Source organism: Kutzneria viridogrisea DSM 43870 (assembly GCF_000525635.1).
GTDB classification, from domain to species: Bacteria; Actinomycetota; Actinomycetes; order Mycobacteriales; family Pseudonocardiaceae; genus Kutzneria; species Kutzneria viridogrisea.
In genome coordinates this window covers 8,934,087-8,989,946 of sequence record NZ_CP007155.1, presented here as the reverse complement: position 1 = coordinate 8,989,946, position 55,860 = coordinate 8,934,087, and the positions used below count along the sequence as shown (strand labels likewise).

The following is a 55,860-nucleotide window of genomic DNA, read 5'->3' as shown; positions in this document are numbered from 1 at the left end:
GGCGACTACGAGGACCAGGACGTGGTGGACGTCGACGGCCTGCCGGTGTTCGTCCCCGAGCGGGTGATCGCCGGGTTGATCTGTGACGAGACTCGCTGGCGGGCCTTGGCCTGTTTCGACGAACTGCTCTCCAGGCTCTCCCCGGTCCGTCGTGCGGCGTTCAAGGCCGATGTCGCCCACAGGGTGCGTGAACGCCGGGACCGCCGCGGGACCCGTCGGGCGGAGTTGTTGTTCGAGCTGGCCAGCGGTTTGCCCGAGTCGCCGTCGGAAAGCAAGCTCCTGCTCACCGTCGTAGACGCTGGCCTCGCTGCGCCGACGTGCCAGCACGAGGTCTGCAAGCTCGACGGCACCTTGCTCTACAGGCTCGACTTCGCCTGGCCGGATGCGATGGTCGCGCTGGAGTACGACGGTTACGCGGCACATGAGGGGCGGGACGAGCAGGATCGCGCCCGGGACGAGGACCTCCATCGACGGGGCTGGCTCGTCCTGCGCGCCACTGCTGAGGACCTGCGGGAGCCTGCGGCGCTCATCGCCAGGTTGCGCGCGGCCCTCGGACGGCGGCGGTGAGCCGGACCGTCGAACGCACCGCACCGGAAGCGCCGACACGCGGTTCCGGAATGTCGAACACGCGGTACCGAAGGCGCCGACACACCGCGCCGGAACGTCCGACACGCGGTACGGGAAGCGCCGACACGCGGTGCCGGAACGTCCGACACGCCGGGACTCGCGTTAGCCGTTCAGGCCTCGGCAGGGGCGGGTGCGCAGGTCGGCGACGTAGTCGTCCGGGGCGCCCGCGGCCTCCGCGGCGTCGGCGACCACGCCCAGGTACCGGGCCGAGGGCAGGCCGCCCTCGTAGGCGTCGAGCACGTAGAGCCAGGACACGGCGGTGCCCTCCAGGGTCTGCGCCCGCAACCGGATCTTCTTGTACAGGCCGAGCGCGCCCTCCCAGCGGTCCAGGGTCGACTCGTCCCTGGGGCTGACGTCGTAGAGCACGACGAAGACCTGCGAGTCGGGGTCCTCGACGATCGTGGCGAGGGAGCCCTCCCAGCCGAGGTCCTCGCCGCCGAAGGTCAGACGCCATCCGGCGAGCCATCCGGTTCCCGCCATCGGCGAGTGCGGAGCTCGCTCCATCATCTGGTTCGGGTCCATGTTGGACCCGTAAGCGGCGTAGAGCGGCACGACGACAGAGTAGCGACCTCGGCGATCAGCGGCCGGGATGCCGAGCGGGTCGCGCGCCCGGTCAGCCGACCGCGTACGGTTGCACCGGCTTGTGACGACCGGTAAGAGGAGGACCCGGTGACCCGGATCGTGATCATGGGCGGTGGCCCTGCCGGCTACGAGGCAGCCCTGGTCGCGGCACCGCACGGTGCCGAGGTCACCGTGGTGGAGCGGGACGGCCTCGGCGGGGCCTGCGTGCTCTACGACTGCGTGCCCTCGAAGACCTACATCGCCTCGGCGGGGGCCCGATCGGCCTTCCGCAATGCCGGTGAGCTGGGCATTCGCACGAACAGCTCGGAGGCGGGCGTCGAGGTGCCCGTGGTCCACGGACGGGTGAAGGGGCTCGCGCTGGCGCAGTCCGCCGACGTCCGGGCCAAGTTGCAGCGCGAGGGCGTGCGCCTGATCACCGGTACCGCCCGGCTCTGCGACGACGCGCCGGGCCTGGCCCAGCACCGCGTGGTGGTCACCACCAGTGAGGGCGAGGAGGTGCTGCCCGCCGACATCGTGTTGATCGCCACTGGCGCGACCCCGCGCGTGTTGCCCGGGGCCGTGCCCGACGGCGAGCGCATCCTGGACTGGCGGCAGATCTACGACCTGGCCGAGCTGCCGGAACACCTGATCGTGGTGGGCTCCGGCGTGACCGGTGCGGAGTTCGCCTCCGCCTACACCGAGATCGGGGTCAAGGTCACCCTGGTGTCCAGCCGGGACCGGGTGCTGCCGCACGAGGACGCCGACGCCGCCGCCGTGCTGGAGGACGTGTTCCTGGAGCGGGGCAGCGACATGGCCAAGCACGCCCGCGCCGACCGGGTCGAGCGCACCGAGAAGGGCGTGAAGGTCTACCTGGAGGACGGTCGCACCGTCGAGGGAAGCCACGCGCTGATGACGGTCGGCTCGGTGCCCAACACCGCCGACATCGGCCTGGACCGGATCGGCATCGAGCTGGGCCGGGGCGGGTTCATCCCGGTGGACCGCGTGTCGCGCACCACGGTCAGCGGGGTCTACGCGGCCGGGGACTGCACGGGCGTGCTGATGCTCGCCTCGGTGGCCGCCATGCAGGGCCGCATCGCCATGTGGCACGCCCTGGGCGAGGCCGTGCAGCCGATCCGGCTCAAGACGGTGGCCGCGAACGTGTTCACCAACCCGGAGATCGCCACGGTCGGCATCAGCCAGCAGGCCATCGACTCCGGTGAGGTGCCCGCGCGCACGATCATGCTGCCGCTGGCCACCAACCCGCGCGCCAAGATGGAGGGCCTGCGCAGGGGCTTCGTGAAGCTGTTCTGCCGACCGGCCACCGGCGTGGTCATCGGCGGGGTCGTGGTGGCCCCGACGGCCAGCGAGCTGATCCTGCCGATCGCGCTGGCCGTGCAGAACCAGCTCAGCGTGGAGAACCTCGCGCACACCTTCGCGGTCTACCCCTCGCTGTCGGGTTCGATCACCGACGCGGGCCGTCAGCTGATGCGTCACGACGATCTCGACTAGCCGTGCAACCCCCTCGCCACCCCGCGCCGTCTGCACAGTGTCGGACACCGCGGCGAGGCGAGGGAGATGGCGGCCATGCGATTCGGGACCACCTTCGCGGTGACGCTGGCCGCCGGGTTGGTAGCAGGGGCCAGCCCGGCTCTCGCCGCCGCGGACCCGATACCGGTGTCGATCTCGGTGAGTCCCGCTGAGGGACGCCCGGGTGACGCGGTGACGGTGCAGGTGGCCTGCGAGGACACCCGGCTCGGGGTGGTCTCCTCCGCGGTGCTCACCGTGCAAGCGCTGTCCCGCGATCCGGACGGCCACCAGCCGTGGCTGCTCACCGGCGCAGGTGAGGTCAACGCGGACGCCCACCCCGGCCGTTACGAGGTGTCGGTGGCCTGCGGTGACCAGACGCCGAGCACCTGGTTCACGGTGCGGTCGGCACAGACCGGGGGTGGGGCACAGCCCACCCTCGAATGAGGCCGTGCCGCCGGGGATTTCCGCAAGCAGGGGTGCTTGAAAACCCCGGCGGCACGACCCCAGTGTGGTGTCAGCCCTGCACCCAGTCGAAGGTCTTGGTGACCGCGCGCTTCCAGTTCTGGTACTGCTCGGTGCGGGTGGACTCCGCCATCGCCGGGTCCCACTGCTTGTCCTGGGCCCAGTTCTGCCGGATGTCCTCCTCGCCCGCCCAGAAGCCGACCGCCAGCCCGGCCGCGTAGGCGGCGCCGAGCGCGGTGGTCTCGGCCACCACCGGGCGGATCACCGGAACGCCCAGGATGTCGGCCTGGAACTGCATGAGCAGCTCGTTGACCACCATGCCGCCGTCCACCTTGAGCGACTTCAGCGGCACGCCCGAGTCGGCGTTCATCGCCTCGATCACCTCGCGGGACTGGAAGGCCGTGGCCTCCAGCACCGCGCGGGCCAGGTGGCCCTTGTTCACGAACCGGGTCAGGCCGACGATCGCCCCGCGCGCGTCGGAGCGCCAGTAGGGCGCGAACAGGCCGGAGAAGGCGGGCACGAAGTAGCAGCCGCCGTTGTCCTCGACCGAGCGCGCGTGCTCCTCGATCTCCGCCGCCGAACCGATCATGCCCAGGTTGTCCCTGAGCCACTGCACCAGCGAGCCGGTGACCGCGATGGAGCCCTCCAGGGCGTACACGGTGTCCCTCTCGCCGATCTTGTAGCAGACCGTGGTGAGCAGGCCGTTCTCGCTGAGCACCTTCTCCGTGCCGGTGTTGAGCAGCACGAAGTTGCCGGTGCCGTAGGTGTTCTTCGCCTCGCCGGGCGACAGGCAGGCCTGGCCGAAGGTGGCGGCCTGCTGGTCGCCGAGGATGCCCGCGATCGGCACCCCGGCCAGCGCCCCGCGCTCACGCACCTTGCCGTACTCCTCGGAGGAGGAGCGGATCTCCGGCAGCATGGACAGCGGGATGCCCATGTCCTTGGCGATCTCGGCGTCCCAGCTGAGTGTGTCCAGGTCCATCAGCAGGGTGCGCGAGGCGTTGGTGGGGTCGGTGGCGTGCACTCCGCCGTCCACCCCGCCGGTCATGTTCCACAGCACCCAGGTGTCCATGTTGCCGAAGACCAGGTCACCGGCCTCGGCCTTCTCGCGGGCGCCCTCGACGTTGTCCAGGATCCAGCGGACCTTCGGCCCGGAGAAGTACGTGGCCAGCGGCAGGCCGGTCTTGGCCCGGTAGCGCTCCTGCCCGCCGCCCAGCGCCTCGAGTTCGGCACAGATCCTGTCGGTGCGCGTGTCCTGCCAGACGATCGCGTTGTAGACCGGCTCACCGGTGGTGCGGTCCCACACCACGGCGGTCTCGCGCTGGTTGGTGATGCCCACCGCGACGATGTCGCTGGCGTGCAGGTCGGCCTTGGCCAGCGCGCCAGCGGCCACCTCGCGGGTGTTGGACCAGACCTCCTTCGGGTCGTGCTCGACCCAGCCCGCCTTCGGGAAGATCTGCTCGTGCTCCTTCTGGTCCACCGACACGACCCGGCCGGAGTGGTCGAAGATCATGCAGCGGGTCGACGTGGTGCCCTGGTCGATCGCGGCTACGTAAGGCATCGGGTTGTTCCCCTTCAGGACGTGGGCAGCACGAGGTAGAGCAGGGCGGCGAGCACGCCGCCGACGACGGGGCCGAGCACCGGCACCCAGGAGTAGCCCCAGTCGCCACGACCCTTGCCGCGGATGGGCATCAGGAAGGCGTAGGCGATGCGCGGTCCGAGGTCGCGCGCGGGGTTGATGGCGTACCCGGTGGGGCCGCCGAGCGAGGTGCCGATGACCAGCACGACGAACGCGACACCGGCGTAGCCCAGCGCCGAGTTGCCGAACTGCGGCACGCCGTCGGTGCCTGCCGTCTTGGCCGCCGGGCTGAGCAGCACCCAGATGACCAGCACGAACGTGCCGATCACCTCGGTGACCAGGTTCCAGGTCGTGCCGCGGATGGTCGGGGCGGTGGAGAAGATGCCCAGCGTGTTGCGCGGCTCGTCGTGCCGGTCGAACTGGAGCTTGTAGGTGGCCCAGCAGAGCATGGCGCCGATGATCGCGCCGAGGAACTGGCCCGCGAGGTAGAACGGCACCTTGTCCCAGCCGACCTTGTCCGCCACGGCCAGCGCCAGTGTCAGCGCCGGGTTGAGATGGGCTCCGCTCGGGCTGGCCAAGCTGGCACCGGTGAACACCGCGAAACCCCAGCCCACATTGATGAACAATGTGCCGCCGTTGTTGCCGTTGGTGTTCTTCAGCACAGCGTTGGCCACCACGCCAGTGCCCAGCAGGATCAGCACCGCTGTGCCGATCGTCTCCCACACGAAGATTGCCCCGTAGGTCATGCCTGCTCCCCACCCCCGCTGGCCTCGGTGGCAACGGGAGCCCGGACGTTACTTAGCGGTACAGGGACTGTCTACGGTGGTCACGCCCACTGCGCCAGCCGGAGCAGTGCACAACGACTCGCTCGGAGCCGCGCGCGGGCGCCGATGCCGGTAGCGTGATGATCCGTCGGACCAGCGTCGTTGTCAGGGAGGCGAGTGGCCGTGGCCAGCCGGAAACCACGTGGTTCAGTGGAGCGCTCCAACGCCGCCCAGACCGGACGGCTCGGCACGGACGAACGGGAGCGGGACTGGCAGCGGCTGGAGAACGAGACCTTCGACCTCGTCGTCATCGGCGGGGGCGTGGTCGGGGTGGGCACCGCGCTGGACGCGGCCACCCGCGGCCTGCGGGTCGCCCTGATCGAGGCGCGCGACCTCGCCTCGGGCACCTCCAGCCGGTCCAGCAAGCTGTTCCACGGCGGTCTGCGCTACCTGGAGCAGTTGGAGTTCGGGCTGGTCAGGGAGGCCCTGCGCGAGCGCGAGCTGATGCTGACCAGGCTCGCGCCGCACCTGGTGAAGCCGGTCAGCTTCCTGTACCCGCTCAGCCACCGCATCTGGGAACGCCCCTACACCGCAGCCGGGCTGCTGCTGTACGACACCATGGGCGGCGCGCGCTCGGTGCCCGGTCAGAAGCACCTGACCAGGGCGGGCGCCCTGCGCATGGTGCCCGCACTCAAGCGCAACGCGCTGATCGGCGGCATCCGGTACTACGACGCCCAGGCCGACGACGCCCGGCACACGATGATGGTCGGCCGCACCGCGGCGCACTACGGGGCCGTGGTGCGCACGTCCACGCAGGTGGTCGGCTTCCTGCGTGAGGCGGACCGGGTGTCCGGCGTGCGCGTGCGGGACGTGGAGGACGGCCGGGAGACCGAGGTCAAGGCCAACGCGGTGATCAACTGCACCGGGGTGTGGACCGACGACCTCCAGAAGCTGTCCGGCAGCCGCGGCCGGTTCCGGGTGCGCGCCTCCAAGGGCGTGCACATCGTGGTGCCGCGCGACCGGATCGTCGCCGAGTCCGGACTGATCCTGCGCACCGAGAAGTCGGTGCTGTTCGTCATCCCGTGGCGCAACCACTGGATCGTCGGCACCACCGACACCGACTGGAACCTCGACCTGGCCCACCCCGCCGCCACCAAGCGGGACATCGACTACATCCTCGAACACGTCAACACCGTGCTGGCCACGCCGCTGACCCACGAGGACATCGAGGGCGTCTACGCCGGGCTGCGGCCCCTGCTGGCCGGTGAGAGCGAGGAGACCTCCAAGCTCTCGCGCGAGCACGCCGTGGCACGGGTCGCGCCGGGACTGGTCGCGATCGCGGGCGGCAAGTACACGACGTACCGGGTGATGGCCGCCGACGCCGTGGACGCCGCGTCCGCCGACCTGCCCGGGCGGTTGCAGCCCTCGATCACCGACAAGGTGCCGCTGCTGGGTGCGGACGGGTACCACGCGCTGGTCAACCAGGCAGATCAGCTGGCGGCCCGCTACGGCCTGCACCCGTACCGCGTGCGGCACCTGCTCGACCGGTACGGCTCGCTGGTGCACGAGGTGCTCGCCGTGGCCGACGAGGACGCCGAACTGCTGCGCCCGCTGCCCGCCGCCCCGGACTACCTCCAGGTCGAGATCGTGTACGCGGCCAGCCACGAGGGGGCGCTGCACCTGGAGGACACGCTCACCCGGCGGACCCGCATCTCGATCGAGTACCCGCACCGCGGGGTGGACTGCGCGGAGCAGGTCGCCAAGCTGATGGCGGGCGTGCTCGGCTGGGACGACAAGCGGGTCGCCCGCGAGGTCGAGGTCTACACCGCGCGGGTCGAGGCCGAGCGCGCCTCGCAGACCGTGCCCGATGACGAGGCGGCCGACGAGGCCAGGTCGGCGGCCCCGGAAGCCCGGCCGGACCTGCTCGACTCGGTGAGCTGAGGGGGTGCTCGGGTCGCGCGCTGGAGTGAGGCGGGCGCTGGTGCGCGAGTCCCGCTCTCGGGGGTGTGAGTCCCGCCCACAGGACGGCGAATCCCGCCCACAGGCACGCGAGTCCCGCTCGCGGGGTTGCTCGGGTCGCCCGCTGGACTGATGCGGGCTCTCCCGAGCGGGCTTGGGCGTTCGCTGGGGACGGCTGTGCCCGCTTCGCTCTTGGCGATCCTCCGGATCGCGGCGTCTTCGCTCTGGTCCGGTCTCTTCCCTTGTCCGAAGATGATCACTGGACAGATGTGATCATCTTCGGCCTGCGGTCCAGAGACCGGCGCGAAGACGCGGGCACGGGGTGGGCGGGTCGGGTGGAGGGCAGGAGAGGGCTCTCAAAGCGGGATTCGCGGGCCGGAGGGCGGGGTTCGCGTGCCCCTGGGCGGGATTCGCGGGCCGGTGGGCGGGACTCGGCTGCGGCTGGGCGGGACTCGCGTGCCGGTGGGCGGGACTCGTCGTGAGCCTTGGGGTCAGTGGGCCAGGGCGGCGGCCTCGTTGACCAGGTCGACCACGTGCTGGCCCAGGCGGCGCTGGTCGGCGGGCGCCACGGTGCTCCACGCCTGTCCACCCGGCTCGGCACGCCGCAACTGCACGTAGCGCCCCCGCACCGTGTCGAAGTAGCCGACCACGCGGTCGGGCCGGTGCCGCCTGCCCCAGCGGTCGCGGGCCGCCGCGCCGAACTGGCCGCGCGCCCGCACCCCGGTGACCATCGCGCCGAGTTCGTCGGCGTCCGCCGGGCTCACCCCGTGGTCGCGCAGCACCCAGCCCAGGTCGTCCGGGGTGCTGGTCTGCTCCACGGCGGCGTCCAGTTCGGCGCTGGGCACGCTCACCGAGTAGCCGGGGCCCGCGGGAAGGTCGGGCAGCAGGGACAGCACGGCGTGCGGCATGCCCTCGGCGATGATCGACCGCAGGGTGAGCGTGTCCTCGGTGAGTACGGCCAGCACCCCGTCCTGGCCCTTCGCGGCGGCCACGGCCCGCACGCCCTGCCCGATCCACAGCCGGGCGTCGATCTCGTACTGCGGGCGGTCGAGCAGGCACAGCAGGTCGACCAGCGCGGGGTCGATGCCGGAGCTGCCGCCGACGAGTCCGCGTTCGGCCAGCGAGTCCCACACGGCGTCGGCGAGCTCGGCCCGCTCGGTGTAGGTCTTGCCCGGTGAGGGCACGTGCAGTGCCAGCGGCGGCTGGTCGAACCTGAGGTGCTCCCAGAGCACGTCGAACTCCAGCGCCGAGATGGTCAGCGACATGCTCAGTGCTCGCCAAGCACCGGCGGCACCACGGCGTGGCTGTCCCCGAACAGGCCGTCCGCGGCGAACAGGTAGTTGCCGCGCTCGGGCTCGGCCGGGCTGGACGACTGGCCGCCAGGACGCTGCCCCGGCACCACCGGCGCGGAACGCGTGGCCGAGGGCGCCCGTCGCTGCGCCGGGGCACTGGCGCCCACCGGCCTGGTGCCCAGCGGGCTCGGTACCGCGAACGGATCACCGGTGGACCGCTCGAGCGCGGCGGCACCCGCCACGACCTGCGGCGGCGGTGCGAAGGGGGTCAGCGTGCCGGTGTTGCTCGCGGTGCTGGTCTGGTAGGTGTTCATCACCTCGTACGCCCTGGTGGTGGCCGCCTGGTGGGCCGCCTCGGCGATCTCGGCGTCGATCTGCCCCGCGAACAGCTGCCGCAGCCCGCCGAGCAGGTCGGTGGGCTGCTCCGGGGTGGCCGGGACCGGCACCGGCATGTCGGCGCGGGCCGCGCTCAGGTGCTCGGCCTGCAACTCGGTGCTGCTGCGCATCGCCTCGGCACCCGCGTGGGCCTGCGCCGCCCAGCTGGCCAGCGGGCCGATGCCCTCCCGTGCCCGCTCGGCCGCGGACCCGGTCCAGCCCGTCGTGGAGTCGGACACCCCGCGCAACAGGTCGTTGTTGATCTCCGCGAGGGTGCCGGACAGTTCGGCCCAGCGGCTGGCCGGGGTGGCCGCGGCGGCCGGTCCCGGGCCGGAGTTCAGCGCGTCGTACAGCTCCTGGTGGGTGTACCCCTGCCAGCGGAAGTCACCGGACATCAGCACCCGCCCTGGCCGTTGATCAGCTTTGTGTTGTCGTGCTCCACCTGGTGGTACTGCTGCTCCACCTGCGTCAACGCGTCCAGCGCGCCCTTGAGCTGGCGCTGGTAGGCCTGCAGGGAGTCCAGCGCGGAGCCACCCCCGCCGTAGGCGTGCTCGTTGAAGTCGGCGGCCGCCTGCTCGCTGACCGGGTCACCGGCCCACGGCCGGATCCGCACGTCGGACACGGCCATCTCGATCTGCCTGTCCAGCTTCACCAGCGCGGTGGTGAACACCTTGCGCAGGTTCGGGATCGCGGCGGGATCGACCCGGAAACTGCCGGCCAGCACCGCGGCCGGATCCGGTGCCGGGGACGTCCGTTGCGGCACTTGCGACCTCCCGTGCGGGGTGTGGGGCCACACACTGTAGCGACCCTGCGTAGCGGCGAGCTGTGGTCAGCGTGACATCCCTACTGGTGGGTTTGTCAATCGGCCGGCGGGGTGGCCCTTATCTCGAAGTGGACAGACTGGTCACGGCGGCCTCCGCGACCCGTTGCGCGCCAAGGCAAAGATCATCTTGTGGGATCGGTTGCGCCCCACCGCCATCGCGGAAGAGCACGTCCAGGAACTGGCCCTCGGCCAGGTCCACCTCCACGTTGCAGAGCGTGGTCAGGCCCGGAGTGCGCACGATCAGTCCCGGAAATCCCACGATCGTGGCGGATTTGGCCTCCACCTGGGCCTCGTCGGAGATCCACAGCTGCACGCCCTCGGTGGTGACCAGCGCCAGGCGTGCGACCGCCCCGCTGTAGGTGCCGCGGATCGTGCAGGCCCTGGCCTTGAGGTCGCTGTCGGTGTACGGGGTGGGCGTGGTGTCCAGGCTCAGCCGCTTGCGCTGGTCCTTGCTCAGGATCTCGCAGGGCGCCACCTTGTCCAGCGGGATGTCCCTCGGGCGCGGCGGCATGGTCAGCGGCACCGAGGTGGTCGTCGGCGGACTCGTGGTCGGGCCCGCGGTGAGCGCCTGGTTGGCCGGGTCGGGACCCGTCGCGGAGCAGCCGCCCACGGCCAGCGCGGCGCACAGCACGAACAGCCCTCGTCGCATGGGCGCCTACGGTAGCCGCAAGGTCCAGACGTGCACGCGGCCGCTCTTGCGATCGATCGTCCGGTCGAAGCCGAACCCGCACTTCTCGGCGACCCGGCGCGAGGCCGTGTTGCCGTCCTCGAAGTGGTACTCGACCCTGCGCAGCCCCAGCGCGCCGCCGCCGAAGCGCAGCGCCGCGGCCAGTCCCTCGCTGACCACGCCCCGGCCCCGGTGCTCCGGCACCGTCCAGCACGCCGCCTCGGCCGTGCCCACTGCCAGGTCCAGGTCCTTCAGGCCCACCTCGCCGAGCAGCTCCCCGGTGTTCTGGTTGGCCACCGCCCAGGAGCAGCGCCGGTCCTCGGCCCACTCCCGGGCCCGCAGGGCCACGTAGTCGCCCGCGTCCCGCAGGGTGTCCACCCGGTGGCTGAGCCAGCGCAGGCTGACCGGGTCGGAGAACGCCGCGAGGATCGCCGGGCGGTCGTCCACCCGGTCGTCGGCGCGCAGGTGCCGCAGGTAGTAGCTGCCCGCGTTGATCTCGACCGGTTCCACGCGCACACGCTAATTCATGCCGGTCACGAAGCCCTCTTCGCGGTCGGCCAGCTCGGTCAGCTCCGCGAGGTGCGCGCCCGCCGGGGTTCCGTCCGGGGCGGTGCGCAGCTCGACCACCCAGTCCGCGTCCTCGGCGTCGTCCTCGCCGGCCAGCATGTCCCGGTGCACCGCGCAGGGCGCCCAGCCCGACTGTTCCAGCTCGGCCGCCAGCCGGTGGGCGTCCTCCTTGTCGGACAACACGATCAGCGCACCGTCCTGTTCGGACTGATCGTGATCCACAGTGGACTGTTCGTCGAGCAGGCCGCGCGCGGAGAGCGCTTCCCGCAGGGCCCTCGCGGTCGGCACGTGGGCCGCGTCGATGCCCAGACCCCTTGCCGCTGCGACGTTCTCGGGGTCCTCGTCGCAGAGCAGGGTGGCCGACACGGAGTGCTGCAACACCCTCAGCGCGCGGCGGAACGCCTCCGGATCTGGTTTGGCCACACCGATTCGTGCGCTGGACACGACCGCGTCCACCTCGGGGTCGAGCCTGGCACGTTCCGGGCTGTTCGCGAACCGGACCACCCGGCACCGCCGACGGGCCGCGCGCACCAGGTCCAGTGCTTCCCCGTCCGCCCCGTCCAGGTCGAGCAGCAGCAGTGAGGGTCGGGTCACCGGTTGCCCCGCGCCATCGCGTTGAGCACCAGGGTGACGGCGATCGCCAGCGGGATCAGCCACAACAGCCGCAGTTCCAGCCCACCCAGGATCGCGGCGACCCACACCAGCCCGATCACCGGCACGAGCGCCCGGCGGGACATCGTGAAGCCCCGCCTGCGCACGAGGTCCACGGGCATGAACTCGGGTCGGGGATCGGGCAGGTCGGTGAACAGCGCGATCACCTCGCCGCGGGTGCGGGCGGTGGCCAGCCTGGCCGCGCGGTCCCCGTACTCGTCGATGCCCAGCCGACCGTCCCGCATGTGCACGCCGAGGTCTGCCAGGGCCTGCTGGCGCTCGGCGTCACCGACGCGGAGGTCGTCCACGACAAGGACTCTACGGCTCAGCGGTCGCCGCGGCGAAGTTCCCTGCGGCGGTCCCGCAGACGGTCGCGCAACTCCCGGTGTTGCTCGCGCATTTCCCGGTGTTGCTCGCGCCGCTCCTGGTGGAACTCACGGTGCATGGCGCGCTGCTCCGAGTGCGGCATGCGGTGCGTCTGGTGGCGCTGGTCGTGTTCCCAGTGCTTGCCCCACAACGCGCCCGCCACGCTGGACAGTGCCAGCGGGATCAGCATCAACAACCAGATGCCCAGGTGCCAGGACAGCAGGCCGAAGCCGATCCACGCCAGCGGGAGCAGGGCGGCGGCGACGCGTTGGATCGCCTTGCGCTCGTCCCCCGAGGTCGGTTGCGGTGCCTGCACCGGCGCGGGCGCGGGTGCCGCCGGGGCGGCACTGGCGGCACTGAAGGAGGGCTTGGGTGCGGGCAGGTCGGTGAACAGGGCGAGCAGTTCGTTCTGGGTGCGTGCGGTGGCCACCCGCGCGGAGCGGTCCCCGTACTCGTCGATGTCCAGGCGCCCGGCACTCATGTGCTCGCCGAGCGCTTTGAGGGCGTCCTCGCGCTCGGCGTCACCGATGCGCAGTTCCAGCGACTCGGATTCGCTCACGCCACCAATCGTACGGTGCACCCATGGCTTCGCGTCATGACATCTGTCGTGATCCCGGCTGTTGCCGGGATCACGACTTCGTCACGTACCTCAGTCCTTGAGCTCGCAGATGACGGTGCCCTGGGTCACGGTCTCACCCGCGGCGGCGGCCAGGCCGGTGACCGTGCCCGACTTGTGCGCGGTGACCGGGTTCTCCATCTTCATGGCCTCCAGCACGACGATCAGCTCGCCCGCCTCGACCTGCTGGCCCTCGGTGACCGCGACCTTCACGATGGTGCCCTGCATGGGCGCCGCCACCGCGTCCCCGGACACCGCGGCCGAGGACTTGCCCGCCCGCTTGCGCGGCTTGGCCTTGGCCGGTGCCGCGGCACCGCCGCCGCCCACCGCGAGGTTCGCGGGCAGCGACACCTCCAGCCGACGGCCGCCGACCTCGACCACGACGGTCTGCCGCTCGGCCTCGTCCTCGGCGGCCTCGGCCGGGTCGTTGAACGGCGGGATCTGGTTGTCGAACTCGGTCTCGATCCACCGGGTGTGCACGGTGAACCCGTCCTTGCCGGTGAAGGCCGGGTCCCGCACGATCGCGCGGTGGAAGGGCAGCACGGTGGCCATGCCCTCGGCGACCATCTCGTCCAGGGCGCGGCGGGCCCTGGCCAGCGCCTGCTGGCGGTCCTCGCCGGTGACGATCAGCTTGGCCAGCAGCGAGTCGAACTGCCCGCCGATGACGTCCCCGGAGCGCACGCCCGCGTCCACCCGGACACCGGGGCCGGAGGGCTCCACGAAACGGGTGACCGTGCCGGGGGCGGGCAGGAAGTTGCGGCCCGCGTCCTCGCCGTTGATGCGGAACTCGATCGAGTGGCCGCGCGGCTCGGGGTCGTGGTCGAAGCGCAGCGGCTCACCCGCGGCGATGCGGAACTGCTCCAGCACCAGGTCGATGCCCGAGGTCTCCTCGCTGACCGGGTGCTCCACCTGAAGCCGGGTGTTGACCTCCAGGAAGGAGATCGCCCCGTCGTTGCCGACCAGGTACTCCACGGTGCCCGCGCCGTAGTAACCGGCCTCGGCGCAGATGGCGCGCGCCGAGGTGTGGATGGTCTTGCGCTGCTCCTCGGTGAGGAACGGGGCGGGCGCCTCCTCCACCAGCTTCTGGTGGCGGCGCTGCAACGAGCAGTCCCGGGTGCCGACCACGATCACGTTGCCGTGCTGGTCGGCGAGCACCTGGGCCTCGACGTGGCGCGGCTTGTCCAGGTAGCGCTCCACGAAGCACTCGCCGCGGCCGAAGGCGGTGACCGCCTCGCGCACCGCGCTGTCGAACAGTTCCGGGATCTCCTCGATGGTGCGGGCCACCTTCAGGCCGCGACCGCCGCCGCCGAAAGCAGCCTTGATGGCCACCGGCAGGCCGTGTTCCTGCGCGAAGGCGACGACCTCGTCCGGGCCCGCGACCGGGTCCTTCGTGCCGGGCACCAGCGGGGCGCCCGCGCGCATGGCGATGTGCCGGGCAGTCACCTTGTCGCCGAGGTCGCGGATGGCCTGCGGGCTTGGCCCGATCCAGATCAGCCCCGCGTCGATCACGGCCTGGGCGAACTCGGCGTTCTCGGAGAGGAAGCCGTAGCCGGGGTGCACCGAGTCGGCGCCCGCGCGGGCGGCGACGTCCAGGAGCTTGTCCACCGACAGGTAGCTGTCCGCGGGGGTGGAGCCGCCGAGCGCGAACGCCTCGTCGGCCAGGCCGACGAACGGGGCGTCGCGGTCCGGGTCGGCGTACACGGCGACGCTGGTCAGTCCAGCGTCCTTGCAGGCGCGGATGACCCGCACGGCGATCTCACCGCGGTTGGCGACCAGGACCTTGCGCAACACGACGGGACCCAGGTCAGCGGCCGGCTGTGGCACGCCTTACCTCCTCGTACGACCGGGCGCGCACACCGTGCCCAGGACTGTCTGGAATGCGCGAGCTTCGCAGGAGTCTACGGACCCCCGGCTCGGACGTGGGCGAGAGCAAGCTCACGCGGTGACTCCCAGCGGGCGGATGCTGTCCTGGATGTGCAGAATCGCAGTGCCAGGTCCGCGTCCGACAGGAGTTCTTGTGCCTGCCCGTGCCCCCCGAGCCGTGCTCGTCACGTTGGTGGCGGCCACTGTCGTGGTGGTGGCCATGGCGGCGGTGGCCGTCCTGTTCGTACGGTTCCGCGGCACTGCCGCGGCGCCCGTCACGAGCACGCAGGAACCCCAGGCCCCCAAGGCACAGCCGCTGCGGTGCGGTGCTCAGGAGTGCACGCAACTGGCCGTGGCCAAGCTCGGCACCGAGACCGTGGAACTGCTCGCCGACGCCCAGGGACGCGCTGGTCGGGTGCGCATCGAGAGCGCCGCGGGCAGCAGTGTGTTCGAGACCACGGGCATCCAGGACAACAAATCCGCGCTCACCTCGCGCTCGCTGGAGTGCGTGCCCGGGGCCAGCCCCGCGTGCCTGGTGCGGATCAGTCAGAACGGGGAGAGCCTCGGCGAGGTGTTCGTCGGCAGGAGCGGGGTGTGGAGCCGGGGGGAGAGCACCTACGCCTCCACCGACGACTACCTCGCGCTGCGCGACATCACCGGGGACGGCACGCCCGAGGTGGTGGCCGTGCAACTGTCCTGCGGGGACAATCCCGCTCCCAGTTGCACCAAGGCCTTCGCCCAGGTGTTCACCCTCAGCGGGGACGAGATCGGCTGCACCAGGGTCTACCCGGCCAACACCCAACTGCCCGGCTGGCCCACCGTGGCGCCCAGCAGGGCCCAGCTCGGCACCTGCCCGAGCTGACGCCCCACCACCCGTGTCGGCCCGCACTGTCAGACCCCCGCACTAACGTCGGATTCGGGGGCCCGAGATCCCCCAGGGGGAGGACTGAGGTCCCCTGGTTCAACGTTACGCCGGAGGTCCGACAGTTCCGGGAACGGAGCGGGACGCAGGGCGAATACGGGGGGATTCACCAGTGTTGGGGCCCACTTCCGGTCAACGAACGGGTGCTGGACTGGCCTTCCACAGCTCGGCGACGCTGACCCCGACCTCGGCGAGCAGCCGCCTGGTCAGCGGCAGGCTGATGCCGATCACGCTGGACGGGTCCCCGTCGATGCCCTCCACGAACCAGCCGCCGAGCCCGTCCAGGGTGAACGCGCCCGCCACGGCGAGCGGCTCCTCGCTGGCCAGGTAGGCGTCCAGGTCCTGCTCGGTCGGGTGGCCGAACCGCACGCGGGTGGTCTGCGCCCCGTCGGCCGAGGCAACGACCTCGCCGCCCGCGATGCGCCGCACGGCGTGCCCGGTGAGCAGCTCGCCGGTGGTGCCCGCCATACGCGCCCACCGCGCGCGGGCCTGCTCGGAGTCCTTGGGCTTGCCGACGACCTCGCCGTCGGCCATGGCCAGCATCGAGTCGCAGCCGATCACCACGGCCTCGGCCAGGTCACCGGCCAGGGCCGTCACCACGGCCTGCGCCTTGGCCGCGGCCAGCGCGCTCACCAGTTCGGCGGGGGTCGGGTCGGTGAGGGTGGCCGCCACGGCGTCCTCGTCCACACCGGAGACGCGGACCAGGGGCTCGACCCCGGCGGAACGCAGCACGGACAGGCGGGCGGGTGAGGCGGAACCGAGCACGAGTCGCACGGGGCGCGACCCTACCTAGTGGCCGCCCGGCGTGGGCAGGTCAGGGTGCGTCATCAGGTACAGCACCAGGTACGGGCCGAGCGCCACGGCCAGCGCGAACAGCGTGCCGATGCCGACCAGCACCATCGCGATGATCTCCAGCGGAGGTCTCCGACGCATGGCGGTCAGTCTGCGACCGCCATGCCCCGGAGCACATCGGTGGAACTACTTGGGCAGCGTGCCGACCAGCGGCACCTGCACGGTGGTGCGGGTCAGGTCCACGGTCACCCTCGGCCTGCTGTTACCGGTGATCTGCCCGTTGTCGGTGCCGCCGATGACCAGCGCGAGCCGGTGGCCCGCGGACACCACGTGATCGGTGGTGGCCAGCTTGAAGGTCATCGTGTACGCCTTGCCGGGCGTGAGCTGCTGCTGGCTGTTCAGCGAGGCGTAGTGGCCCAGGTCGGCCCAGCCCCGGCTGATCACGTACGAGTCCACGTCCACGGTGTCGGCGGCGGCGTCCTTGAAGCAGGCGCTGTCACCGGCGGCGCTGTCGCCCCAGCAGGACTTGGTGTCCAGCGTGGTGATGCCCTCGCCGCTGCCCTCGAAGTTGCGGATCGTCTCCGGCCCGAGGTCCACCAGCACCGCGGACAGCCGCGCGTTGTTCAGCGAGGACGAGGCCGTCACGGTGATCGAGCCGGTGCCGGACACACGCAGGTCCGAGGTGAGCGTGCCGCTGCTGAACAGCACCCGTGAGCCCAGCACCGAGTCCGGGTTGGCGGTCCAGTCTCGCTCCCCCTGGCCGGGGTTGTCCGTGAACGACTCGGTGGCACCCGGCGCGGGCGCGGTGGAGCCCAGCCTGCCCAGGCCGTTCGTGCCGGTGGCGGCCAGCTTCAGCGTGGTGGCGCTGGGCGCGGCGGGCCAGCTCGGGTCGTCCACCCAGTGGTCGGGAGTCCGTTCCACGCTGGCCACCGGCTCGCGGTCCACGCCGTTGTCGATGCCCATCAGGTAGTGGTCGAACCAGCGGTGCAGGGTGTCCACCCAGTCCGTGCGCCGGTAGTCGAACGGGTCCACGTGCCCGGTCTGGGACAGCCAGATCTTGCGCTGCACCCCGTTGGCGCCCAGGGCATCCCACCACTGCCCGAAGTTGATCGTCTTGACGTTCAGGTCGTTCACGCCGTGCGCCACGAACACGCTGGCCTTCACGTTGGCCGCGTTGGCGTAGTAGTTCCGCTGCGCCCACCACGAGGTGTAGTTGCCGTTGCTGGGCGAGCCCGCGCTGGTCGCCGACTGCACGCTGGAGCAGCCCGACTGGGCCCCGCTGTTCCACACGTAGGTGGCCAGGCCCGCGGGCGTGCCCGCGGTGAGCGAGGCGCCGTTCGCGCGGTAGTAGTCGTACCAGGAGCTGATCGCCGAGATCGGCACGATGGTCTTCAGCCCGGCGACTCCGGTCGCGGCCACCCCGTTGGCGATCGTGCCGTCCCAGGACTTGCCGATCATGCCGACCGAGCCGTTGGACCAGCTCGCCGTGGCCCGGGTCGAGCCGGTGGCACTGGTGTAGCCGGTGGCCCGTCCGTTGAGCCAGTCCACCACGGCCTTCGCCGAGGTGATGTCGGACGGGCCGCCCACGTCCACGCAGCCGTTGGACCGGTTGGTGCCCGCGAGGTCCACCAGCACCACGGCGTAGCCGCGCGGCACGAAGTAGTTGTCGTAGTAGAGCGGGAACTGGACGGGTTTGCCCGCGGAGTCGTAGGTCTTGAGCTGGCTCTCGTTGCCGCGCCCGCAGCAGGAGTAGTACGGGCTGGCGTCCATGATCGTGGGCACCGTCCTGCCCTGGGAGGCGGGCTCGGCGGGCCGGATGATGTCGGCGGCCACCCGCACCGCCCTGCCCTGTGGGTCCTTCAGGCCGGTGTCCACCCAAGCCGTCTCGCGGACGGCGTTGGCGTAGGAGTAGACCGGCTGGCTGCCGCCGTCGTGCGGCGACTGCGCGGCCAGGGCCGCGCCCGCTGTGCCCAACCCGGTGAACGCCACCACGAGCAGCGCGATCAGGGGTCGCGTGAGATGAGAGACCTTCACGACCCGAAGTTAGGTTCGGGCCGTGAAGGTCCAGTAGAGCCGTTCGTCGGGAACGGGTTCAGCGCGCGAAACCCGAAGCGCGCCAAGCGCCCAAACCGGGTCGCAGCGGCTGGCGCAGCAGCGAGGCCCGATCGGCCCACGCGGAGGGCGCCCGCTCGTCCCGCGGCGCACCCGGGGCGGCGGCCAGCCCGGCCACCACCGCGGTCAGCGCCGCCAGTTCCACGTCGTCCGGGGTGCCGCGCACGACGCGCAGCAGCGGGCGCTGGGGCTGCTCCTTGTCCTCCGGCGCGCTCACAGCGGGATGTTCCCGTGCTTCTTGGCGGGCAGGGTCTCCCGCTTCTCGCGCAGCGTGCGCAGCGCGCGGGCCACGTAACCGCGGGTGAACGAGGGCGGGATCACCGAGTCCACGTAGCCGCGCTCGGCCGCCACGTACGGGTTGCACAGGGTGTCCTCGTACTCCTGGATCAGCTTGGCGCGCAACGCCTCCACGTCCTCGCCGCGCTCCTTGGCCTCGGCCAGGGTCTTGCGGTGCACGATGTTGGCCGCGCCCTGCGCGCCCATCACCGCGATCTGCGCCGTGGGCCAGGCCAGGTTCAGGTCGGCGCCCAGGTGCTTGGAACCCATCACGTCGTACGCGCCGCCGTAGGCCTTGCGGGTGATCACGGTCACCAGCGGCACGGTGGCCTCGGCGTAGGCGTAGATCAGCTTCGCCCCGCGCCGGATGATGCCGTTCCACTCCTGGTCGGTGCCGGGCAGGAAGCCGGGCACGTCCACGAAGGTCAGCACCGGGATGTTGAAGGCGTCGCAGGTCCGCACGAAGCGCGCGGCCTTCTCGCTGGCGTCGATGTCCAGGCAGCCCGCGAACTGGGTGGGCTGGTTGGCGACCACGCCGACGCTGCGCCCCTCCACCCGGCCGTAGCCGACGATGATGTTCGGCGCGAACAGCTGGTGGACCTCCAGGAACTCCCCGTCGTCCAGCACGCGGTTGAGCACCTCGTGCATGTCGTAGGGCTGGTTGGCCGAGTCCGGGATCAGGGTGTCCAGCTCGCGGTCGGACTCGGTGATGCCCTCGGCCACCGAACCGGCCTCCTCCAGCCCCGGGAACACCGGCGGCTCGGAGAGGTTGTTCGAGGGCAGGTAGGACAGCAGTTCCTTGACGTAGGCGATCGCGTCGTCCTCGTTCTCGCCAAGGTAGTGCGCGTTGCCCGACTTCGTGTTGTGCGTGCGCCCGCCGCCCAGGTCCTCGAAGCCCACGTCCTCACCGGTGACGGTCTTGATCACGTCGGGGCCGGTGATGAACATGTGCGAGGTCTTGTCGACCATGACCGTGAAGTCGGTCAGCGCGGGGGAGTACACGTGACCGCCCGCCGCCGCGCCCATGATCAGCGAGATCTGCGGGATGACCCCGGAGGCGTGCGTGTTGCGCCGGAAGATCTCCCCGTACAGGCCGAGCGAGACCACGCCCTCCTGGATGCGCGCCCCGCCGCCCTCGTTGATGCCGACCACCGGGCTGCCGGTCTTCATCGCCAGGTCCATGATCTTGACGATCTTCTCGCCGTAGACCTCGCCCAGCGAGCCGCCGAAGATCGTCACGTCCTGGCTGAACACGCAGACCCTGCGGCCGTCCACCGTGCCGTAGCCGACCACCACGCCGTCGCCGTACGGGCGGTTGCGCTCCTGGCCGAAGTTGGTCGAGCGGTGCCTCGCGTGCTCGTCCAGCTCCACGAACGAGCCCGGGTCCAGCAGCATGTCGATCCGCTCGCGGGCGGTCTTCTTGCCCTTCGCGTGCTGCTTCTCCACGGCGCGGGCCGACCCGGCGTGCACCGCCTCGTCGTTGCGCCGGTACAGGTCGGCGAGCTTGCCCGCCGTCGTGTGGATGTCGGGGGCCTCGGTCGGCACCTCGCCAACGGGCTCGGTCGCGCTGCTCATGGGGCCGCAGCCTAGTCAGCACCCGGCCTCAGCGGACCGTGACGTCGCCAACTTCACGGTTGTTCGGGCAATGTCCCCAGTATCGCCCGGACCTGGGGCGTCAGTCCTGGTCGGGCAGCGTCTCCAGGATCGCCTTGATCTGCGGCACCAGCCTGGGCAGTTCCTCAGCGACGACCGCCCACACCGTGTAGAGGTCTACCTCGACGTAGTTGTGCACAGTGTGGTTGCGCATCCCGACGATCTTGCGCCACGGGATGCCTGGATGCGCGGCGCGGACCTCGGCGTCGACGTGGTTCGCGGCCTCGCCGATGATCTCTACAAGCTTGGTGAGCGACAGTTGGATCGTGTCCTCTGCCATGCCAGCCGGGTCGGGTGGGCAGATGCGTCGTGCTCGCTCCGCAGCGTCGAGAATGTCGTTCAGCCGGTCGAAGGTGCTGCGTTTCATAGTGCGATGGCCTGGCTGAGAACCCGGTCGCGGATTCGAGCCTTGAGCCCGTTCGGGGTCGCCACCTGCGTGAACACGTTCAGCAGGCCCTCCACGTCCAGCGCGAAGCCGGTCAGGTCGAACAGGCTGCAGTGCGGTCCTGGATCGACCAGCAGGTCCAGGTCGCTGTCCTCGTCGGCCTCACCGCGTGCGACGGAGCCGAAGACCCGGACGTTGCTCACCTTGTTCCGCTCCGCGATCCGCAGGATCTCCTCGCGGTGGGCGCGGACCTCCTCCAGCGTCACCCGGCGGTGTGGCGCGTCCACCACGGTCACGTCGGCGATGCTCATCGCCGCACCTCGCTGGCGCTCGGCGCAGCGCTTCGCGCGGGCACTGTGCCTATTGATTCGCTCGCAAGCTCGCTCACGGCGCCCTCCTCGTGTGGCCGTCCCAATCCTACCGCGACTAGCCTGAGCAGCCATGACGCAACCGCTGGACCTCGAAGCGCTGCGGGCGGCCCTGGTGGCGCCGGGCGGCCCCTACGCGGCGCTGGACGTGGTGCCGAGTACCGGTTCGACCAACGCCGACCTGCGCGAGGCGGCGAACGCGGGTGCGGAGGACCGCACGGTGCTGATCGCCGAGCAGCAGACGGCCGGGCAGGGCCGCCGGGCGCGCACCTGGGTGTCGCCCGCCGGGTCGGGGATCTACCTGAGCGTGCTGCTGCGCCCGCACGAGGTGCCGCCGAACCGGTTGCCCGGGATCACCCTGCTGGCGGGGGTGGCGCTGGTCAGCACGGTGCGGGCGAGCACCGGGGTGGACGCGGTGCTGAAGTGGCCGAACGACCTGCTGGCGGGTCCGGAGCGGGCCAAGTGCGCGGGCATCCTGGCGGAGTCCATCGGCGGCGGGGCCGTGGTGCTGGGCATCGGCCTGAACGTGGCGGCGTTGCCCGAGGGCGTGCCCGCGGGCGCCGGGGGGCTGCCGCCGACCTCGCTGGAGCAGCAGGGCGCGAGCCACACCGACCGCACCCGGCTGGTCGTGGAGCTGCTGCTCGCGCTGGCCCAGCTGGACGCGCGCTGGCGGCTGGCCTACGGGGACCCGGTGGCCTGCGGGCTGCTCGACGCCTACCGGGAGCACTGCGCCACGCTGGGCCTGCGGGTGCGGGTGGAGCTGCCGGGCAACAGCGAGCTGCTGGGCACGGCGGTGGACGTGGACCGGGAGGGGCAGCTGGTGATCCGCTCGGACGGCGGTGGTCAGCGCGCGGTGCACGCCGGTGACGTGGTGCACCTGCGCTCGGTGACGGGCTGAGCACCGGTACCGTATCGGCGTCACCTGCGGTGTGATCATCGGGAGGAATAGCCGTGGCCTACCCAGACGACCTGCTCGGCGAGGACGAGCGCGTCGTGATCCACAAGCACCCGCACTGGAAGATGCTGATCATCCCGGTGCTCGTGCTGTTGATCACCGCGGGGGCGGGGGCCTACCTCGCCTCGCTGGTCAGCAGCCAGTCCTGGCACCTGTTCGCGTGGATCGCGATCGGGGTCGTCGCCGCGATCATCATCATCTGGGTGGTGCTCAGCCCGCTCGTCCGCTGGCGCAGCACCCACTTCGTGATCACCACTCAGCGGGTGATGGTCCGTGAGGGTGTGCTGACCAGGACCGGGATCGACATCCCGCTGTCGCGGATCAACAGCGTGCAGTTCCGGCACGGCCTGATCGACCGCATCGTGGGCGCGGGCACGCTGATCGTGGAGTCGGCCTCCGACGAGCCGCTGGAGTTCGACGACATCCCCAACGTGGAGCGGGTGCACTCGCTGCTCTACCGGGAGATCAACGACGACCCGAACGACGACTTCCACCCCGGCCACAGCCGGAGCCACCGGTGAGTGCCCGCTCGGTCGGGCTGCCCAGCCGGGTGCCCGCACCCGGGCTGCCGGAGCGGGTGACCATCTGGGAGGTCGGCGCGCGCGACGGGCTGCAGAACGAGTCCGGGGTCGTGGACGTCGGCGTGAAGCTGGAGTTCCTGGACCGGCTGGCCGACGCGGGCCTTGGCGTGCTGGAGGCCACGAGTTTCGTGCACCCCAAGTGGGTGCCGCAGCTGGCCGACGCCGAGCAGCTGCTCGCCGGTCTGCGCCGCCGCGACGGGGTCAGCTACCCGGTGCTGGTGCCCAACGAGCGCGGCCTGGACCGCGCGCTGGCCGCTGGGGTCGAGCACATCGCGATCTTCGGCAGTGCCACGGAGACCTTCGCCAAGCGCAACCTCAACCGCACCCTGGACGAGCAGTTCGCCATGTTCGAGCCGGTGGCCGGGCGGGCCCGCGCCGAGGGCCTGGACGTGCGCGGCTACGTGTCCATGTGCTTCGGCGACCCCTGGGAGGGCTCGGTCGACCCGGCACAGGTCGTGTCGGTCGGCAAGCGGCTGCTGGACCTGGGCTGCTCGCAGCTGTCCCTGGGCGACACGATCGGCGTGGCCACCCCCGGGCAGGTCGAGGTGCTGCTCGCGGGCTTCACCGAGGCGGGCGTGGACCTCGGCCGGATCGCCGTGCACTTCCACGACACCTACGGCCAGGCCCTGTCCAACACGCTGGCCTCGCTGCGCTGCGGGGTGAGCACCGTGGACTCCTCGGCGGGTGGCCTCGGTGGCTGCCCGTACGCGGAGTCGGCCACCGGCAACCTGGCCACCGAGGACCTGGTGTGGATGCTGGACGGGCTGGGCGTCCAGCACGGGGTCGACCTGGCCGCGCTGGCCGCGACCAGCGCCTGGATGGCCGGGCAACTGGGCAGGCCCAGCCCCTCGCGGGTGGTCCGGGCCCTGACTGGATGAACGAGGCGGGCACCACCACGGTCGTCGAGCTGACCGAGCAGACCTGGCCGCGGCTGGCCGAGCTGTTCGGTCCCAACGGCGCGGCCGAGGGCTGCTGGTGCATGTGGTTCCGCCGCAGTGCCAAGGAGTTCCGCAGGCACAAGGGCGAACCCAACCGGGCCGCGCTGGGCGAGCTGGTCACCTCGGGGCAACCGGTCGGCCTGCTCGCGCTGGACGAGGACGGGACCGCCGTGGGCTGGGTCGCGGTGGCGCCCCGACTCGACCACGTGCGGCTGGACCGCTCGGCCGTGGCCGCACCGCCCGACCCGCGCGAGGACCTGTCCCAGGTGTGGTCGGTGACGTGCTTTTTCGTGCACCGCAAGGCAAGGGGCAGCGGGGTGACCAGGACGCTGCTGTCCGCCGCGGTGGACTACGCGGCTCGCAGCGGTGCGCTCTGCGTGGAGGGCTACCCCACCGACACCGAGGGTGAGCGCAAGGACTCCGGCACGCTCTACCACGGCACGCTGACGATGTTCCTCGACGCGGGCTTCGAACTCGTTGGCAGGCGGGGGATCCGGCGCGCGCTGGTGCGCAAGGCGTTGCGGTGAAACGGTTCGAGACGCACTGGGTTGAGGGCTACCCGGTGCTCGCCTGGCAGGCCGACCGCCCGTGGCTGGCGATCTCCTCGGCGGCGCACGGCGGCGGCATCGGCGAACGGGACTGGGTGCTCAACGCCACCGTGTGCACCGGCTACGACCGGGACGACCCGGACCGGCACGTGGCCGAGCTCGCCGCGGCGGTCGGGCTCACCGGTACGGGGACCGGCCTGCTCACCGCGGTGGACGTGCGGCACGTGGTCGCCGTGTCCGACAGCGGGGTGCACGCCGCCGTGACCACCGGGGTCGGCGCGCACCCGACCTGGGCCTCCACCCCCGAGGCGGCGCCGGACCGGGTGCCCGCGGGCACGATCAACACCGTGTGCTGGTGCCCGGTGCGACTGTCCGAGGGGGCGCTGGTCAACGCCGTGGCCACGGTCACCGAGGCCAAGACCCAGGCACTGGTCGAGGCCGGTGTGCCGGGCACGGGGACCTGCACGGACGCCGTGGTGTTGCTCTGCCCGACCAGCGGGCCCGCCGAGCAGTACGGCGGGCCGCGCTCACGTGTCGGGTCGGCACTGGCCAGGGCCGTGCACCGGGCGGTGGCCGCCGGACTGCTCGTGCCCGGCGCCCGCTTCACCGGCCGCTAATCCACAGTGGACGGCCCGCCCACATGTCATGAAAGTGCCGTATGCGACATCAGATGTCGCATACGGCACTTTCATGACACGGCGTCCCGGCTGCTGAACATGCCGGTGAAGGTGCAGCGCAGCACCAGCTGGCCGTCGTGCCGGTGCGCGGTGCCCCTGATGTCCACCAGGCCAAGGCCCGGCCTGGTTCGGGAGAGCCGGGCCTTCTCCACTTCCAACGCGAAGCTGAGGGTGTCTCCGGGGAACACCGGGGCGGGCCAGGACATCTCGCGCCCGCCCGGCGAGCCCTGGGAGGTCGAGTCGGCGAGCACGTGGTCCACGTAGGCGCGCATCCACAGGCCCATGGTGAACCAGCCGGAGGCGCACAGGCCGCCGAGCACGGACCGCTTGCCCGCCTCCTCGTCCAGGTGGAAGGGCTGCGGGTCGAAGCGCTGCGCGAAGGCCAGCATCTCGTCGCGGTCCACGGTCGTGCTGCCCAGGTCGATCACGCGCCCGGCGGGGAGGTCCTCGTAGGAGATCACGCTCCATATTCTCCGATCACCGGGGAACCGGCACGCTGTGCCGTGCGTCCCAGCTCTCATCCGAACAGCGGAGGTGGCGGTGGCCCACGACCACCAGGCCGAGGTGGACCAGCTCGTCGCCGAGTACCGGCGCAGCAGAGAGCAGCTGGTCGCCGTGCAGCGCGCGCTCGCGGCCGTCACCGAGTCCGCGAGCAGCGAGGACGAGCTGGTCACGGTCACCGTCGGGGCCTCCGGCACGATCACCGGGTTGGAGATCGCGGACGGGGCGTACCGCAGGTACCGGCCCGTCGAGCTGGCCGAGCTGATCGTGCGCACCACCCAGGTCGCGGTGGCCAGGGCCGCGCGGTGCACGCACCGGGAACTGGCCGCGGTGTTACCCGCCGACGCCGATCCGGACGCAGTCCTCAAGGGACGCGCCGATCTGACCGACACCGAGATCGACCCGTCGCCGGTGGCCCCGCCGCCCGGCCGCGAGGACGACAGCTTCGAGCACCTGAACTGGGTCAGCGACGGGAGGCCGACATGACCGGAACCGGCGGCTTCAGCAGCGACGTCGAGCGCGTGCTGGACCGGGCCGGCCAGCTCGACGGGCTGGCCGGCACCGCGGGCACGATCGCCCAGGAACTGACCAGCGCGTTGCGGGCGACCGAGCGCTGCTGGGGCACCGACGAGGTGGGCACCAGCTTCGCGGCGGGGCACGTCAAGGCCGCCGAGGACACGCTGGCGATCGTCAGGGCGCTGCCGGGGCAGCTCGCCGAAGTGGGCGCGAAGCTGACCCGCACCGCGCACATCCACGGCGGCGTCGACCAGGAGATCGCCACCGGTCTGCCGAGGACCTAGGGGGAACACACGGATGGGTATCGCCCTGCCAACCGAGTTGGCCGGTGTCGCGGCCAAGGTGGGCGTCCAGTGGCCGCAGGCCGACGAGACCGCCATGCACACCGCCGCGCAGGCCTGGCGCGAGGCCGCCGCCAAGATCAGCACGCTGGCCCGTGACGCGGACACCACCGCGGGCCAGGCACTGGACGCGATGACCGGTCAGGCCGCCGACGCCGCCAAGACGTACTGGGGCAGGTTCGTGCACGCCGAGAACGGCCACTTCACCGCGGCCGTCAAGGGTTGCCTGGAGGCCGCCGACCGGTTGGAGCAGGCCGCCGACAAGATCGCCTCGGCCAAGGTGCGGATCACCGCGAAGCTGAGCTCGCTGGCGAGGTCCACCGACCTGTCCGGGGTGCTCGGTGGCACGGCCAAGGCCTCGGACGACCACCTGCTCTCCGGGGCCGCGCTGGACATCAACGGCATCCTCGGCGACCTCACCGAGTCGGTGAACCTCAAGGGCCAGTCCGTGCAGGTCGACCCCGCGCACCCCGCCACCACCGACGGCCCGCTCGACGTGCACGGCCCGAAGGGCGGCCTGCTCGGCCTCGCCGCCGGGCTGCCCGGGGTGGACGACCTGCTCACCCCGCAGGACGGCGAGCACAAGGCCACCGACCCGGTGTGGGACCCGGAGCTCAAGCAGTACGTGGACCCGGTGACCAAGCAGCCGCTGAGCCCCACCACGGCACCACCGGGCACGGACCCGGCCGGGGCCTCGCCAGTGCCCGGTCTGTCGGGGGCGGTGCCTGGCGGCGTCGTGCCCGAGGTGACGAAGACCGTCGGCCTGCCCGATCCCGCCGCGGTCGTGCACCCCGCTGTGGACAACTCGGCCGAGGTCACCGGCCCGGTGCCCCGCCACGTCGTGAACGCTGCCTCGGGCGGTGCACCCAGCCACGTCGACCCGCCGACCGGACCGATCCCCGTGCAGCACGGCGGCGGCTACGCCAAGCCGGACTACGGGGACCCGAACCCGCCGACCGGTCCGATCCACCTGCCCGTGCAGGGCACCAGCGTGCAGGCCGCCGCGGCCCCGGTGCTGCCGCCCCCAGTCGCCAGCGCGCCCGCGGTCGGCGGCTACCAACCGCCGCCCGCCCAGCCCGTTGCGCCCACCTACTGGTCGGCCGACCACACCTCGGCGCCCGGCGGTTACGGCCCCGGCGCCCTTGGCGGCGCTGCTCCTGGCGCGGTCCCACCCGGTGGCGCCGTGTCCGGCGGCTCGGTGCCTGGTGGTGCCGCACCTGGCGGTGCCGCGCCTGGTGCCGCTGCCGGTTCCGGGGTGCTTGGCGGTGCTGCTCCTGGCGGTGGTGCTGCCTCCGGCGGTGGTGCCGCGCCTGGTGGTGCTGCTCCTGGCGGTGGTGCAGCCCTTGGCGGTGCCGCGCCACGCGTGCAGCCCGGCGTCGCCGGAGTCGTCGCTGGTGTGGGTAGTGCCCCCGGCGTGCAAGCCGGTGCCGTCGCACCGAGCGCCGAGGCCCGGCGCGGACCGCTCGCCGACGGGGCGCTCACCGGGGTTGCCCCCGACCAGGTGGCCAAGCCGGTCCCCGCTCCCCGGCCCGTCAAGCCGGTGCTGCGCCCGGAGGACTCGCCCGCGCTGTTCCTCGCCTACCTGTTCCCGATCGGGCACATGCCGGTGCCCAGTTCGCGGCCCGCCCGCCAGCTGCCGCTGCCGGAACAGCACGTGGACTTCGCCCCCGGCCTGCGTTTCCCGCCGCACGACCACCCCGACTCGGGGTTGATCACCGACGAGCGCGCGCAGGGCCCCGTGGTGCTGCCCGAGCCCAAGTCCGCGCAGGACGCCGAGGTGCAGGCCCTTGCCGTGGACCACGACCCGCTCGGCGGTGAGCACGAACGTGACTGGGAGCGCCGGTTCCTGGTCCGTGAGGGTGGCGAGAGCCAGGACACCGAGTACTCGTGGCCGCCGGGGGAGCTGTTTCCCGAGGGCGGCTGCGACGCGGGCGAGGCCGTCATCCTGGAACCCGGCACCGTGATCGACCGCTTCGGTGACGCCGAGGGCCGGGTCTTCGCGCCGGAGGGCACGCCCTTCGCCCAGCGCTCGCTGCCGCCGGGGCACCTGGACGCGGGCTACCAGCGCTACCGGGTCACCGGCCGGCTGCCGGTGTGGCGCACGCTGAGCGCACCGTGGTTCGGCCAGCCCGGGGGCGGCCGGCGCTACCGCGCGGTCTACCCGGCCGCCGACCTGATCGCCATGGGATACCTGGAGGCAGTGTCATGAACGCCGAGTCGGTCGCGACCTGGCTGGAGACCGTCGGCGTGCCCACCGAACTGGTGTCGGTGGGTGCCGAGGCGGACAACGCGTGGTGCCTGCTCCCCGAGGAGGACGGGGCCAGCTGGGAGGTGTTCTGGCGCGAGCAGGGCAACCGCTACGACTGGGCCAGGTTCAGCAACGAGCAGGTGGCCTGCCACTACCTGTTCGGGCGGCTGACCTGGGCCCAGGTCGCGCGCGGTGCCGTGGGGGTACTGCCGACCGGCGACTGAGTTGTGCACAGGCGCCGAGTTGTGCACATGTGGATCTTGAGCAAGATCAGGTGTCGGGGGTGGGCGGTAGACTGGTGTCGGGGTCGCCCCCCTGGGAGTGGCGGGGGATGCTCATGGGTAGATGAAGCGCGTTCTACCTCGTGAGCAGGGACAGTGCGGGCTCGTGCAGCACGCCGTTGGAGGTCAGCACGGAGCCGCCCTCGTAGGTGGGCTTGCCGGTCAGGTCGGTGAACCGGCCACCGGCCTCCTCGACCAGGATCTGCACCGAGGCCACGTCCCACGGGTTCACGATCGCCTCGGCGGCCAGGTCGATGGCGCCCTCGGCCACCAGGCAGTGCTGCCAGAAGTCGCCGAACGCGCGGTTCTCCCAGCAGGCGTCGACCAGCCGCAGGTAGGCCTCGCGCGAGTGGTGCTCCACCCACGAGCCGAGGTGCGTCGTGGACAGGTAGGCGTCGGACAGGTCCGACACGCCCGAGACGGAGATCGCCCGTGACTGCCCGTTCAGGTCGGTGGTCCACGCACCGGTACCGGCGGCGGCCCACCAGCGGCGGCCCATGGCGGGCGCGCTGATCACGCCAGTGGTCGGCTTGCCGTCCACGACCAGGGCGATGAGCGTGGCCCACGCGGGCACCCCGCGCAGGAAGTTCTTCGTGCCGTCGATCGGGTCGAGCACCCAGGCACGCCCGGCACCGGCCTGCCCGCCGCGCTCCTCGCCGAGCACGGCGTCCTGCGGGCGTTCCCGCGCCAGCAGCGCGCGCACCGCGTCCTCGACCGCCACGTCGGCGTCGGTGACCGGTGTGCGGTCCGGCTTGCGCTCCACGACGAGGTCGCGGGCCCGGAATCGTGACAGCGTTATGGCGTCAGCGGCGTCAGCCAGCCGCAACGCGAGATCCAAGTCGGCACCATTGGTTGACACGGGTTCGATGTTGTCACGCCTACGCTGTGCCTCGTGAGCGTGGTACTGCTGGCCGAAGACGACCCGGCTATCGCCGATCCGCTGTCGCGTGCCCTCGTCCGCGAGGGGTACTCGGTGCACGTGGTCGGTGACGGACCGGCGGCACTGGAGGCGGCTTCGGCGGGAGGCGTCGACCTGCTGGTGCTCGACCTGGGACTGCCCGGCATGGACGGCTTGGAGGTGTGCCGCAGGCTGCGGGCGGGCGGCCGGGGCGTGCCCGTGCTGATGCTGACCGCCCGGGCCGACGAGGTCGACTTCGTGGTGGGCCTGGACGCGGGCGCCGACGACTACGTGGCCAAGCCGTTCCGGCTGGCCGAGTTGCTGGCCAGGATCCGGGCGCTGCTGCGCCGCAGGGCGCCGGGCACGGTGGAGTCCAACGGGGTGCGCATGGACCTGGCGGCCCGCAGGGTCACCGTGGACGGGCGCGAGCTGCAACTGGCCAACAAGGAGTTCGAGCTGCTGCGGGTGCTCATGCAGCACGCGGGCCAGGTCGTGACCAGGGAGGACATCCTGTCCGAGGTCTGGAGCGGGCCCGAGCTCAAGAGCAGCAAGACCCTGGACATGCACATGTCCTGGCTGCGCCGCAAGCTCGGTGACGGCACCATGCGCTCGGTGGAACGGCGCATCGCCACCGTGCGCGGGGTCGGCTTCCGCTTCAACTCCGAGTAGCCCGGGTGCGCAAGCGGATCCTGCAGGCCATCCTGCTCGCCGTGGCGGTGACCGGGTTCGCGCTCGGTGTGCCACTCGGCGTCACCACCGTGCTGCTGGTCCAGACCTACAGCACCACCACCCTCCAACAGCTCGCCGAGAACATCGCCACGCGGCTGGTCGAGCAGCAGGCCCAGCGCGGGTCGATCGACCTGGACTCGGTCCGGGTCGCCGTGCCCTCGGACGGCCTGCTGCGGGTCAGCCTGCCCGGCAAGGCCGACCAGACCATCGGCACCGACCCCGGCCCCGACCCGCTGCGCACGGATGCCATCCTGCTGCCCGCCGGGTCGGTGGAGCTGTCGATCCCCTCCGGGCCGACCCGTACCAAGCAGTTCGGCGTGGCCGGGTTCGTGCTGCTGCTGATGGTGCTCTCGGTGAGCATCGGCATGGTCGTCGCCACGGTCACCGCACGGCGGCTCGCCGAGCCGTTGCAGGACGTGGCCGAGCGGGCGGGACGGCTCGGTGCGGGCGACTTCCGCCCTGACCCGCGCAGGCACGGGGTCTCCGAGCTGGACAAGCTCGCCGAGGTGCTGGACACCTCCGCCTCGGCGCTGGCCCAGCTGGTGACTCGTGAGCGCGAGCTGGTCGGCGACGTGTCACACCAACTGCGCAGCAGGCTCACGGCCCTGCAACTGAGACTCGAGTCTCTGGCCACGCACCCCGACCCCGAGACCTCGGCCGAGGCGGGCGAGGCGCTGGAACAGTGCGACCGGCTCGCCCACACGCTGGAGGAGCTGCTGGCCGCGGCCCGTGCCGCCCGTGCCTCGGGCGCCGAGCCGATCGACCTGGCCGAGCAGCTGCCGACGATGGCCGAGGAGTGGCGGACCCTGCTGCGAGCCGAGGGCAGGGCGCTGCGCGTCAAGGTGCCGGACGGCCTGGTGGTGCGAGCCACGCCCGCACGCCTGCGTGAGGCGATCGGTGTGCTGCTGGACAACGCCCTACAACACGGCGGCGGCGCCGTGTTGCTGGCCGCCCGCGCGAGCGAGGGCGGCACTGCGGTGATCGAGGTCAGTGACAGCGGACCCGGTGTGCCGGACGAGCTGACCGGGCACATCTTCGAACGCGGCGTGTCCGGTCACGGCTCGACCGGTGTGGGCCTGGCCCTGGCCAGGGCGCTGGTCGACGCCGACGGCGGTCGCATGGAACTGGCGACGGCCAAGCCCGCGACCTTCGCGCTGTTCCTGCCCGTGTCCAGGACCGACGACGCGCTGACCGGTGTCGGCTGGCGCACCGACGGCGGCCCGCGCTGACCACCGGCATACCCCGTCCAGCCACCGGCGTGTCCCGCTCACCCGCACGCGAGTCCCGCCCACAGGGGCGCGAGTCCCGCTCACTGGACGACGAGTCCCGTTCAGCAGGCGAGCGAGGACGCCGGTGAAACGGGGCACGCATGCCTGATCAGCGGGACTCGTGTGCTCCTGGGCGGGACTCGGCTGCTGGAGAGCGGGACTGGCGTGCACCTGGCCGGGACTCGCGTGCCACAGAGCGGGACTCGCGCGCGCCAGAGCGGGACTCGCCGTACCGGGGGCGCCGACACGCCGTACCGGGGGCGCCGACACGCGGTGCTGGGGCGCCGACACGAGGTGGGGTGGGTTAGTCCTCGTCCTCGGTGGTGACGAGGCGGGGGCGGGCGTTGGCGTCGGGGAAGACGAACTTCTTGAACGCCCACCAGCGGAAGCCCATAGCCAGCAGGGTGCCGATGATCTGGGCGCTGACGAAGTCGGCGACCTGCACCCCGAACGGGCTGAGGTGGTTGTAGTCCAGCTGCAACCCGTAGCGGGAGATCCACAGCGGTACCGAGTTCAGGCCCACGCCGATGCCGCTGACCAGGAAGAACAGCGCCGCCTCGTGCGGGCGTTCCCGGCCGCCCCTGGTGCGGAAGGACCACTCGCGGTTGAGGATGTACGACACGATCGTCGCGATCAACGTCGCGATGATCTTCGCGGTGACGGGGTGCGTCGTCAGGATCGTCGACTTCAGGCCGAGGAAGAGTGCCGTGTCGATGACGAAGCAGGTGCCACCGACCACCGCGAACTTCACCAGCTCGCGGTGTTTGTACGCGAAGGACCGGAAGGGCTCCGGCACGCGTTTGAGTACGGTTTCTCCTACGGACACCCTGGCGAGTGTAGGGACCGGATCCCCTGTTTGGCTCAGTATCACGCCGAGCGGGTGAGCCGCGCGGCGGGATGTTGCCTCTGCTGACCTCGCGGAAGCGGGTCAGGCAACCTGCTCGGAGTGACCATCGTCACTACCGGGCTGGGCCGAGGGCAGGTGGGCGACGCTGCCCGAGCGCTCGGGGCGCACGTCGGCGGCGGGGAAGACGAACTTCTTGAACGCCCACCAGCGGAAGATCATCGCCACGGCGGTGCCGATGATCGAGCCGAAGACGAAGTCGGAGACCTTCTCGGCCATCAGGCTGATCGCCGGGGTCTGCAGGCCGAACAGGTAGCGGGAGATCATCGTGGGGACCAGGTTGAGCCCCACCCCGATCGCGCTGACCAGGAAGAACAGGGCCGCCTCGTGGTGACCCTCCCGGCCGCCGCGGGTCTGGAAGGACCACTCGCGGGACAGCACGTAGGACACGATCGTGGCGACGATGATGCCGATCGCCTGTGCGGTGATGGGCTTGGTGTCGAGCACGGTCAGTTGCAGGCCGAACCACACCAGGTTCGTGATGGCGAAGCAGGTGCCGCCCACGACGGCGAAGCGCACGAGCTCGCGGTGCTTGATGATCAGGGAGCGCAGTGGCGCCGGAACACGGGCGAGCACGGTATGCACGACTGACACTCAGGCAGTCTACGGAGCGGCTGCGGAGGTGGTTCAACCGGTCACCGCGAGTGTCCGATTGGGCCTGTTTCAGGGAAAAGCGCTCAGCAGAACGGCCAGAACGGGTTCAGCAGCGGCACGCACCACGGGTCGCGCTCACGCGGGGTCGGCGTCCTCGAGGGTGACGGCGTGGGCGTCGTCGTCGGCGTGGGTGTGGGTGTGGGCGTGGTGGTGTGCGTGCTGGGCGCGGTCGTGCGGGGCGGCGTCGAGGTGGGCGGCACCGGCGGGGCCAGGGGCGAGGACGGGGTCGGCGGCACGGCGGTGGTGGTCGGCCCGGGGGTGTGCGTCGGGCCGGGCGGGCTCGTGGGGCCGGGGGTCACAGTGGGGCCGTGCGTGGGCGTGGGCGGCACCGGCGGGGCCGGGGGCGAGGGCGGGGTGATCCCGCCGGGGTCGCAGTCCACCGGCACGTCGAGCACCTTGTGCGCGGTGCCCAGCGAGGCCGAGACCTGCACCACGTCCTCGCGGCCCCACCAGCGGAACACCCAGGCGCTGAGCCGCTTCGACTCGCCCTGCGCCAACTCGAACTCGCAGACGATCTCCAGCCCGGTCTGGTGGCACGGGGCGAAGGTGAACAGCCAGCCCTCGCGCGGGGCGTCCAGGGTGAGGGTGACCGTGCCCGCGTGCGAACTGCGGTTGGTCACCAGCACGTCCAGCCTCGGCAGCCAGAAGTCGTGCCGCCACACGCTCGCGCTCAGGTCGAGCTCGTCGACCTGGCTGACCTGGACCTGCACGGTGCCCAGACTGATCGACACCGCACTGCCCGCACTGATGGTGCCGGTGATCTGCCCGCCCTTGGCGTCCGGGCTCGCCTTGAGCTGGAAGGAGAAGGTCACCGACTGGCCGGGGGCCAGCCCGGTGGTCGTGGTGCAGCTGATCGTGCCGGTGCCGCCGGTGCACCGCACCTCCTGGGCCGCCACGGGTTCCAGGCTGAGCATGCGCGGCGGGGCCATGCTTTGGGCGCGGGAGGTCTTCGTCAGCTGGGCCGTGACGCCCTCGGGCAGGTTCAGCGCCGCGGTCACCGGGTCGGACGGGCCGTCCCCGGAGTTGCGCACGGTCACCGGCAGCTCCACGGCGGGCCCACCGGGCACCAGGTTGATCGGGGTGGTCGGCACGCTGGGCACCAGCGCCGCCTTGGCCGGTGGCGGTGCCGGTGGCGGGGTGCTGGTCGGCGGTGCCGGTGGGGCGGTCGTGGTCGTGGTGGGCGGGGTGGTCGGTGGGGTCGTGGGCGGCACCGGGGGCACGCTCTGCGTGGGCGGCGGCTGCGTCGGCGCGGGCGCCGTGCTCACCACGGGGGGCGGTGCGGGCTGGGCCGCTGCCGGGGGCGGGGAGGCCTGCCCCGAGGTCAGGGCCACGGCGATGGCCGCGGCCAGGGCCGCCGAGGAGGCGGCGACACCCATCAGCTGGCGGGGCAGCCCGCTGGCGGCACCCGCCGCGCCGCCCGCACCCGCCGCCGAGCCCGCGGCGACCACGGTGGCGGCCTTCGCGGTGCCCGCACCGATCGCGGCGAGGTAGCCCGCCGCGCCGACGCCCAGCACCAGCGGGGCGACCAGGGCGCGCAGGGCGCCGTTGACGTCGGCCAGTTCGGCGGCCAGCGCGCGGCACTGCTCGCACTCGTCCAGGTGCGCCTCGACCTGCGCGGTCTCCCGCTTGGACAGCCCGCCGCGGGTCCAGGCGCCGAGCCGGTCCACGGTGGCCCGGCAGCGGTCGGCGGAGCTCTCCGCCAGGTGCACCTGAAGGTATGCCTGGCGCAGGCCCTCGCGGGCCCGGTAGGCCAGCGCGGACACGCCGTTGGCGGTCAGCCCCAGCAGCGGGGCGACCTCGGCGGGGGACTGGCCCTCGATCTCGGTGTGCCACAGCACCGCCTGCCAGCGCTCGGGCAGCCGGGCGAAGGCCTTCGCGGCCAGCGAGCGCTCCAGCCCGGACACGGCGGTGTCGCTGAACGGCACGCTCACCGACTCCGGGCTGGCCACCGTGCTGACGTCCTCGGCCAGTTCCAGCTTGCGGTCCCGGCGGGTCTTGTCGTACGCGGTGTGCCGCAGTGCGGTCAGCAGGTAGGCGCGGAAGGCGGTGTCCGGTCCGCGCCCGGCGCGCAGCGTGTCCAGCACCTTGGCGAACGCCTCGGCGACCAGGTCGTCGGCCTCGGCGGTGGACCGGGTGAGCTGGCGGGCCAGGTTGTAGGCGGCCGAGACGTGCCGTTCGTAGAGCGATCCGTACGCCTGGGTGTCCCCGGAACGGACGGAGTCGATCAGCTCGGCGTCACTGGGACCAGGGACGTCCAGGGGGGCCGTTGCCACTGGTCACTCCTCTCGCGCACCCGCCTAGCTCGCACAGTGTGGCGGAAGGGGTGGGTGCAGTCACGCCAGCTACCACATTGGGTGAGCCGAATGCCGTCACGACCCGACTCGCCGCGCGTCACTTGTTCGGGGCGGCACGAGTACCCGACCGGACCAGAGAGGAGCGCCGCACGTGGGCGTTCGCAAGGCCGAAGACCTGATGGGTGGGTCTAACGTGAGCGCGGGGCCACCGCTGATCGGCCGACAGCTGTGTGCGGAGGGTGTGCACCTGCTGCGGTCCCGCTGGCGCTCGGCGAGCCTGGCCTCGGGCTGGCCGTTCCCCAGCGACTGGGCGCTGGACGAGGTGGACGCGGTCTGCGTGGCGGCTGTCTCCGGCGAGGACCTGGCCGGGGTCGTCGCCGGGCTGGGCAGGGCGCGGGCCCGCGCCGGGGCCGGTCTGGACGAGACCCTGCTCGACCTGGCCGCGCTGCACGCCGTGCTCACCTCACCCGCCCCGCACGACGGGCTGTTCTCCGCCGACCCGGACGCCACCCCGTCCCGGCTGATCAGGGCGACCGCGATCGGCTGGGCCGACGTGGCCTCGGACCTGGTCGGCGCCAGCGAGGTGCTGGACGCGATGACCGGCATGACCACCGCCGCCTACCTGCGTACCCGGCTGACCGAGGTGTACCGGGCCGAGGCCGCCGCACGGCACGTGCTGCTGGTGGCCGCGCTGGACCTGTCGCAGGCCGAGGGCTGGACCCGCCCGGTGGCGATGGTGCTGATGGGCGACGTGCTGCGCGAGGTGTTCCCCGGCGGGGAGACCGTCTCGCTGATCGGCCCGTCCACGGCCGCGGTGTTGCTGGCCCGCGACGAACTGCTGATCACCCGCATGGCCAGGGTGCGCTGGCAGTTGGCCCAGCGGTTGTCGGTCGACCGGGAGCTGCACGGGGTCGGCACGGCCGAGGTCTGGCCGGAAGCCTTGCCGGACAACCACTCCCGAGCCTGCGAGCTGCTCGCACACCTCGCGGGCTGAGCACCCCCGAAGACTTCGTGCGGTCGGGCACACCTCCCTGTCGTGCCCGACCGCACGTTGCTGTGCGCACGTGTGCTGGTCTGCTAGTGTCTTAGTTGACTAGAACAATTTGGAGGTGTGCATGGTCGAGTTCCGGGTGGACCGCGGCGGCGGCCTCCCCGCGTACCTGCAGCTCGTGCAGCAGGCCCGGGAGGCGCTGAGACTGGGCTGGCTCAGACCGGGGGACAAGCTGCCCACGGTGCGCGAGGTCGTCGCGACCAGCGGGGTCAACCCGAACACCGTGCTCAAGGCCTACCGCGAGCTGGAGTTCGCCGGGCTGGTCGAGGCCAGGCAGGGCGCGGGCACGTTCGTCAAGGCCGCACTGGGCTCCGTCGAGCCCGAGGTGATGGCCGAACTGCGGGAACAGCTCGGGGACTGGGTGCGCACAGCGCGCACCGCCGGGCTGGAGGACGAGGACATCCACGCCCTGGTCGGCGTGGTGCTCACTGGGGAGAACAACAATGGGTGACCAGGCCGAAGACCTGCTCGCAGGGTCGAGCACCAGTACTGCCGTCACGGTGGAACGGCTGGCCAAGCGGTACCGGGGCGGGGTCTGGGCGCTGGACGACTGCACCCTGTCCGTGCCGAGCGGCCGGGTCGCCGCGCTGGTCGGCATGAACGGTGCGGGCAAGACCACGCTGCTCAGCATCATGGCCGGGCTGCTGCGGCCCACCTCCGGCGAGGTGCGGCTGCGCGAGGGCGGTGAACGGGTCTCGCTGGTGGCGCAGGACCGCCCGCTGTACCGGTCCTTCACCCCGGCCGAGATGCTCATGGCGGGGCGCCAGCTCAACGAGGTCTGGGACCAGGAACGGGCCGTGCGCTGGCTGCGCCGGTTCGACATCCCGCTGGACCGGCCCTGCGGCAAGCTGTCCGGCGGGCAGCAGGCGCAGGTCAGCTTCGCGGTGGCGCTGGGCGCGCGGCCCTCCCTGCTGCTGCTGGACGAGCCGCTGGCCAACCTCGACCCGCTGGCGCGGCGGGAGGTCACCAGGGAGCTGCTCGCCGAGGTGGTCGACGGGGACATGACGGTGCTGATGTCCACGCACGTGATCGCCGAACTGGTCGGTGTCGCCGACTACCTGCTGCTGCTGGCCCGGGGCCGCCTGCTGCTGGACGGCGACGTGGACGAACTGCTCGCCGCGCACCGCCACTACTCGGGGCCGCGCGCCCAGGCGCCGCTGTTGTTCGGTGAGGTGGTGCAGGCCAAGCACGTCGGCAGCACCTCCACATACCTGGTTCGAGCGGACCCCGAACATCCGCCCGTGGTCGAGGAGCCGTGGACAGTGCGCCCGGCCACTCTGGAGGACCTGGTCGTGGCCCACCTGGAGAGCTCGCGGGCGGTGGCGGCATGAACCTGGCACTGGCTCAACTCACCTGGCGCCAGCACCGCGCCGTGCTGATCACCGGCCTGGCCTGGACCCTGCTGGTCTCGGGCTGCCTGCTGGCGATCAGCGACACCTCCTCGCTCGCGGGTCCGGTGGAGACCGTGACGATCGGTGGCCCGACCGTGCTGACCCTGTTGGTGGGGCTGTTCCTGGCCGCACCACTGCTGCCCCGCGAGTACGAGCAGGGCACGTACGTGTTCGCCTGGGGCCAGGACGTGACCGCCTCGCGGTGGCTGCGGCTCAAGGTCGGCTACCTGCTCAGCGCCGTCCTGCTGATGAGCGTACTGATCAGCGTGCTGCGCGACCTGCGTGCCAGCCCGGTTTCCCGCCCGTTCAGCATGCCCATGTTCGAGGGGTTCGCGCCGGTGCAGGTGGCCTACGTGGCGTTCGCCTTCGCGCTCGGGCTCGCGCTCGGCGCGCTGACCAGGCGCACCCTGCTCGCGATGGGCCTGACCCTGGTCGGCTTCCTGGTGGTCCGCGCCTTCGTGGCGGCCGTGTGTCGGCGCTTCTACCTGCCGCCGCTGCACGCGGCGAACCTGGAGGTCATGCCGCGTGACTCCACCGCGGTCGGCGTCCAGTTCGGGGCCGGGCCGCACGGCATCGCCGGGGTGGACTACCAGCCCAACGACCGGGTGCCCAGCTTCCAGTGGATCGAGACCGGCCTGTTCCTGACCCTGGCCGCCGGACTGCTCGTGCTTGCCTGGTGGCTGGTGCGGCGCAGGGAGGTGCGCTGAATGCTCTGGCTGACCTGGCGCCAGCACCGCGTCGCGGTCATCGGCACCGCGCTCGGCTTCCTGGCGTTGTCGATCTACCTGCTCAACTGCTCCGGCCAGGTCGGTGAGGTGGTCGACTCCTGCGCCCAGCACGACTGCCAGGCAGGTCCCGGCTTCGCCCTCACCGAGCTGCTGGCCGCACTGCGCTCGGTGCTGTGGGTGATCGCCCCCGGGCTCGCCGCGCTGATCGGCGTGTTCTGGGGCGCGCCGCTGGTGGCCCGCGAGTTCGAGCAGCGCACGCACCAGTTCGCCTGGACCCAGGACCGCCCCGCCACCAGGTGGCTGGGCGCCAAGACCGCGTGGCTGGGCGGTGCGGCCGTGCTGCTGACCGGGCTGACGGGGCTGGCCGCCCAGCCGCTGCTGCACCGCCTCGACCAGGTGGACGCGGGCGGTAGCGGCCTGCACCCGGCGCCCACGGCCTGGGCGCCGATGCTGGTCGCCCTCGCCGTGTTCGGGTTCGCGCTGGGCGTGGCAGCGGGCGCGCTGGTGCGGCGCACGTTGCCCGCGATGGCGATCACCGCGGTCGGCTTCCTGGGGGCCTACGCCGCGACGATGCGGCTGCGGCTGTCCTGGCTGCCGCCCGAACGGCACCTGTTCTCGCCCGCGACGGCCGCCCCTGACCTCGCTGTGCTGCCCCGAGGCAGCGAGGTCGTCGAGACGGGCTACCTCGACGCCGCCGGGACACCCAAGCGGCTGACCGAGGTGTGCTTCTACTCCGCGGCTCCCGAGGACTGCCTGCCACAGCACGGGATCCCCCACTCCTATGTGGACTACCAGCCGCCGGACCGGGTCCTGCTGGTCGAACTGGTGGGGGCGGGCGTGCTGCTGGTGCTGGCCGCGGGGCTGTTCGCGCTGGCCTGGTACCTGGTGCGGAGGTCGGTGCAGGTAGGCTGACCAAACCGTGGACTCTCGAACCGGTCTCCCCGTCGTCGGCATGGTGGGCGGCGGGCAACTCGCCCGGATGACGCACCAAGCCGCGATCCCGCTCGGCCAAGCGCTGCGTGTGCTCTCCGTCACGGCTGACGAGCCAGCCCCGCTGGTCACACCCGAGGTGCAACTCGGGCACCACACCGACCTGGACGCGCTGCGCTCCTTCGCGGCCGGGTGCGACGTGCTGACCTTCGACCACGAGCACGTGCCCACCGAGCACCTGCGCGCGCTGGTCGCCGAGGGCGTGAAGGTGCATCCCGGCCCGGACGCCCTCGTGCACGCGCAGGACAAGCTGGTGATGCGCAGGCGGCTCGGCGAGCTCGGGCTGCCGATCCCGCCGTTCGCCGAGGTCACCAAGGTCGGTGACGTGCTGGCCTTCGGCGGTGAGCACGGCTGGCCCTGCGTGCTCAAGGCCGCTCGCGGTGGGTACGACGGGCGTGGCGTGTGGATGTTGAACACCCCGCAGAGCGCCCAGCGCGTCGTGCCGGAACTGCTGGACGCGGGTACCCCACTGCTGGTCGAGCAGTGTGTGCCGATGCGGCGCGAGTTCGCCGCGCTGGTGGCCCGCTCCCCGTTCGGGCAGGGCGCCGCCTGGCCGCTGGTGCAGACCGTGCAGTCCGACGGCATCTGCGTGGAGGTCCTGGCGCCCGCCCCCGACGTGGACCCGGACAGGGCCGAGGCCGCCCAGGAGCTGGCGCTGAAGATCGCCGGTGAGCTGGGTGTGGTCGGCGTGCTCGCGGTGGAGCTGTTCGACACCGGGGATGGCGTGCTCGTCAACGAGCTGGCGATGCGCCCGCACAACTCCGGGCACTGGACCATCGAGGGCGCCCGCACCTCCCAGTTCGAGCAGCACCTGCGCGCGGTGCTGGACTACCCGCTCGGCGACACCGACCCGCTCGCGCCCGCCGTGGTCATGGCCAACGTGCTCGGCGCCGAGGTCCCGCCCGCGATGGGCGTGGACGAGCGGGTGCACCACCTGTTCGCCCGGTTCCGCGACGCGCACGTGCACCTGTACGGCAAGGCCGAGCGGCCGGGCCGCAAGGTCGGGCACGTCACCGTGCTGGGCGAGGAGATGGAGCGGGTGCGCGGTCGCGCCCGGCTCGCCGCGCACTGGCTCTCGCACGGCGAGTGGCTCGACGGGTACGACATCCACGGAGGGAAGTAGTTGTGGCGCTGGTCGGCGTGATCATGGGAAGCGACTCGGACTGGCCGGTCATGAAGGCCGCCACCGAGGCGCTCACCGAGTTCGAGGTGCCCTTCGAGGTCAGCGTGGTCTCCGCGCACCGCACCCCGCAGCGCATGCTCGACTACGCCCGTGACGCCGCCGACCGCGGCATTCGCGTGATCATCGCCGGGGCGGGTGGCGCCGCCCACCTGCCCGGCATGGTCGCCTCGGCCACCGTGCTGCCGGTGATCGGTGTGCCGGTGCCGCTGAAGTACCTGGACGGCATGGACTCGCTGCTGTCCATCGTGCAGATGCCCGCGGGTGTGCCCGTGGCCACCGTGTCCGTTGGCGGCGCGCGCAACGCCGGTCTGCTCGCGGTGCGCGTGCTCGCCGCCGCCGACCCCGCCCTGCGCGAGCGCATGGCCCGGTTCCAGACCGAGCTGGAGCAACTCGTGCTCGCCAAGGACGAGGCGCTGCGCAAGTCGCTGGGCTGATCAGGCCAGCACGGCGCGGCGCCGACCGGGATGAGCTCGAGCGTCTGGTCCACGAAGTTCCCGAGGACCAGGTGTCTCACCTGCTCGCCGTGGTGCGTCGCCACCTCCGGCCGGTCAGTGGTCGCTCGTGGCCACCGGCGTGGTTCGGCGCCGCTGAGGGCGTTGGCACCGCGGTCGGTGCCAACGCCGACCGCCTGCTGCCCTGAGGGCTCGGCGAGGAGGCGCTGCCCACGTCTGCGGGCTGAGCAGGTGAACGACCGCTAACATGCTCCTCAGCAACGTGGCTACCCGTCGGTAACAGGAGGCGTGCGGTGAACCCGGACTTCGGCACATACCAGCTGGCCGAGGAGCACGAGGAGCTTCGGCAGGCGATTCGTGCGCTGGCGGACAAGGAGATCGCCCCGCACGCCGCCGAGGTCGACGACCAGGAGCGGTTCCCGACCGAGGCGCGCGACGCGCTGGTCAAGTCGGGCTTCGCGGCCGTGCACGTGCCCGAGGCCTACGAGGGACAGGGCGCCGACTCGATCGCCGCGTGCATCGTCATCGAGGAGGTCGCGCGGGTCTGCGCCTCCTCCTCGCTGATCCCCGCGGTGAACAAGCTCGGCACCATGCCGATCATCCTGTCCGGCTCCGAGGAGCTCAAGCGGCTCGTGCTGCCCAGCATCGCCAGCGGCGAGGCCATGGCCTCCTACGCCCTGAGCGAGCGCGAGGCGGGCAGCGACACGGCGTCCATGCGCACCCGCGCGCGGCTGGACGGCGGCAACTGGGTGCTCAACGGCACCAAGTGCTGGATCACCAACGCCGGTGAGTCCGCCTGGTACACCGTCATGGCGGTGACCGACCCCAACGCGGCCAAGCCGTCCAACGGGATCTCCGCCTTCGTGGTGCACAAGGACGACCCCGGCTTCTCGGTCGGCCCCAAGGAGCGCAAGCTCGGCATCAAGGGCTCGCCCACCCGCGAGATCTACTTCGAGGACTGCACCATTCCCGAGGACCGGATCATCGGCGAGCCCGGCACCGGCCTGAAGACCGCGCTGAAGACCCTGGACCACACCCGGCCCACCATCGGCGCCCAGGCCGTCGGCATCGCGCAGGGAGCGCTCGAGGCGGCCATCGCCTACGTCAAGGACCGCAAACAGTTCGGCAAGGCCATCGCCGAGTTCCAGGGCGTGCAGTTCATGCTCGCCGACATGGCCATGAAGATCGAGGCCGCGCGGCAGATGGTCTACGTGGCCGCCGCCAAGGCCGAGCGCGGCGAGCCCAACATCGGCTTCATCACCGCCGCCGCCAAGTGCTACGCCTCCGACGTGGCCATGCAGGTCACCACCGACGCCGTGCAGCTGTTCGGCGGCGCGGGCTACACCCGTGACTTCCCGGTCGAGCGCATGATGCGCGACGCCAAGATCACCCAGATCTACGAGGGCACCAACCAGATCCAGCGTGTGGTCATGTCCCGGGCGCTGCTGCGGGGCTGAGTTCCACCGCCGTCACGACGTGCCGTGAAGGTGGCTTTCACTGCGTTGAGCGCAGTGAAAGCCACCTTCACGTCGTTCTAGCCCGCCTGGTCGGCGGGCTCCCACGAGTCCAGTTCGGCCTGAGCCAACTCCTCGCGCAGCTTGGCGGCGGTCTCGCTGAGCCAGCGGATGCGCTCCTCGCCCAGCAGGCCCTCAGGCATGTTCAGGTCGACCACGACTCCGACACTAGCCGCTGACGGCGCTGCCCGCCGCTGGCCGAGGTCACGGCTTGTGGCGTTGGTAGTAGCGGGCGACGCGGGCGCGGTTGCCGCAGCGGGCGGCGGAGCACCAGCGGCGGCGCGGGTGGGCGGGCAGGAACAGCAGCACGCAGTCGGCGGCCTCGCACTCGCGCACCGAGGTGATCGCGGGCGACACGAGCAGTTCGGTGGCGGCACAGGCCAGACCGGCGGCGAGCCGCTCGGCGGGCGACCCGGTGCGCTTGCGCACAGTGGTCACGGAGCCGTCCCACCGGAGCTCCTCGTACGCGGGAGCGGCGAGTTGAGCGGCGGTGAGGGCGTGCAGCGCGCCGGTGGGCGGGCACTGGCCGAGCCGGGCGGCCCGCACGGCCTCGACGGTGTGCTGGCGCACGTGGTGCACGGCCTCGAGCACGGCCTTGGTGACGGTCAGTTCGGGCTCGTCGATCCGTTCGGACTGGGCGGCGAGCCAGGCGTGCAGCCCGCTGGCGGTCGCGAGCAGGTCCACCGGGCCGTCGGCGGTGTGCGGCCGGGTGTTGACCAGGTCCAGGGCAAGCGGCTCGCCGATCAGCGGGAACGTCACGACCTAATGATACATCTCGGGGTTGACGCGTTAGAAGTGCACGGGCTAGAACTAATGCATCTTCGAGCCTTGGGGGCATGTGATGCGACACCGGTACGTGGACGTGGACGGGGTGCGGGTGTTCTACCGGGAGGTGGGGCCCGCGGACGCGCCGACCGTGCTGCTGCTGCACGGGTTCCCGACCAGCTCGCACCAGTACCGCGAGCTGATGACCGCGCTGGGCACCCGCCTGCGGCTGATCGCCCCGGACCTGCCCGGCTTCGGCCACACCGAGCCGTTGCCCGGCACGACCACCTTCGATCGGCTCGCCGAGGTGGTCGGCGGCTTCGTGGAGCGGATCGGGCTGGACAGGTTCCTGCTGTACGTCTTCGACTACGGCGCGCCGGTCGGCTTCCGGCTCGCGCAGCGGCACTCGGAGCGCATCGCCGGGCTGGTGGTGCAGAACGGAAATGCTTACGAGGAAGGACTTTCCGAGCAGGCGCTGGCGTTCATCCGGCTGCGGCGCGAGGTTCCCGGCGACGCGGACAGGGCGCGCGCGATGCTCAGCCTGGACAGCATTCGGGCGCAGTACCTGACCGGGGTGGCCGACCCGGAGCTGATCTCGCCGGACGGCTGGAGCCTGGACCAGTACTTCCTGGAACTGCCCGGCCGCGCCGAGGTCCAGCTCGACCTGATGTTCGACTACCACACCAACGTCGAGAGCTACCCCCGGTGGCAGGCCTGGCTGCGCGAGCACCGGCCGCCGACGCTGATCACCTGGGGCCGCAACGACCCGTTCTTCACCGAGCCCGGCGCCAGGGCGTACCTGAGGGACCTGCCGGACGCGAGGCTGCACCTGTTCGACACCGGGCACTTCGCGCTGGAGGAGGAACTGCCCGCGATCGCCCACTTGCTCGGAGAATTCTCAGAGCTCGTTTGGAGCTCACTCGGCGCTTCATCGTAGGTTCAGCAGAGTCACCGCACACGCGTTGCGAGCACCCGGTAACCGCTGGTGGCATGGGTTGCGGCCCCGCTGGGGGAGCCGAAACCCGTAGCTGAGGAGCTCGCAGTGGATCGCATCCGGAACCTGATCGCCCTCGTCGCCCGCGTGGGCATCGGCGTCATCTTCATCGCCCACGGCTGGCAGAAGTTCAACGAGTACGGCATCAGCGGGGTGACCGCCTCGTTCACCAAGATGGGCATCCCGATGCCCGGTGTCTCCGCCTGGTTCGCGGCCACCGTGGAACTCCTCGGCGGTGCGGCGCTGATCGTGGGCATCGGGCTGCCGGTCGTCGGTGTGCTGATCGCGATCGACATGGCGGGCGCGTTCCTGTTCGTGCACGCCAGCGCCGGTCTGATCAGCGAGGGCGGCAGCGAGCTGGTCATCGCCCTGGGGCTGGCCGCGCTGTACCTGGGCTTCGCGGGTGGCCGCTACAGCCTGGACTCGCTGGTCGCGAAGGGGCGTTACCGGGAACTCGTCACGGCCTGACGCCCAGCTCCACGGTCGTGCGCTCGGTGGCGCGGCGCTTGTCCAGCAGCTCGGGGTCGAGGTTGCTGCACTGCACCAGTGCGGCGCCCGCCGCGAGCACCGCGAGCAGACCGTCCACCAGACCGTCCTGTGTGGACCAGTCCAGAGTGGACAGAACCCGGTCGTCTGCTCCGATGCCCAGTTCCCCGGCGCGCTTCGAGGCCAACTGGACGAGATCGTCCACAGTGGATTCGTTGAACGCCGGGGAGTCGCCGGGCACCTGCTCGTAGGCGACGAAGTCGTCACCGAAGATGCGCGACTCGGTGAGGTAGTCCAGGCCGCCGCCCGCGGGCGGGGTGCTCAGTCCGCGGCCCATCGGGTCCAGTCCCACCACGGCCACGGTGTCGGCGCCCGCCGCCTCGCCCTCCGGGCCCACGAAGGCCACCAGCGCGCCCTCGGCCCGGGTGCGGACCTGCGCCCCGCACCACCAGGCGCCGAGCAGCACGCCGAGGGTCTGCCAGTGCGCGGGCAGTTCGACGGACACTGGGCTGCCGGTCTCCACGTCCAGCTCGTCACGCAGCCAGTTGGCGGTTTTGGCCGCCCAGTTGGCCGTGGTGGCACGGGACAGTTCCACCCGGCTGCCCACGGCGTCGTCGTAGTGCGTGATCAGCGGCCGGGCGGCCGAGGTGAGCAGCGGGGTGAACAGCCGGGCGGTGACGCTCATGGGGCAACACTAGTCGGTAGCGGCTGGGCGGGACTCGCTGACGGCTGGGCGGGACTCGCGCTCCTGAGAGCGGGACTCGCGTGCGGGTGGGCGGGACTCGCGGGGTGGGGGTGGTCAGTTGACGCAGCGGGTGCCGTTGATGCTGATCGGCTCCTGGCGTGCGGGCGCCGCGTTGAGGCGCAGCGCGGGGCCAGCCGTCAACCCGACGGGCGTGCCGTGCGCGAGTCCCGCCGCGAACTGCTTCACCGCGTTCGGGTCCACCACCACGACGCTCTGACCGCGTTCGTTGGTGCCGTTGGAGTTCACCACCGGGATCGTCACGAAGTCCACGTTGCCCCCGGCCAGGCTCTGCGCCTGCTGCACGAAGGCCAGCACGTCCCAGCCCGCGTCCAGCACCACGGACTTCTGCACCGCACCCATCAGCGCGGACAGCTTGCCGGGGTCGAGCAGGGTGCCCGCGGAGAGCACCTTCTTCGCCGCCGAGGCCAGGAAGGTCTGCTGGCGCACGATGCGGTCCAGGTCCCCGTTGGGCAGGTTCTTGCGCTGCCGCACGAAGGACAGGGCGTCCCCGCCGGAGACGAGCTGGTGCCCCGAGCGGAAGTTCGCGCCGGAGTCCGGGTCGCTGGTGGGGGCGAGCAGGCACACGTCCACCCCGCCGATCGCCTTGCTCAGTAGGTAGAACCCGTACAGGCCGACCTCGGCGTAGTGGTCCACGCGCAGCCCGGTGAGGTCCTGCACGCTCTCCACCAGCGCCTTGCGGCCCGCGGCCTCGGACTCCCGTTCGACCTTGTCCTCGTCCCGCTCGCCCGCGGCCCGCAGGCGTTGTGCCGTCAGGTACTTGACCGCGCCGTAAGCGGAATTGATCTTGTCCTCGCGCCAGCCGGGGATCGGCACCGAGGTGTCGCGCGGGATGGACACGGCGTAGCCCCGGCTGCCGTCCCTGGGGATGCGCAACAGGATCAGCGTGTCGGTGCTGACCCCGTCGCTGGCCTCGGTGCGCAGCTGGCGCAGCACGCTCGCGGACAGCGGCACCCCGTTGGCGTCCGTGCGGCGGTCGTCGCCGACCAGCAGGATGTCGGTGGCCCCGTCGTCGGCTGGCGGCGCGTCCGGCTCGGCCGCGAGCTGGGTGAGCACCGTGGTGGTGTTCAGCCCGCTCTGCACCTGGTCGTGCGCGGCCCTGGCGATCCCGGTGACCGCGAGCACCCCCGCCGACAGCGCGGCCAGCGCGACCCGACCGCACACCAGGGCGACCTTGCGCCCCCGACTGCCCATGGCACAAGCCTAGTCGGGGCGCAACCGCGGATCAGGCCCATGCGGAGGTCTCCCAACGAAAGGATGACGCGGCTCAGTTGACGCAGGGCACCCCGCCCGCGGTGATGGTCGGCTCACCGGTCGGCGTGGTCGTGGCGGTGGTCGGGCTCGGCGGCTGCAACACGTACTTCAGCCCGCCCGCGCCGAAGCCCTGCGACCCCGGCCCCGAGTAGTCGGTGCCCAGGTAGAACCGCACGTGACCGGCTGGAACGCTGGTGTCCTGCTCCAGCGCGACCTTGCCGCCCAGCGGGGCCAGTACCTTCTCCGCCTCGGCCCGGCCGCCCGCCGGGTAGCGCAGGACCGAGCGCGCCATCGCCGCCACCGGGATGGCCTCGCCGCGGGTGAACCCGGCCGAGGTCAGCTCGTCGAAGACCGACTGGGCCAGGTTGGGCGCCCCGGAGCCGTCCCGCACGTCCACGGTGATCCGCCCGTTCGCCGGGTCGGCGCTGCCGGTGGTGGTGGGGCGGGCGCCCTCCCCGGTCAGCCCGGACACGAACTGGTGCACCGACTCGGGGTCGACCAGGGTCACCGACTGGCCGCCGATCATCACGTTCTGGCCGGTGGGGATCGTCTGGAAGCGCACGCTGCCGCCCGCGATGCCCTGCAACTGCTGCACGAAGTTGAGCATGTCCCAGCCCTGGCTGAGCACCACCGAGTGGTTCACCGCCTCGATCAGCGCGTTGAGCTTGCTCGGGCTGGTCAGCGTGTCGGCGGAGAGCACCTTCTGCACCAGCCCGGCCAGGAACGCCTGCTGGCGCACGATCCGGTCCAGGTCCCCGCGCGGCAGGTCGTAGCGCTGCCGCACGAAGGACAGCGCCTGCGCGCCGCTGACGGTCTGCTGCCCCGCGGGCAGGTTGATGCCGGACTTCTCCTCGCGCACGGCGGTGTTCAGGCAGATCGGCACCCCGCCGACGGCCTGGCTGATCTGGTAGAAGCTGGCCAGGTTCACCTCGGCGTACCGGTTGATCGACACCGCCCCACCGGTGAGCCGCTCGATCGTCCTGATCAGGTTCTTGCGACCGGCCACGGCCGCCTGCTCGTCCAGGTCCGCGCCGGTCACGCCCTTGGCCGCGAGGGTCTGCCTGGTGTCGTTGCGCGCGTAGGCGTAGGCCGAGTTCAGCTTGTGCTTGCCGTAATCGCCTGCGATCTCCACGTAGGAGTCGCGCGGGAAGGAGAAGGCCACCGCGCTGCGCCCGTCGGCGGGGATGTGCAGCACGATCATGGTGTCGGTGTTCAGCTCGCCGTCGTTGGACCCGGCGTGCAGCTGGTCGAGGACCTCCTGCGGCAGCGGGTTGCCCTGCGCGTCGGTACGGCTGTCCAGGCCGACGATCAGGATGTCCACCGGGCCGTCCAGCCCGGTGCTGTGCGGCTGGGCGCTGGTCGGCGCCGGTTTGGACTCGATCACGTCGGTGGTGGTCGTGCCGGAGCGCACCTTCTGCAACTCGGCCCAGCCGTAGGTGCTCATCGCCAGCACCGCGACCGAGGCCAGCGCGACCAGGGTCCGTCCCGCGCCAAGGCCCAGTCTGGCCGCCTGCCCACCCCGCGCGGAGGATCTCGCGGGCGGCTCGCCCTCCGTGGGTTCCTGCTCGGCCACCCGCGCACCTCCCCGAAGCTGAAGATCCACACTACTGGTTGGGGCGTCGGCTCACCGTAAAAGCATCTCGGTGATTGAGCTAACTCGCCCGTGCCCAACCACCGGGCGGTACCGTGGGACACACCTACGACTGTGGACGAGGGGCGTACCGGATGCGGATCCTGGTGACCGGCGGAGCCGGGTTCATCGGCTCGAACTACGTGCGGAAGCTGATCGGCGGCGCCTACCCGGCCTACGCCGAGGCCGAGGTCGTGGTGCTGGACAAGCTGACCTACGCGGGCAACGAGGAGAACCTCGCACCGGTGGCCGGTGACCCGAGGCTGAGCTTCGTGCGCGGGGACATCTGCGACGCCGAGCTGGTCGGCAAGCTGATGACGGGCACCGACGTGGTGGTGCACTTCGCCGCCGAGTCGCACGTGGACCGGTCCATCCTGGGCTCGGCGGACTTCGTGCTGACCAACGTGCTCGGCACGCAGACCCTGTTGCAGGGCGCGCTGGACGCCGGGGTCGGCAAGTTCGTGCACGTGTCCACCGACGAGGTGTACGGCACGATCGAGAGCGGGTCCTGGACCGAGGACCACATCCTGGAGCCGAACTCCCCCTACTCGGCGGCCAAGGCCGGTTCGGACCTGATCGCGCGCTCCTACCACCGCACGCACGGGCTGCCGGTGTGCGTCACGCGCTGCTCCAACAACTACGGGCCGTACCACTTCCCGGAGAAGGTCATCCCGCTGTTCGTGACGAACCTGTTGGACGGCAAGCAGGTCCCGCTCTACGGGGACGGCCTGAACGTGCGCGACTGGCTGCACGTCGACGACCACTGCCGTGGGATCGCGCTGGTGGCCGAGAGCGGCCGGGCGGGCGAGATCTACAACATCGGCGGCGGCACCGAGCTGACCAACCGCGAGCTGACCGAGAAGCTGCTGGCCGCCACCGGCCGGGACTGGTCCTCGGTGCGCCCCGTCGAGGACCGCAAGGGCCACGACCGGCGCTACTCGGTGGACATCACCAAGATCTCCACCGAGCTGGGCTACACCCCGCAGGTGCCCTTCGAGCAGGGGCTGGCCGAGGTGGTCCAGTGGTACCGGGACAACCGGGCCTGGTGGGAACCGCTCAAGCAGCGCGCCGCGCTGGCCGGGAGCTGATCGCCGTGGCACAGCTGGCAGTGCTGGTGCCCGGTGGACGCGGGCAGCTGGGCCGTGACCTCGCCGCGCTGGCGGGTCAGGTCGGCCTGCTGCACGCGCCGGGCTCGGCCGAACTGGACATCACCGACGCCGAGGCCGTCAGCGACGCGGTGAGCTCCTTCGCCGTCACCGCAACCGATGCCGGGCTGCGCCCGGTCGTGATCAACGCGGCGGCGCACACCGCGGTGGACCTCGCCGAGACCGAGCCCGAACGCGCGTTCGCCATCAACGAGCTCGCCGTGGGGCGGCTGGCCGCGGCCGCCGCGAGCCGCGGGGTGCCGCTGCTGCACGTGTCCACCGACTACGTGTTCCCCGGTGACGGCACGCGCCCGTACGAGCCGACCGACCCGACCGGGCCGAAGTCGGTGTACGGCAAGAGCAAGCTCGCCGGGGAACAGGCCGTGCTCGCGGCCGGTGACCTGACCTGGGTCGTGCGCACCGCGTGGGTGTACGGGGCCGGTGGCGGCAACTTCGTCAAGGCGATCAGCAAGGCCGAGGGCCAGCGCGAGCAACTGTCCGTTGTGGACGACCAGCGCGGATCGCCCACCTGGTCGGCGGATCTGGCCGCCGGCCTGCTGGAGCTGGCCCGCACGGTGGTCGCGGGCGGCGCGCGGGAGCAGCGGGTGCTGCACTGCACCGGCGGTGGGGAGACGACCTGGTGCGGCTTCGCGCGGGCGATCTTCGAGGAGCTCGGCGCCGACCCCGAGCGGGTCAAGCCGTGTACCACCGAGGAGTTCCCGCGGCCCGCGCCGCGCCCGGCCTACTCGGTGTTGTCCGACAGCGCCTGGCGGGCGGCGGGCCTGACCCCGCTGCGGCCCTGGCGCGAGGCGCTGGCCAAGGCGTTCGAGGTGGACGGGGCGGCCTACCGGCCCTGATGTCGCGTGCCGTTCGAGACAGCTGGTGTCTCGAACGGCACGCGACGTGTCAGTGCTGGCGTTGCTGCCAGAGGTGCTGCGGGAAGCTGGACACCAGCGCCCGCAGCATGTCCACGGTCTGCACCAGCTCCGCGGGAGTGTGCCGGGTGAAGGTGTTCTTCTTGGTGTAGACCAGGTCCGAGCCCTGCACGGCGAAGCCGTCCTGGGCGTGCTGGCTGATCAGCTGCATGGCGGCCGGGGTGAGCAGTTCGGCAGCCAGCCTCGGGTTCTGCGCGCAGTACACGGCGTACTGCTTGCTGAACTCGGGGTGCAGCCCCTGCACTTCGTTGGCGTCCTGGCGGCCGAAGAAGCCGCGCCGCGCCACGGTCAGGTCGGGCAGCGTGGTGGGCAGGTGGATCACCCACACCGTGTAGACGGAGTTGTCCTCGCTGCGCGCCCCGTTGGTGACCCGTACGTGGGTGCGCAGCTGGAAGTCGAAGGCCGTGAACTGCACCCCGTTGTAGGCTCCGCTGATCACCCCGAAGGCGACCCGGCGGTCACCGCGCTCGGTGAACGGGCGGGTGCCCCAGCGGGTGAGCAGCTCGGGCGCGTTCGGTGAGAAGTACCAGCCCTGGCTCGCCGCGAACGCCTGGCGCTCGGCGTTCTTGGTGTTCTGCCGCTGCTTGAGGAACAGCCGGGGCAGACCGGTGAACAGGGCGGTGACCCCGCCGATCACCAGCACGATCAGGACGATGAACAGCACGACCACTTTCTTGTTCCCCCCTAGCGAGTGGCACGCCGATACGCGTCCACAGTGGACTCCGCGCAGCGACGCCAGGTGAAGCCCGAGGCGTGTGCGCGTCGTGCGGCCAGCACGTCGGAGGACGGCGGGTCCTCCAGTGCGGCGGTCATGGCGGCGGCCAGCGCGTCGATGTCCCCGACCGGTACCAGGTGCGCCTGTCCACCGGCCACCTCGCGCAGCGCGGGCACGTCCGAGCAGACCACGGGCACGTTGCAGGCCAGCGCCTCCAGCACGGGAAGGCCGAAACCCTCTTCCCTGGACGGCAACACCAGGGCCGAGGCGCCCGCGACCACGCTGCGCAGGTCCACATCGGACAGATAGCCGGTGCGCCGCACACGCTCGTCGGCCCCGTAGTGGCCGGGGCCGACCATCACCAGCGGCGGCAGGGACGAGGTCGCCGCGTGTGCCTTGAGCAGGGTTGGCAGGCCCTTGCGCGGGCCCTCGGCGCCGACGAACAGCAGGTAGGAATCGGGCAGTTGCAGTCGTCGCCGCAGCGAGTCCCCGGGTGCCCTGGCCGCGAACCAGGCCGGGTCCACGCCCAGCGGGGTCACCGCGATCCGGTCCTCGGGCACACCGAGGCGTTCCCGCACCACCTCGGCCACGGCCCTGGTCGGGGTGCACACGACGTCCGCACGCCGCGCGCACTTGCGCACCAGTTCGGGCAGATCCCGGTCGCTGGGCGGCAGTTCGTCCACGGCGTCCAGGAAGTACAGGTCGTGCACGGTCATCACGCCACCGGCCCGCAGTGCCGGTGGCAGCACGAAGTTGGTGCCGTGCACGACATCGGCCAACCCCGCGTAGAGCTCGGCGGGCGGGAACGAGGACTTCAGCCAGGACTTGCGCAGCAGCCGTGCGGGCACCGGCAGGCCGCGCGCCGCGACTCCGTGCGGCAGCACCGTGCGCAGGTTGCGCCAGCCGCGCAGGGTATAGGCCACCGCGCGAACGTCCACATCGGACATCGAGGCCAGTTCCTCGGCCAGTGCGGAGGTGTAGCGGCCGATACCGGTGCGGTGGCCGAGCAGGGGTGTGCCGTCCAGCAGCACCTTGAGCCGCTCAGCCATGGCGCTTGCCCGCGTTGCGCGCCAACCGGATCAGCCGCCCGCCCGCGCGGCGCGCGAGCTCGGCGGGGCCACCGTTGTCCAGGTACTCCTTGACCAGGGCCAGGTCCCTGCGCAGCACGCCGCCCGTCCCGAGCGGGGCGTTGCGCACCAACGGGCTCGCACCGGGCAGCCGGTCGGCGGCCGGTCGCGGCGAACGGCAGAACTCCACCAGTGGCGCCAGCACGACCTCCCAGGTGAAGCGCTCCCGCACGGCGGCTATCCGCTGCCGACAGGATTCGGCGAACTCCTCGTCGTACAGCACGCGTTCCAGGGCATCGGCCAGCGCGCCGGGGTCCTCGGCGGGCACGACCACGCCGAGCTGCTCGCCGCGCACCAGGTCGGCGAAGGAGTCCCCGTCGCTGGTGACGATCGGCAGCCCGGCCCACAGGTAGTCCAGGATGCGCGTGCGGAACGCGAACATCGTCTCCACGTGCTCGAAGTGGGTGCTGACCCCGCAGTCGGCGTCCAGCAGCCAGTTCTGCCGCTGTTCGTAGGGGACCCAGGTCTCGTTGAAGAACACGTGCCGACCCACCAGGTCCAGCCGCTGCGCCAGCTCGCGCAGCCGACCGGACACGCCCATCTCGGGCACGTCGGGGTTGGGGTGCTTCATGCCAAGGAACAGCATGCGCACCTCGGGGCGGCGCGTGCGCAGCCGGTCCACGGCGTGCACCAGGGTGAGCGGGTCGAACCAGTTGTAGACCCCGCCCGCCCAGATCACGAGCTTGTCCGTGGCGGATATGCCGGGCAGCACGCCCTTGGCGGCGGGCGCGGTGCGCTGCGGCGGCTTGGCGGGCAGCCCGAAGGGCACCTCGGCCAGCAGCGAGCGGGTGGTCGGGTCGGAGTCGTACAGCTCGGGGGTGATCCGGCCCAGCGCGGCGAGGTGGCCCAGCCACAGGTGCCGCTGGCGCTGTGAGGCGCACAGGAAGAAGTCGCCGCGGCGCAGCTGCGTGTTGATCACCCGGGTCACCCCGAGCAGGTCCTTGCCGCGCTGCTCGTCGGTGCCGTCCTTGCCCTGCTCCAGCAGTTCCAGGTGCATCGGGTCGTAGAGGTCGCAGACCACGATCTTGGTGGAGCCGCGCTGTTTCAGTCCGGGCAGGAACTCCAGCGCATGTCCTTGCAGCACAACGACATCGGCCCAGTCCACGTGCTCGGGCAGGTTCCGGCGCGGTGCGTGGTGCACCTCGAAGGTGGCCTCCGGCGGGGTGCAGCTCGGGTTGGTGGTGACCAGCCGCACCTGGTGCTCCCCGGACAGCACCTCGGCCATGTTCCAGGCGCGGATCGCGGGCCCGGCCATCCGGTCGGTGATCGAGTCCCCGGTGAGCACCAGCACCCGCCGGGACTTGCCGTACACCTCGTCCAGCCCGAACGCCTCGACCAGGATCTCGTGCGCCGCCAGGTAGCGGGGCAGCGGGTAGGCGGGCTCCATCGCCTTGCGCATCAACGGGATCAGGTCCGCGTCCGAGCGCACCCGCTTGCTCTGCTCGATCTCGCGGGCGGCCGCCAGCGCGGGCAGCATGTCCACGAACTGGTCGATGGCCAGCATCCCGGACAGCGCCGAGCGCGGCACCGCCACGGGCTCGGCGTCCTCGGCCGGGTCGGCGGGCCGGTTGGTGATCTCCAGCTGGGTGGGGTCCAGCCCGGCGCGGGCGGTGGCCCTGCGCACGGCCAGCGCCAGCGCTGCGGGCATGGCCCTGGCCAGGGTCCGGTCCGAGAGGTTCTTGTACATCGAGGCGAGCGCGTTGCGCTCCAGCAGGTAGTACTCCCGGGACGAGTCCACAGTGGACATCGAGGCGTGGTGCCGGTGGTAGGTGATCGAGCTCGGCTCGTAGCGCACCCGCCAGCCGCGCAGGTTCAGCCGCCAGCCCAGGTCCACGTCCTCGTAGAACATGAAGTAGCGCTCGTCGAACCCGCCCAGTTCCCGGTACAGCCCGGCGCGCACGAGCAGGGCCGAGCCGGTGCCGAACAGCACGTCGCGGGCGATCTCGTGGCTGCCGTCGTCGGGCTGCCCCGCGTGCCGCTTGTAGCCCATGCCGAACCAGGTCAGCCCGGCGTCCACGAAGTCGATCAGCTTGCCGTCCCAGTCCAGCACCTTGCTGGCCACGGCGCCCACCGTGGGCTGCTCGCGCAGCACGCGCACGGCCGCGCTCAGCCAGTCCCGGTGCGGGCGGGCGTCGTTGTTCAGGAAGGCCAGCACCTCGCCGGTGGCCTGCGCCACGCCCAGGTTGCAGCCGCCCGCGAAGCCCAGGTTGCGCTCGGCCTGGACGAACAGCACGCCCGGCTCGGCGGCCAGCCGCTGTGCCGCCGCCTCGTCCCCGGAGGCGTTGTCCACGCAGATGACCTGCAACCGGTCCGCGGGGTAGTCCAGTTCGGTGCGCAGCGCGCGCAGGCAGGTCAGGGTGTCCTCGGTGCCCCGGTAGTTGACAACCACCACCGACACGGTGGGCAGGGATACCCCTTCTGGCACGTTGCTCTCCCTCCAACGCCGCAGGGCCTAAGCCTGCACTACGGCCCAGCGTGCTCCACCGCCGGGCGTCGAACTCGCAGGTCGCGCGGGTTGTGACGGCGGTCTCAGGGAATTTCCCCGATGCGCCGGGGTGCTCAGCGACGCTATGTTTTGCTCAGCCAAGCAAGAAGCAGCTCAAACGAGCAAGGAGCCATCGATGAACAGGGTGCTGACCCTCCTGTACGCCAACCTCGCGATCAGCCTGGTGCTGGCCGCGCTGACCCTCGCCTTCTACAACCAGCTGGTGGACTTCCAGACCGCCCACGTGCTCGCCGGGCAGTCCGCCGGTGTGCAGGAGGTCGCCGACACCCGGTCGGTGTTCGCGAACACCACCTGGATCCGGCCGGTGGTCGTGCTGGCCGTCTCCCTGCTGTACGTGCGGATCGCCACCCTGCTGCGCTCCGGCCGCCGCAGCACCTACATCCGCGTGCTGGTCATCGCCGTGATCGGCTCGCTCGGCATCGGCTACTCGATCGTCTCCGGGCAGTTCCCGCTGTGGCTGAACATCGGTCTCGGCGTGCAGGTCCTCGTGCTGCTGGGCCTGCTCTTCGCGGCCACCCGCCCCGCCTTCCGCTCGCAGTTCGCCCGCAAGGCGGTGGCCGCATGACCGGCACGAGTCGTCGCGGCTTCCTCGGCGGCGCGGTGGCCTCCGCCGCGCTGCTCGCCGGCGCCGGGATCGCCCAGGCCGACCCCGTGCGGCGCAGGCCGATCGTGGTGGTGCCCGGCTCACACGGCG

General features: G+C 71.7%; 62 protein-coding genes (2 of these 62 running past the window's edge). 30 read left to right on the top strand and 32 right to left on the bottom strand.

The window, feature by feature from the left end; translation table 11 throughout:
- On the top strand, positions 1-567 hold the 3' portion of the coding sequence (locus tag KALB_RS39245) for a DUF559 domain-containing protein (protein ID WP_025361156.1). Its footprint begins 324 nt before the window's first position; the window shows 567 of its 891 coding nt (coding positions 325-891); its start codon lies off the left edge, out of view; its stop codon occupies positions 565-567.
- 162 nt (positions 568-729) lie between these two features.
- On the opposite strand, the gene KALB_RS39240 is transcribed toward KALB_RS39245, so the two are convergent.
- Positions 730-1,179 carry a gamma-glutamylcyclotransferase family protein gene (locus tag KALB_RS39240; RefSeq protein WP_025361155.1) on the bottom strand — a complete coding sequence of 150 codons (450 nt, stop codon included), beginning with the start codon at positions 1,177-1,179 and terminating at the stop codon, positions 730-732.
- Between the two features lie 117 nt (positions 1,180-1,296).
- Between KALB_RS39240 and KALB_RS39235 the strand changes: the two genes are divergently transcribed.
- On the top strand, positions 1,297-2,697 hold the full coding sequence (locus KALB_RS39235) for an NAD(P)H-quinone dehydrogenase (RefSeq protein WP_025361154.1): 1,401 nt from the start codon (positions 1,297-1,299) through the stop codon (positions 2,695-2,697).
- A gap of 75 nt (positions 2,698-2,772) precedes the next feature.
- Positions 2,773-3,159: a hypothetical protein gene (locus KALB_RS39230; RefSeq protein ID WP_148309823.1), complete on the top strand. Its 387-nt coding sequence runs from the start codon at positions 2,773-2,775 to the stop codon at positions 3,157-3,159.
- Positions 3,160-3,229: 70 nt separating this feature from the next.
- On the opposite strand, the gene glpK is transcribed toward KALB_RS39230, so the two are convergent.
- Both glpK and KALB_RS39220 read right to left on the bottom strand, forming a co-directional pair.
- Positions 3,230-4,735, bottom strand: a complete 1,506-nt coding sequence (gene glpK / locus KALB_RS39225; RefSeq protein ID WP_025361152.1) for a glycerol kinase GlpK — start codon at positions 4,733-4,735, stop codon at positions 3,230-3,232.
- Between the two features lie 14 nt (positions 4,736-4,749).
- Positions 4,750-5,499, bottom strand: a complete 750-nt coding sequence (locus KALB_RS39220; protein WP_025361151.1) for an MIP/aquaporin family protein — start codon at positions 5,497-5,499, stop codon at positions 4,750-4,752.
- A 228-nt stretch (positions 5,500-5,727) separates the two neighbouring features.
- On the opposite strand from KALB_RS39220, the gene KALB_RS39215 reads away from it, so the two are divergent.
- Positions 5,728-7,458 (top strand): glycerol-3-phosphate dehydrogenase/oxidase, encoded by a 1,731-nt coding sequence (locus KALB_RS39215; RefSeq protein ID WP_030111525.1) that lies wholly within the window; start codon positions 5,728-5,730, stop codon positions 7,456-7,458.
- Positions 7,459-7,967: 509 nt separating this feature from the next.
- Here the strand turns inward: KALB_RS39215 and KALB_RS39210 are convergent.
- The 9 genes from KALB_RS39210 to KALB_RS39170 all read right to left on the bottom strand — a co-directional run bounded on the left by KALB_RS39210 (position 7,968) and on the right by KALB_RS39170 (position 14,657).
- Positions 7,968-8,741, bottom strand: coding sequence for an ESX secretion-associated protein EspG (locus KALB_RS39210; RefSeq protein ID WP_025361149.1), 774 nt, complete (start codon positions 8,739-8,741; stop codon positions 7,968-7,970).
- A gap of 2 nt (positions 8,742-8,743) precedes the next feature.
- Positions 8,744-9,538 (bottom strand): PPE domain-containing protein, encoded by a 795-nt coding sequence (locus KALB_RS39205; protein WP_025361148.1) that lies wholly within the window; start codon positions 9,536-9,538, stop codon positions 8,744-8,746.
- A complete protein-coding gene (locus tag KALB_RS39200; RefSeq protein ID WP_025361147.1) occupies positions 9,538-9,906 on the bottom strand; it encodes a hypothetical protein in 369 nt (122 codons plus the stop codon). The genes KALB_RS39205 and KALB_RS39200 overlap by 1 nt, the downstream gene beginning before the upstream one ends.
- A 118-nt stretch (positions 9,907-10,024) precedes the next feature.
- Entirely contained in the window at positions 10,025-10,615 is a 591-nt protein-coding gene (locus KALB_RS39195; protein WP_030108148.1) for a DUF3558 domain-containing protein, read from the bottom strand.
- 6 nt (positions 10,616-10,621) lie between these two features.
- Positions 10,622-11,143 (bottom strand): GNAT family N-acetyltransferase, encoded by a 522-nt coding sequence (locus KALB_RS39190; RefSeq protein ID WP_025361145.1) that lies wholly within the window; start codon positions 11,141-11,143, stop codon positions 10,622-10,624.
- Positions 11,144-11,152: 9 nt separating this feature from the next.
- Complete coding sequence (locus tag KALB_RS49690) at positions 11,153-11,794, bottom strand: HAD family hydrolase (protein WP_025361144.1); 642 nt, start codon at positions 11,792-11,794, stop codon at positions 11,153-11,155.
- Positions 11,791-12,159 carry a DUF1707 SHOCT-like domain-containing protein gene (locus KALB_RS44650; RefSeq protein ID WP_025361143.1) on the bottom strand — a complete coding sequence of 123 codons (369 nt, stop codon included), beginning with the start codon at positions 12,157-12,159 and terminating at the stop codon, positions 11,791-11,793. Before KALB_RS44650 ends, KALB_RS49690 begins: the two co-directional genes overlap by 4 nt.
- Positions 12,160-12,176: 17 nt before the next feature.
- Positions 12,177-12,776: a DUF1707 SHOCT-like domain-containing protein gene (locus KALB_RS39175; protein ID WP_025361142.1), complete on the bottom strand. Its 600-nt coding sequence runs from the start codon at positions 12,774-12,776 to the stop codon at positions 12,177-12,179.
- Between the two features lie 90 nt (positions 12,777-12,866).
- Positions 12,867-14,657, bottom strand: coding sequence for an acetyl/propionyl/methylcrotonyl-CoA carboxylase subunit alpha (locus tag KALB_RS39170; protein ID WP_025361141.1), 1,791 nt, complete (start codon positions 14,655-14,657; stop codon positions 12,867-12,869).
- A gap of 193 nt (positions 14,658-14,850) precedes the next feature.
- Here KALB_RS39170 and KALB_RS39165 point away from each other — a divergent pair, with 193 nt between their 5' ends.
- Positions 14,851-15,558, top strand: a complete 708-nt coding sequence (locus KALB_RS39165; RefSeq protein WP_148309822.1) for a hypothetical protein — start codon at positions 14,851-14,853, stop codon at positions 15,556-15,558.
- 192 nt (positions 15,559-15,750) lie between these two features.
- Here the strand turns inward: KALB_RS39165 and KALB_RS39160 are convergent, their stop codons facing one another.
- The 7 genes from KALB_RS39160 to KALB_RS39135 form a co-directional block, all read right to left on the bottom strand.
- Positions 15,751-16,392 carry a Maf family protein gene (locus KALB_RS39160; RefSeq protein WP_025361139.1) on the bottom strand — a complete coding sequence of 214 codons (642 nt, stop codon included), beginning with the start codon at positions 16,390-16,392 and terminating at the stop codon, positions 15,751-15,753.
- A 15-nt stretch (positions 16,393-16,407) separates the two neighbouring features.
- Positions 16,408-16,551 (bottom strand): hypothetical protein, encoded by a 144-nt coding sequence (locus KALB_RS48010; RefSeq protein ID WP_158510889.1) that lies wholly within the window; start codon positions 16,549-16,551, stop codon positions 16,408-16,410.
- Positions 16,552-16,596: 45 nt separating this feature from the next.
- Positions 16,597-18,402, bottom strand: coding sequence for a Xaa-Pro dipeptidyl-peptidase (locus KALB_RS39155; RefSeq protein ID WP_148310011.1), 1,806 nt, complete (start codon positions 18,400-18,402; stop codon positions 16,597-16,599).
- 100 nt (positions 18,403-18,502) lie between these two features.
- Complete coding sequence (locus tag KALB_RS39150; protein ID WP_025361137.1) at positions 18,503-18,739, bottom strand: acyl-CoA carboxylase subunit epsilon; 237 nt, start codon at positions 18,737-18,739, stop codon at positions 18,503-18,505.
- Positions 18,736-20,373, bottom strand: a complete 1,638-nt coding sequence (locus KALB_RS39145) for an acyl-CoA carboxylase subunit beta (RefSeq protein WP_025361136.1) — start codon at positions 20,371-20,373, stop codon at positions 18,736-18,738. Before KALB_RS39145 ends, KALB_RS39150 begins: the two co-directional genes overlap by 4 nt.
- Before the next feature lie 100 nt (positions 20,374-20,473).
- On the bottom strand, positions 20,474-20,818 hold the full coding sequence (locus tag KALB_RS39140; protein WP_025361135.1) for a HepT-like ribonuclease domain-containing protein: 345 nt from the start codon (positions 20,816-20,818) through the stop codon (positions 20,474-20,476).
- Positions 20,815-21,147, bottom strand: coding sequence for a nucleotidyltransferase family protein (locus KALB_RS39135; protein WP_042221277.1), 333 nt, complete (start codon positions 21,145-21,147; stop codon positions 20,815-20,817). The genes KALB_RS39140 and KALB_RS39135 overlap by 4 nt, the downstream gene beginning before the upstream one ends.
- 130 nt (positions 21,148-21,277) lie before the next feature.
- Between KALB_RS39135 and KALB_RS39130 the strand changes: the two genes are divergently transcribed.
- The 5 genes from KALB_RS39130 to KALB_RS39110 are packed head-to-tail and all read left to right on the top strand — an operon-like array spanning position 21,278 to position 24,843.
- A complete protein-coding gene (locus KALB_RS39130; protein ID WP_025361133.1) occupies positions 21,278-22,102 on the top strand; it encodes a biotin--[acetyl-CoA-carboxylase] ligase in 825 nt (274 codons plus the stop codon).
- Between the two features lie 53 nt (positions 22,103-22,155).
- Positions 22,156-22,680 (top strand): PH domain-containing protein, encoded by a 525-nt coding sequence (locus KALB_RS39125; RefSeq protein WP_025361132.1) that lies wholly within the window; start codon positions 22,156-22,158, stop codon positions 22,678-22,680.
- On the top strand, positions 22,677-23,618 hold the full coding sequence (locus KALB_RS39120; RefSeq protein WP_025361131.1) for a hydroxymethylglutaryl-CoA lyase: 942 nt from the start codon (positions 22,677-22,679) through the stop codon (positions 23,616-23,618). Before KALB_RS39125 ends, KALB_RS39120 begins: the two co-directional genes overlap by 4 nt.
- Positions 23,615-24,205, top strand: a complete 591-nt coding sequence (locus KALB_RS39115; RefSeq protein WP_025361130.1) for a GNAT family N-acetyltransferase — start codon at positions 23,615-23,617, stop codon at positions 24,203-24,205. Before KALB_RS39120 ends, KALB_RS39115 begins: the two co-directional genes overlap by 4 nt.
- On the top strand, positions 24,202-24,843 hold the full coding sequence (locus tag KALB_RS39110; RefSeq protein ID WP_025361129.1) for an adenosylcobinamide amidohydrolase: 642 nt from the start codon (positions 24,202-24,204) through the stop codon (positions 24,841-24,843). Before KALB_RS39115 ends, KALB_RS39110 begins: the two co-directional genes overlap by 4 nt.
- Before the next feature lie 71 nt (positions 24,844-24,914).
- Here the strand turns inward: KALB_RS39110 and KALB_RS39105 are convergent, their stop codons facing one another.
- Positions 24,915-25,364, bottom strand: coding sequence for a MaoC family dehydratase (locus tag KALB_RS39105; RefSeq protein ID WP_025361128.1), 450 nt, complete (start codon positions 25,362-25,364; stop codon positions 24,915-24,917).
- 79 nt (positions 25,365-25,443) lie between these two features.
- On the opposite strand from KALB_RS39105, the gene KALB_RS39100 reads away from it, so the two are divergent.
- Genes KALB_RS39100 through KALB_RS39085 form a run of 4 tightly spaced genes read left to right on the top strand, consistent with a single transcriptional unit; the run spans position 25,444 to position 28,733 of the window.
- The gene (locus KALB_RS39100; RefSeq protein WP_025361127.1) at positions 25,444-25,890 is read left to right on the top strand and encodes a YbaB/EbfC family nucleoid-associated protein; all 447 of its coding nucleotides are present in this window, start codon (positions 25,444-25,446) and stop codon (positions 25,888-25,890) included.
- Entirely contained in the window at positions 25,887-26,204 is a 318-nt protein-coding gene (locus tag KALB_RS39095; RefSeq protein ID WP_025361126.1) for a hypothetical protein, read from the top strand. The genes KALB_RS39100 and KALB_RS39095 overlap by 4 nt, the downstream gene beginning before the upstream one ends.
- Before the next feature lie 13 nt (positions 26,205-26,217).
- On the top strand, positions 26,218-28,470 hold the full coding sequence (locus KALB_RS49685) for a TNT domain-containing protein (RefSeq protein ID WP_025361125.1): 2,253 nt from the start codon (positions 26,218-26,220) through the stop codon (positions 28,468-28,470).
- Positions 28,467-28,733 carry a hypothetical protein gene (locus KALB_RS39085; RefSeq protein ID WP_025361124.1) on the top strand — a complete coding sequence of 89 codons (267 nt, stop codon included), beginning with the start codon at positions 28,467-28,469 and terminating at the stop codon, positions 28,731-28,733. The genes KALB_RS49685 and KALB_RS39085 overlap by 4 nt, the downstream gene beginning before the upstream one ends.
- A 133-nt stretch (positions 28,734-28,866) precedes the next feature.
- On the opposite strand, the gene hisN is transcribed toward KALB_RS39085, so the two are convergent.
- Positions 28,867-29,649 carry a histidinol-phosphatase gene (gene hisN / locus KALB_RS39080; protein WP_025361123.1) on the bottom strand — a complete coding sequence of 261 codons (783 nt, stop codon included), beginning with the start codon at positions 29,647-29,649 and terminating at the stop codon, positions 28,867-28,869.
- 33 nt (positions 29,650-29,682) lie between these two features.
- On the opposite strand from hisN, the gene KALB_RS39075 reads away from it, so the two are divergent.
- Complete coding sequence (locus KALB_RS39075; protein ID WP_025361122.1) at positions 29,683-30,357, top strand: response regulator transcription factor; 675 nt, start codon at positions 29,683-29,685, stop codon at positions 30,355-30,357.
- A gap of 5 nt (positions 30,358-30,362) precedes the next feature.
- Entirely contained in the window at positions 30,363-31,646 is a 1,284-nt protein-coding gene (locus tag KALB_RS39070; RefSeq protein WP_025361121.1) for an ATP-binding protein, read from the top strand.
- Positions 31,647-31,989: 343 nt separating this feature from the next.
- Here KALB_RS39070 and KALB_RS39065 read toward each other — a convergent pair whose 3' ends face one another.
- From KALB_RS39065 to KALB_RS39055, 3 genes are all read right to left on the bottom strand, one after another.
- Positions 31,990-32,511 carry a GtrA family protein gene (locus tag KALB_RS39065; RefSeq protein ID WP_025361120.1) on the bottom strand — a complete coding sequence of 174 codons (522 nt, stop codon included), beginning with the start codon at positions 32,509-32,511 and terminating at the stop codon, positions 31,990-31,992.
- A 102-nt stretch (positions 32,512-32,613) separates the two neighbouring features.
- On the bottom strand, positions 32,614-33,183 hold the full coding sequence (locus tag KALB_RS39060) for a GtrA family protein (protein ID WP_063750783.1): 570 nt from the start codon (positions 33,181-33,183) through the stop codon (positions 32,614-32,616).
- A gap of 83 nt (positions 33,184-33,266) precedes the next feature.
- Complete coding sequence (locus KALB_RS39055) at positions 33,267-35,516, bottom strand: sigma-70 family RNA polymerase sigma factor (protein ID WP_025361118.1); 2,250 nt, start codon at positions 35,514-35,516, stop codon at positions 33,267-33,269.
- 172 nt (positions 35,517-35,688) lie between these two features.
- On the opposite strand from KALB_RS39055, the gene KALB_RS39050 reads away from it, so the two are divergent.
- The 8 genes from KALB_RS39050 (at position 35,689) to KALB_RS39010 (ending at position 42,789) form a co-directional block, all read left to right on the top strand.
- Positions 35,689-36,531: a hypothetical protein gene (locus tag KALB_RS39050; protein ID WP_025361117.1), complete on the top strand. Its 843-nt coding sequence runs from the start codon at positions 35,689-35,691 to the stop codon at positions 36,529-36,531.
- A 121-nt stretch (positions 36,532-36,652) separates the two neighbouring features.
- Positions 36,653-37,039: a GntR family transcriptional regulator gene (locus KALB_RS39045; protein WP_025361116.1), complete on the top strand. Its 387-nt coding sequence runs from the start codon at positions 36,653-36,655 to the stop codon at positions 37,037-37,039.
- Positions 37,032-37,919, top strand: coding sequence for an ABC transporter ATP-binding protein (locus KALB_RS39040; protein ID WP_025361115.1), 888 nt, complete (start codon positions 37,032-37,034; stop codon positions 37,917-37,919). Before KALB_RS39045 ends, KALB_RS39040 begins: the two co-directional genes overlap by 8 nt.
- Positions 37,916-38,686, top strand: coding sequence for an ABC-2 membrane transporter-related protein (locus KALB_RS39035; protein ID WP_025361114.1), 771 nt, complete (start codon positions 37,916-37,918; stop codon positions 38,684-38,686). The genes KALB_RS39040 and KALB_RS39035 overlap by 4 nt, the downstream gene beginning before the upstream one ends.
- Positions 38,687-39,619, top strand: a complete 933-nt coding sequence (locus tag KALB_RS39030; protein WP_025361113.1) for an ABC-2 membrane transporter-related protein — start codon at positions 38,687-38,689, stop codon at positions 39,617-39,619.
- A 7-nt stretch (positions 39,620-39,626) separates the two neighbouring features.
- Positions 39,627-40,820, top strand: a complete 1,194-nt coding sequence (locus tag KALB_RS39025) for a 5-(carboxyamino)imidazole ribonucleotide synthase (protein ID WP_025361112.1) — start codon at positions 39,627-39,629, stop codon at positions 40,818-40,820.
- Positions 40,821-40,843: 23 nt separating this feature from the next.
- Positions 40,844-41,314, top strand: a complete 471-nt coding sequence (gene purE / locus KALB_RS39020; RefSeq protein ID WP_030108408.1) for a 5-(carboxyamino)imidazole ribonucleotide mutase — start codon at positions 40,844-40,846, stop codon at positions 41,312-41,314.
- A gap of 311 nt (positions 41,315-41,625) precedes the next feature.
- A complete protein-coding gene (locus KALB_RS39010) occupies positions 41,626-42,789 on the top strand; it encodes an acyl-CoA dehydrogenase (protein WP_025361110.1) in 1,164 nt (387 codons plus the stop codon).
- A 77-nt stretch (positions 42,790-42,866) separates the two neighbouring features.
- On the opposite strand, the gene KALB_RS48005 is transcribed toward KALB_RS39010, so the two are convergent.
- Both KALB_RS48005 and KALB_RS39005 read right to left on the bottom strand, forming a co-directional pair.
- Complete coding sequence (locus KALB_RS48005) at positions 42,867-43,004, bottom strand: hypothetical protein (RefSeq protein ID WP_158510888.1); 138 nt, start codon at positions 43,002-43,004, stop codon at positions 42,867-42,869.
- Between the two features lie 46 nt (positions 43,005-43,050).
- Positions 43,051-43,605 carry a CGNR zinc finger domain-containing protein gene (locus tag KALB_RS39005; protein WP_025361109.1) on the bottom strand — a complete coding sequence of 185 codons (555 nt, stop codon included), beginning with the start codon at positions 43,603-43,605 and terminating at the stop codon, positions 43,051-43,053.
- Positions 43,606-43,687: 82 nt separating this feature from the next.
- On the opposite strand from KALB_RS39005, the gene KALB_RS39000 reads away from it, so the two are divergent.
- On the top strand, positions 43,688-44,548 hold the full coding sequence (locus tag KALB_RS39000) for an alpha/beta fold hydrolase (RefSeq protein WP_025361108.1): 861 nt from the start codon (positions 43,688-43,690) through the stop codon (positions 44,546-44,548).
- Positions 44,549-44,653: 105 nt separating this feature from the next.
- Positions 44,654-45,073 (top strand): DoxX family protein, encoded by a 420-nt coding sequence (locus KALB_RS38995; protein WP_025361107.1) that lies wholly within the window; start codon positions 44,654-44,656, stop codon positions 45,071-45,073.
- Here KALB_RS38995 and KALB_RS38990 read toward each other — a convergent pair.
- The 3 genes from KALB_RS38990 to KALB_RS38980 all read right to left on the bottom strand — a co-directional run bounded on the left by KALB_RS38990 (position 45,063) and on the right by KALB_RS38980 (position 48,681).
- Positions 45,063-45,776 (bottom strand): TIGR03089 family protein, encoded by a 714-nt coding sequence (locus KALB_RS38990; RefSeq protein WP_025361106.1) that lies wholly within the window; start codon positions 45,774-45,776, stop codon positions 45,063-45,065. The genes KALB_RS38995 and KALB_RS38990 overlap by 11 nt on opposite strands.
- Before the next feature lie 114 nt (positions 45,777-45,890).
- Positions 45,891-47,048 carry an LCP family protein gene (locus tag KALB_RS38985; protein WP_025361105.1) on the bottom strand — a complete coding sequence of 386 codons (1,158 nt, stop codon included), beginning with the start codon at positions 47,046-47,048 and terminating at the stop codon, positions 45,891-45,893.
- A gap of 73 nt (positions 47,049-47,121) precedes the next feature.
- Entirely contained in the window at positions 47,122-48,681 is a 1,560-nt protein-coding gene (locus KALB_RS38980) for an LCP family protein (RefSeq protein WP_025361104.1), read from the bottom strand.
- A gap of 152 nt (positions 48,682-48,833) precedes the next feature.
- Here KALB_RS38980 and rfbB point away from each other — a divergent pair, with 152 nt between their 5' ends.
- Together rfbB and rfbD are read left to right on the top strand one after the other, a co-directional pair.
- Positions 48,834-49,826, top strand: coding sequence for a dTDP-glucose 4,6-dehydratase (gene rfbB, locus KALB_RS38975; RefSeq protein WP_025361103.1), 993 nt, complete (start codon positions 48,834-48,836; stop codon positions 49,824-49,826).
- Between the two features lie 5 nt (positions 49,827-49,831).
- Positions 49,832-50,740, top strand: a complete 909-nt coding sequence (gene rfbD / locus KALB_RS38970; protein ID WP_025361102.1) for a dTDP-4-dehydrorhamnose reductase — start codon at positions 49,832-49,834, stop codon at positions 50,738-50,740.
- A 49-nt stretch (positions 50,741-50,789) separates the two neighbouring features.
- Here the strand turns inward: rfbD and KALB_RS38965 are convergent, their stop codons facing one another.
- The 3 genes from KALB_RS38965 to KALB_RS38955 are packed head-to-tail and all read right to left on the bottom strand — an operon-like array spanning position 50,790 to position 55,085.
- On the bottom strand, positions 50,790-51,482 hold the full coding sequence (locus KALB_RS38965; protein ID WP_148309821.1) for a hypothetical protein: 693 nt from the start codon (positions 51,480-51,482) through the stop codon (positions 50,790-50,792).
- Positions 51,483-51,502: 20 nt separating this feature from the next.
- Positions 51,503-52,582, bottom strand: a complete 1,080-nt coding sequence (locus KALB_RS38960; RefSeq protein WP_025361100.1) for a glycosyltransferase family 4 protein — start codon at positions 52,580-52,582, stop codon at positions 51,503-51,505.
- Positions 52,575-55,085, bottom strand: a complete 2,511-nt coding sequence (locus KALB_RS38955) for a glycosyltransferase (protein ID WP_025361099.1) — start codon at positions 55,083-55,085, stop codon at positions 52,575-52,577. The genes KALB_RS38960 and KALB_RS38955 overlap by 8 nt, the downstream gene beginning before the upstream one ends.
- A gap of 196 nt (positions 55,086-55,281) precedes the next feature.
- On the opposite strand from KALB_RS38955, the gene KALB_RS48000 reads away from it, so the two are divergent.
- The gene (locus tag KALB_RS48000) at positions 55,282-55,731 is read left to right on the top strand and encodes a hypothetical protein (RefSeq protein WP_025361098.1); all 450 of its coding nucleotides are present in this window, start codon (positions 55,282-55,284) and stop codon (positions 55,729-55,731) included.
- Positions 55,728-55,860, top strand: partial view of an alpha/beta fold hydrolase gene (locus tag KALB_RS47995; RefSeq protein WP_025361097.1) — the start only. Its footprint extends 788 nt past the window's final position; only the first 133 of its 921 coding nucleotides appear in the window; the start codon lies at positions 55,728-55,730; its stop codon lies off the right edge, out of view. The genes KALB_RS48000 and KALB_RS47995 overlap by 4 nt, the downstream gene beginning before the upstream one ends.

Coding starts and splice junctions, on each gene's coding strand:
- KALB_RS39230 (WP_148309823.1), top strand. CDS start 2,773: ATGCGATTCGGGACCACCTTCGCGGTGACGCTGGCCGCCGGGTTGGTA.
- glpK (WP_025361152.1), bottom strand. CDS start 4,735: ATGCCTTACGTAGCCGCGATCGACCAGGGCACCACGTCGACCCGCTGC.
- KALB_RS39220 (WP_025361151.1), bottom strand. CDS start 5,499: ATGACCTACGGGGCAATCTTCGTGTGGGAGACGATCGGCACAGCGGTG.
- KALB_RS39210 (WP_025361149.1), bottom strand. CDS start 8,741: ATGTCGCTGACCATCTCGGCGCTGGAGTTCGACGTGCTCTGGGAGCAC.
- KALB_RS39205 (WP_025361148.1), bottom strand. CDS start 9,538: ATGTCCGGTGACTTCCGCTGGCAGGGGTACACCCACCAGGAGCTGTAC.
- KALB_RS39195 (WP_030108148.1), bottom strand. CDS start 10,615: ATGCGACGAGGGCTGTTCGTGCTGTGCGCCGCGCTGGCCGTGGGCGGC.
- KALB_RS48010 (WP_158510889.1), bottom strand. CDS start 16,551: ATGCGTCGGAGACCTCCGCTGGAGATCATCGCGATGGTGCTGGTCGGC.
- KALB_RS39145 (WP_025361136.1), bottom strand. CDS start 20,373: ATGAGCAGCGCGACCGAGCCCGTTGGCGAGGTGCCGACCGAGGCCCCC.
- KALB_RS39140 (WP_025361135.1), bottom strand. CDS start 20,818: ATGAAACGCAGCACCTTCGACCGGCTGAACGACATTCTCGACGCTGCG.
- KALB_RS39135 (WP_042221277.1), bottom strand. CDS start 21,147: ATGAGCATCGCCGACGTGACCGTGGTGGACGCGCCACACCGCCGGGTG.
- KALB_RS39130 (WP_025361133.1), top strand. CDS start 21,278: ATGACGCAACCGCTGGACCTCGAAGCGCTGCGGGCGGCCCTGGTGGCG.
- KALB_RS39115 (WP_025361130.1), top strand. CDS start 23,615: ATGAACGAGGCGGGCACCACCACGGTCGTCGAGCTGACCGAGCAGACC.
- KALB_RS39095 (WP_025361126.1), top strand. CDS start 25,887: ATGACCGGAACCGGCGGCTTCAGCAGCGACGTCGAGCGCGTGCTGGAC.
- KALB_RS49685 (WP_025361125.1), top strand. CDS start 26,218: ATGGGTATCGCCCTGCCAACCGAGTTGGCCGGTGTCGCGGCCAAGGTG.
- KALB_RS39085 (WP_025361124.1), top strand. CDS start 28,467: ATGAACGCCGAGTCGGTCGCGACCTGGCTGGAGACCGTCGGCGTGCCC.
- KALB_RS39045 (WP_025361116.1), top strand. CDS start 36,653: ATGGTCGAGTTCCGGGTGGACCGCGGCGGCGGCCTCCCCGCGTACCTG.
- KALB_RS39040 (WP_025361115.1), top strand. CDS start 37,032: ATGGGTGACCAGGCCGAAGACCTGCTCGCAGGGTCGAGCACCAGTACT.
- KALB_RS39035 (WP_025361114.1), top strand. CDS start 37,916: ATGAACCTGGCACTGGCTCAACTCACCTGGCGCCAGCACCGCGCCGTG.
- KALB_RS39030 (WP_025361113.1), top strand. CDS start 38,687: ATGCTCTGGCTGACCTGGCGCCAGCACCGCGTCGCGGTCATCGGCACC.
- purE (WP_030108408.1), top strand. CDS start 40,844: ATGGGAAGCGACTCGGACTGGCCGGTCATGAAGGCCGCCACCGAGGCG.
- KALB_RS39000 (WP_025361108.1), top strand. CDS start 43,688: ATGCGACACCGGTACGTGGACGTGGACGGGGTGCGGGTGTTCTACCGG.
- KALB_RS38990 (WP_025361106.1), bottom strand. CDS start 45,776: ATGAGCGTCACCGCCCGGCTGTTCACCCCGCTGCTCACCTCGGCCGCC.
- KALB_RS38985 (WP_025361105.1), bottom strand. CDS start 47,048: ATGGGCAGTCGGGGGCGCAAGGTCGCCCTGGTGTGCGGTCGGGTCGCG.
- rfbB (WP_025361103.1), top strand. CDS start 48,834: ATGCGGATCCTGGTGACCGGCGGAGCCGGGTTCATCGGCTCGAACTAC.
- KALB_RS38960 (WP_025361100.1), bottom strand. CDS start 52,582: ATGGCTGAGCGGCTCAAGGTGCTGCTGGACGGCACACCCCTGCTCGGC.
- KALB_RS48000 (WP_025361098.1), top strand. CDS start 55,282: ATGAACAGGGTGCTGACCCTCCTGTACGCCAACCTCGCGATCAGCCTG.